At 42.3% G+C, this 57,671-nt stretch carries 43 protein-coding genes and 3 tRNA genes (1 of these 46 cut by a window edge); 29 read left to right on the plus strand and 17 right to left on the minus strand.

The window, feature by feature from the left end; translation table 11 throughout:
• Positions 1 to 156 precede the first annotated feature (156 nt).
• Entirely contained in the window at positions 157 to 972 is an 816-nt protein-coding gene (gene panB / locus BCY91_RS15250; RefSeq protein WP_120182906.1) for a 3-methyl-2-oxobutanoate hydroxymethyltransferase, read from the plus strand.
• Between the two features lie 151 nt (positions 973 to 1,123).
• Here panB and queG read toward each other — a convergent pair whose 3' ends face one another.
• The 3 genes from queG to BCY91_RS15265 form a co-directional block, all read right to left on the minus strand.
• Positions 1,124 to 2,029, minus strand: a complete 906-nt coding sequence (queG, locus tag BCY91_RS15255; RefSeq protein ID WP_120182975.1) for a tRNA epoxyqueuosine(34) reductase QueG — start codon at positions 2,027 to 2,029, stop codon at positions 1,124 to 1,126.
• Between the two features lie 32 nt (positions 2,030 to 2,061).
• Complete coding sequence (locus tag BCY91_RS15260; RefSeq protein ID WP_120182976.1) at positions 2,062 to 2,691, minus strand: HAD family hydrolase; 630 nt, start codon at positions 2,689 to 2,691, stop codon at positions 2,062 to 2,064.
• Positions 2,692 to 2,764: 73 nt separating this feature from the next.
• Complete coding sequence (locus tag BCY91_RS15265; protein ID WP_120182977.1) at positions 2,765 to 3,157, minus strand: DUF1573 domain-containing protein; 393 nt, start codon at positions 3,155 to 3,157, stop codon at positions 2,765 to 2,767.
• 252 nt (positions 3,158 to 3,409) lie between these two features.
• Here BCY91_RS15265 and BCY91_RS15270 point away from each other — a divergent pair, with 252 nt between their 5' ends.
• From BCY91_RS15270 to BCY91_RS15280, 3 genes are all read left to right on the plus strand, one after another.
• Positions 3,410 to 5,833 carry an alpha-ketoacid dehydrogenase subunit alpha/beta gene (locus BCY91_RS15270; RefSeq protein WP_120182907.1) on the plus strand — a complete coding sequence of 808 codons (2,424 nt, stop codon included), beginning with the start codon at positions 3,410 to 3,412 and terminating at the stop codon, positions 5,831 to 5,833.
• 132 nt (positions 5,834 to 5,965) lie between these two features.
• A tRNA-Ile gene (locus tag BCY91_RS15275) sits at positions 5,966 to 6,039 on the plus strand.
• Between the two features lie 37 nt (positions 6,040 to 6,076).
• Positions 6,077 to 6,150: transfer RNA gene (locus tag BCY91_RS15280), tRNA-Arg, on the plus strand.
• Positions 6,151 to 6,795: 645 nt separating this feature from the next.
• Here the strand turns inward: BCY91_RS15280 and BCY91_RS15285 are convergent.
• A complete protein-coding gene (locus tag BCY91_RS15285) occupies positions 6,796 to 7,767 on the minus strand; it encodes a glycoside hydrolase family 5 protein (protein WP_120182908.1) in 972 nt (323 codons plus the stop codon).
• Between the two features lie 206 nt (positions 7,768 to 7,973).
• Here BCY91_RS15285 and BCY91_RS15290 point away from each other — a divergent pair.
• Positions 7,974 to 8,047: transfer RNA gene (locus tag BCY91_RS15290), tRNA-Asn, on the plus strand.
• 1,029 nt (positions 8,048 to 9,076) lie between these two features.
• Here the strand turns inward: BCY91_RS15290 and BCY91_RS15300 are convergent.
• The 3 genes from BCY91_RS15300 to BCY91_RS15310 form a co-directional block, all read right to left on the minus strand.
• Positions 9,077 to 9,298 (minus strand): ferredoxin, encoded by a 222-nt coding sequence (locus BCY91_RS15300; protein ID WP_120182910.1) that lies wholly within the window; start codon positions 9,296 to 9,298, stop codon positions 9,077 to 9,079.
• Positions 9,291 to 10,532 (minus strand): peptidase U32 family protein, encoded by a 1,242-nt coding sequence (locus tag BCY91_RS15305; protein WP_220699488.1) that lies wholly within the window; start codon positions 10,530 to 10,532, stop codon positions 9,291 to 9,293. Before BCY91_RS15305 ends, BCY91_RS15300 begins: the two co-directional genes overlap by 8 nt.
• Positions 10,533 to 10,725: 193 nt before the next feature.
• Entirely contained in the window at positions 10,726 to 11,682 is a 957-nt protein-coding gene (locus BCY91_RS15310) for an acetyl-CoA carboxylase carboxyltransferase subunit alpha (protein ID WP_120182978.1), read from the minus strand.
• A 230-nt stretch (positions 11,683 to 11,912) separates the two neighbouring features.
• Here BCY91_RS15310 and BCY91_RS15315 point away from each other — a divergent pair, with 230 nt between their 5' ends.
• The 6 genes from BCY91_RS15315 (at position 11,913) to BCY91_RS15340 (ending at position 18,631) form a co-directional block, all read left to right on the plus strand.
• Entirely contained in the window at positions 11,913 to 12,305 is a 393-nt protein-coding gene (locus BCY91_RS15315) for a response regulator (RefSeq protein ID WP_120182979.1), read from the plus strand.
• Positions 12,306 to 12,479: 174 nt separating this feature from the next.
• Positions 12,480 to 14,873 (plus strand): phenylalanine--tRNA ligase subunit beta, encoded by a 2,394-nt coding sequence (gene pheT, locus BCY91_RS15320; RefSeq protein WP_120182912.1) that lies wholly within the window; start codon positions 12,480 to 12,482, stop codon positions 14,871 to 14,873.
• A 497-nt stretch (positions 14,874 to 15,370) separates the two neighbouring features.
• Entirely contained in the window at positions 15,371 to 15,661 is a 291-nt protein-coding gene (locus tag BCY91_RS15325; RefSeq protein ID WP_120182913.1) for a hypothetical protein, read from the plus strand.
• Between the two features lie 25 nt (positions 15,662 to 15,686).
• The gene (locus BCY91_RS15330) at positions 15,687 to 15,980 is read left to right on the plus strand and encodes a cell division protein ZapA (RefSeq protein WP_120182914.1); all 294 of its coding nucleotides are present in this window, start codon (positions 15,687 to 15,689) and stop codon (positions 15,978 to 15,980) included.
• A 221-nt stretch (positions 15,981 to 16,201) separates the two neighbouring features.
• Entirely contained in the window at positions 16,202 to 17,764 is a 1,563-nt protein-coding gene (rny, locus tag BCY91_RS15335) for a ribonuclease Y (RefSeq protein WP_120182915.1), read from the plus strand.
• Between the two features lie 366 nt (positions 17,765 to 18,130).
• On the plus strand, positions 18,131 to 18,631 hold the full coding sequence (locus BCY91_RS15340) for an Mpo1 family 2-hydroxy fatty acid dioxygenase (protein ID WP_120182916.1): 501 nt from the start codon (positions 18,131 to 18,133) through the stop codon (positions 18,629 to 18,631).
• 210 nt (positions 18,632 to 18,841) lie between these two features.
• On the opposite strand, the gene BCY91_RS15345 is transcribed toward BCY91_RS15340, so the two are convergent.
• The 9 genes from BCY91_RS15345 to BCY91_RS15385 form a co-directional block, all read right to left on the minus strand.
• A complete protein-coding gene (locus BCY91_RS15345; RefSeq protein WP_120182917.1) occupies positions 18,842 to 20,278 on the minus strand; it encodes a Glu/Leu/Phe/Val family dehydrogenase in 1,437 nt (478 codons plus the stop codon).
• A gap of 120 nt (positions 20,279 to 20,398) precedes the next feature.
• On the minus strand, positions 20,399 to 20,605 hold the full coding sequence (locus BCY91_RS15350; protein WP_120182918.1) for a CcmD family protein: 207 nt from the start codon (positions 20,603 to 20,605) through the stop codon (positions 20,399 to 20,401).
• Between the two features lie 69 nt (positions 20,606 to 20,674).
• Positions 20,675 to 21,337, minus strand: a complete 663-nt coding sequence (gene ccsA, locus BCY91_RS15355; protein WP_120182919.1) for a cytochrome c biogenesis protein CcsA — start codon at positions 21,335 to 21,337, stop codon at positions 20,675 to 20,677.
• An 11-nt stretch (positions 21,338 to 21,348) separates the two neighbouring features.
• Entirely contained in the window at positions 21,349 to 22,008 is a 660-nt protein-coding gene (locus tag BCY91_RS15360) for a heme exporter protein CcmB (protein ID WP_120182920.1), read from the minus strand.
• 52 nt (positions 22,009 to 22,060) lie between these two features.
• A complete protein-coding gene (gene gldC, locus BCY91_RS15365; protein ID WP_120182921.1) occupies positions 22,061 to 22,396 on the minus strand; it encodes a gliding motility protein GldC in 336 nt (111 codons plus the stop codon).
• Between the two features lie 87 nt (positions 22,397 to 22,483).
• Complete coding sequence (locus BCY91_RS15370; protein WP_120182922.1) at positions 22,484 to 22,738, minus strand: hypothetical protein; 255 nt, start codon at positions 22,736 to 22,738, stop codon at positions 22,484 to 22,486.
• Entirely contained in the window at positions 22,738 to 24,063 is a 1,326-nt protein-coding gene (locus tag BCY91_RS15375) for a DEAD/DEAH box helicase (RefSeq protein WP_120182923.1), read from the minus strand. The genes BCY91_RS15370 and BCY91_RS15375 overlap by 1 nt, the downstream gene beginning before the upstream one ends.
• Before the next feature lie 110 nt (positions 24,064 to 24,173).
• Complete coding sequence (locus tag BCY91_RS15380; RefSeq protein ID WP_120182924.1) at positions 24,174 to 24,584, minus strand: BrxA/BrxB family bacilliredoxin; 411 nt, start codon at positions 24,582 to 24,584, stop codon at positions 24,174 to 24,176.
• 105 nt (positions 24,585 to 24,689) lie between these two features.
• The gene (locus BCY91_RS15385) at positions 24,690 to 25,442 is read right to left on the minus strand and encodes a polysaccharide deacetylase family protein (protein ID WP_120182925.1); all 753 of its coding nucleotides are present in this window, start codon (positions 25,440 to 25,442) and stop codon (positions 24,690 to 24,692) included.
• Between the two features lie 51 nt (positions 25,443 to 25,493).
• Between BCY91_RS15385 and BCY91_RS15390 the strand changes: the two genes are divergently transcribed.
• The 11 genes from BCY91_RS15390 to BCY91_RS15440 all read left to right on the plus strand — a co-directional run bounded on the left by BCY91_RS15390 (position 25,494) and on the right by BCY91_RS15440 (position 44,512).
• The gene (locus BCY91_RS15390) at positions 25,494 to 26,879 is read left to right on the plus strand and encodes a TolC family protein (protein ID WP_120182926.1); all 1,386 of its coding nucleotides are present in this window, start codon (positions 25,494 to 25,496) and stop codon (positions 26,877 to 26,879) included.
• Between the two features lie 19 nt (positions 26,880 to 26,898).
• Positions 26,899 to 28,239, plus strand: coding sequence for an efflux RND transporter periplasmic adaptor subunit (locus BCY91_RS15395; RefSeq protein WP_120182927.1), 1,341 nt, complete (start codon positions 26,899 to 26,901; stop codon positions 28,237 to 28,239).
• 413 nt (positions 28,240 to 28,652) lie between these two features.
• On the plus strand, positions 28,653 to 29,768 hold the full coding sequence (locus BCY91_RS15400; protein WP_120182928.1) for a glycoside hydrolase family 43 protein: 1,116 nt from the start codon (positions 28,653 to 28,655) through the stop codon (positions 29,766 to 29,768).
• A 21-nt stretch (positions 29,769 to 29,789) separates the two neighbouring features.
• Positions 29,790 to 32,420: a glycoside hydrolase family 3 protein gene (locus BCY91_RS15405; protein ID WP_120182929.1), complete on the plus strand. Its 2,631-nt coding sequence runs from the start codon at positions 29,790 to 29,792 to the stop codon at positions 32,418 to 32,420.
• Positions 32,421 to 32,423: 3 nt separating this feature from the next.
• Positions 32,424 to 34,490 (plus strand): alpha-glucuronidase, encoded by a 2,067-nt coding sequence (locus tag BCY91_RS15410; RefSeq protein WP_120182930.1) that lies wholly within the window; start codon positions 32,424 to 32,426, stop codon positions 34,488 to 34,490.
• A 3-nt stretch (positions 34,491 to 34,493) separates the two neighbouring features.
• Positions 34,494 to 35,915, plus strand: a complete 1,422-nt coding sequence (locus BCY91_RS15415; RefSeq protein WP_120182931.1) for a DUF4419 domain-containing protein — start codon at positions 34,494 to 34,496, stop codon at positions 35,913 to 35,915.
• A 252-nt stretch (positions 35,916 to 36,167) separates the two neighbouring features.
• Positions 36,168 to 38,681: a glycosyl hydrolase 115 family protein gene (locus BCY91_RS15420; RefSeq protein ID WP_120182932.1), complete on the plus strand. Its 2,514-nt coding sequence runs from the start codon at positions 36,168 to 36,170 to the stop codon at positions 38,679 to 38,681.
• A 340-nt stretch (positions 38,682 to 39,021) separates the two neighbouring features.
• Positions 39,022 to 41,124 (plus strand): hypothetical protein, encoded by a 2,103-nt coding sequence (locus BCY91_RS15425; RefSeq protein WP_120182980.1) that lies wholly within the window; start codon positions 39,022 to 39,024, stop codon positions 41,122 to 41,124.
• Positions 41,125 to 41,219: 95 nt separating this feature from the next.
• A complete protein-coding gene (locus tag BCY91_RS15430) occupies positions 41,220 to 42,590 on the plus strand; it encodes a glucuronyl esterase domain-containing protein (protein WP_120182933.1) in 1,371 nt (456 codons plus the stop codon).
• Between the two features lie 202 nt (positions 42,591 to 42,792).
• The gene (locus BCY91_RS15435) at positions 42,793 to 43,656 is read left to right on the plus strand and encodes an alpha/beta hydrolase (protein ID WP_120182934.1); all 864 of its coding nucleotides are present in this window, start codon (positions 42,793 to 42,795) and stop codon (positions 43,654 to 43,656) included.
• A gap of 25 nt (positions 43,657 to 43,681) precedes the next feature.
• Complete coding sequence (locus BCY91_RS15440) at positions 43,682 to 44,512, plus strand: sialate O-acetylesterase (protein WP_120182935.1); 831 nt, start codon at positions 43,682 to 43,684, stop codon at positions 44,510 to 44,512.
• A gap of 63 nt (positions 44,513 to 44,575) precedes the next feature.
• On the opposite strand, the gene BCY91_RS15445 is transcribed toward BCY91_RS15440, so the two are convergent.
• A complete protein-coding gene (locus BCY91_RS15445; protein WP_245989172.1) occupies positions 44,576 to 45,469 on the minus strand; it encodes a helix-turn-helix domain-containing protein in 894 nt (297 codons plus the stop codon).
• 418 nt (positions 45,470 to 45,887) lie between these two features.
• On the opposite strand from BCY91_RS15445, the gene BCY91_RS15450 reads away from it, so the two are divergent.
• The 7 genes from BCY91_RS15450 to BCY91_RS15480 form a co-directional block, all read left to right on the plus strand.
• Positions 45,888 to 47,534 (plus strand): alpha-L-fucosidase, encoded by a 1,647-nt coding sequence (locus BCY91_RS15450; protein ID WP_120182937.1) that lies wholly within the window; start codon positions 45,888 to 45,890, stop codon positions 47,532 to 47,534.
• A gap of 78 nt (positions 47,535 to 47,612) precedes the next feature.
• Entirely contained in the window at positions 47,613 to 47,951 is a 339-nt protein-coding gene (locus tag BCY91_RS15455; RefSeq protein ID WP_120182938.1) for an L-rhamnose mutarotase, read from the plus strand.
• 301 nt (positions 47,952 to 48,252) lie between these two features.
• A complete protein-coding gene (locus BCY91_RS15460; RefSeq protein WP_245989175.1) occupies positions 48,253 to 50,784 on the plus strand; it encodes a glycoside hydrolase family 95 protein in 2,532 nt (843 codons plus the stop codon).
• Positions 50,785 to 50,788: 4 nt separating this feature from the next.
• Positions 50,789 to 51,901 carry an alpha/beta hydrolase-fold protein gene (locus BCY91_RS15465; RefSeq protein ID WP_120182939.1) on the plus strand — a complete coding sequence of 371 codons (1,113 nt, stop codon included), beginning with the start codon at positions 50,789 to 50,791 and terminating at the stop codon, positions 51,899 to 51,901.
• Between the two features lie 172 nt (positions 51,902 to 52,073).
• Positions 52,074 to 54,947 carry a glycosyl hydrolase 115 family protein gene (locus BCY91_RS15470; protein ID WP_120182940.1) on the plus strand — a complete coding sequence of 958 codons (2,874 nt, stop codon included), beginning with the start codon at positions 52,074 to 52,076 and terminating at the stop codon, positions 54,945 to 54,947.
• A 349-nt stretch (positions 54,948 to 55,296) separates the two neighbouring features.
• The gene (locus tag BCY91_RS15475) at positions 55,297 to 56,445 is read left to right on the plus strand and encodes an alpha/beta hydrolase (protein ID WP_120182941.1); all 1,149 of its coding nucleotides are present in this window, start codon (positions 55,297 to 55,299) and stop codon (positions 56,443 to 56,445) included.
• Between the two features lie 23 nt (positions 56,446 to 56,468).
• Positions 56,469 to 57,671 carry the 5' portion of a glycosyl hydrolase family 8 gene (locus BCY91_RS15480; RefSeq protein ID WP_120182942.1) on the plus strand. The gene runs 54 nt beyond the window's last position, so only the first 1,203 of its 1,257 coding nucleotides appear in the window; it begins with the start codon at positions 56,469 to 56,471; the stop codon falls past the right edge of the window.

Consider the following 57,671-nt stretch of genomic DNA (forward strand, 5'->3'; position numbering starts at 1 on the left):
TGTTAGGATAAAGAAATGAGAACTTCTTATTATTCATCTCGGGGTGCAAAGTTAGGTGTTTGCAGGCAAAAATCCGATAGTGTGTTAAGATTTTTTTAAATTTTATGCCACGTTCATTTTTATACCTTTGTAGCATACCAAACATAAAAAAGGGCCATGTCGGTACATAAAGAGCTAAAAAAGGTAACCACACACCGTTTGCAAGAGATGAAAAATAAGGGCGAAAAGATTGCGATGCTTACCGCTTATGACTATTCTATGGCAACTGTGGTAGATGAAGGCGGTATTGATGCAGTGTTGGTTGGCGATTCGGCGTCTATGGTGATGGCTGGTCACGAAACTACTTTACCTATTACTTTGGACCAGATGATTTACCACGCATCATCGGTTATCCGTGGTGTAAAAAGGGCTTTGGTGGTGGTAGATTTGCCTTTTGGCTCGTATCAAGGTAATTCTAAAGAGGCCTTAAACTCGGCAATCCGCATTATGAAAGAGTCTGGTGCGCACGCCGTAAAATTGGAGGGTGGCGGAGAGGTAGCCGAATCTATTGAGCGTATTGTAGCCGCGGGCATTCCGGTAATGGGCCACTTAGGCTTAACACCTCAGTCTATCTATAAATTTGGAACCTATACGGTACGCGCAAAAGAAGAAGCAGAGGCAGAAAAATTGAAGAAAGACGTTTTGCGTATACAACAAGCAGGATGTTTTTCGGTGGTTTTAGAGAAAATACCCGCAGCCTTAGCGGCAGAAGTTACTCAAAGCCTAAGCATCCCAACCATTGGTATCGGTGCAGGTCCGCATTGCGATGGCCAAGTATTGGTAGTAAATGATATGATTGGACTTACCAAAGGCTTCCGCCCGCGTTTTTTAAGGCAATATTTAGATTTGTACAGCCAAATTAGTGGCGCTGTACAAAATTATGTGAACGACGTTAAAAGCAACGATTTCCCAAACGCAACAGAGCAATACTAATTGGTTGGTTTTTTAGTTGATTAGGTGTTGGTTTGTCAGTTGGTTAGGGGTTAGTTTGTTCGCGAGGGAAGTCAGCGATTTAGCAAAGTCTTGGTTCTTTTATCTTCGTTCTTTTCTCTCTAATTCGTGTCATTGTTCTCTGCTCTCCAATTCACACCTGCTTTAAAAAATCGATATTTCGCTTTAAGCCTTCGTATTTGGTGCGTTTCACCGGCGATTTTTTAAACACCTTTTGGAAAACCTCGGTGGTAATATCTTCCCATTCATGCTTTTTGATGTGCAGCAAATCTGGATGGGGCTGAAACGATGGTTCTTGGTTAGGTACCGAAAAGCGGTTCCAGGGACATACATCTTGGCAAACATCGCAACCAAACATCCAGTTATCCATTTTTCCTTTAAACTCGCCGGGCAATTGCTCTTTTAGTTCTATAGTGAGGTACGAGATGCACTTGCTACCGTCAACCACGTAGGGGGCAACAATAGCATCGGTAGGGCAGGCATCGATACAACGCGTACAGCTGCCGCAATGGTCGGTGGTAAAAGGGGCGTCTTCTTGTAAATCCAAATCAACAATCAGCTCGCCCAAGAAGAAAAACGAACCATTGTTTTTAGAAATCAGGTTGGTGTTTTTTCCGCGCCAGCCCAAGCCGCCTTTTTGTGCCCAGGCTTTATCCAATACCGGTGCCGAGTCTACAAAAGCTCTTCCGTTTACTTCGCCAATTTCTTCAGTAATAAAATTTGTTAAAGCTTTCAGTTTGTCTTTCAACACGTAATGGTAATCCATCCCATAAGCGTATTTCGAAAGTTTAGGTGCCTTGTCATCAGCCTGTTTGGCCGGTGTAAAATAGTTTAAAGTAACAGAGATGATGCTTTTTGCATCGTCTACCAACAGGCGCGGATCCAAACGTTTGTCAAAATGGTTGTTCATATAATCCATTTTGCCGTTAAAATCATTTTTAAGCCAGTTTTCCAGCTTTGGGGCTTCTTGCTCTAAAAATGTAGCTTTAGAAATCCCGCACGATGAAAAACCTAAACGAAGTGCTTCGGTTTTAATCATTGCGGCGTATTTTTCTTTTAAGTTGTACACTTTTATAACAATTCTTCAAAAACTTTTCGGATACTATCGGGATAGGTGAGCAGGTACGTGCGGATTCCCATTGCAGCGGCAGGTTTCAGGTGCTGCGGACTGTCATCAATAAATAAGGTTTCTTCTGCTTTTAAGTTGTTTTCATCCAGCACTTGTCTAAAAATCTCGGGGCTAGGTTTGCGTTTGCCTACCAGGTGCGAATAATAGATTTTTTCAAAAAAGCCTTCGTTGCCTTCTAAATCAAATTTTTCTTTTAAATGCTGGTGCACCCTTGCTAAATGAATTTCGTTGATATTGCTTAATAAAAACGTGCGGTATTTTTCTTTCAACTTTAGCAAAAGCTCATGGTTGCCATCCATTACACCAATTAATAGCGCATTCCAAGCGTCATCAATTTGTTGATCACTCAATGCGTCGTTATCGGCGGCTTTTCTAATCCCGTCTCTAAATTCGGCAGCGCTGATGGTGCCGGTCTCAAACTGGTCAAATAACGATGAATGCCCTTTGTGCGCAAAAAAGCTTTCTACATTTTTTATTCCCAACTTTTCAAACGCTTTTTGTGCGCGCGGAAAATCAATTTCAAAAATTACGTTGCCATAATCAAAAATGATGTTCTTTATTCCTTCTAACATTTTTTGGTGCTGTTTCATCATAAAAAAAGCCATTCCGATTACAGAAATGGCTCTTCAATTGTTTTTTCGCTGGTTATTTAGCTGCTTCTACCTCGCCTTTAATGTAAAGCATTTTTAAAGGTGTTTTAGAGTTTGAGGTGATTTTTACAAACTTATTAAACGGTGCAGCTACAGCCGCATTATAAGTTAAAGTGATAGAACCGGATTGTCCTTTTAATACAGGCGTGCCTTGTTTAGGCTCTACACTAGGTACGGTACATCCGCAGGTAGATTCAACCGCGGTAATAATTAAAGGCTCGTTACCTACATTGGTGTATTTAAAAACAAAAGACACCGGCTTTCCTTGTGGCACTTTGCCAAAATCATGAGTTTCCTCGTTAAATTTAAATTCGGCTTTGTTGTCTTGCATCGCTGTAAAAGCGATAAAACCCATAATCACCGAACATAATAACAGAATCTTTTTCATCTTTTTAATTTGTTTTTTGTGGTGATGAAACTTTAAGGCCAAAAACCTCAACCCTTCATCTAAATTGTTGTTTAAAACGTGTTTGTGCTAAATATCTTATCGTGTGTGCTGTGTATACGGATGTTTTCCACAAATTGTTTACCCAAATATAGCTAATTAGGTGGGCGTGTCAAATTTTTTTAAAGCATGGCGCTTGTTTTAGGGCTACAATTATTTTTCTATTTTTGACTTTTGAGCCTCTTTGCAATGACGATGATAGCGAATAATTACAGACCGGAAGATACTTACGACACGTCGAACTTAACCTTTGACGATTTTAAGCAAATGGTCATTAATGATTATGACATTGCATTCAAAAGCCGGCAGGCCAGTATTTTAGGGCGGAGGGAAGTTTTAACCGGCAAAGCAAAATTCGGCATCTTTGGCGACGGTAAAGAGGTAGCGCAATTGGCTATGGCCAAGGTGTTTAAACCCGGCGACTGGCGGGCGGGCTATTACCGCGATCAAACTTTTATGTTTGCCGCAGAAATGGCTAGCATTAAAGAAATGTATGCCCAGCTTTATGCTACGCCAGATATCGAAAAAGAACCTTTTTCTGTAGGGCGCCAAATGAATGCGCATTTCGCAACGCGTTCTTTAAATGAAGACGGTAGCTGGAAAAACCTGGTGGAGATGAAAAATACTTCATCAGACATATCGCCAACCGCCGGGCAAATGGCCCGTTTGGTAGGTTTGGCTTATGCTTCTAAATTATACCGTCAAAATCCGGATCTTAAAGAATTTTCAAACTTTTCCATCAACGGTAACGAGGTCGCCTTTGGCACCATAGGAAATGCATCTACTACAGAAGGTGTGTTTTTTGAGGCTATTAACGCTGCTGGTGTTTTGCAAATCCCGATGGCAATTTCTATTTGGGATGACAATTACGGCATATCCGTACCCGCAAAATATCAAACCACAAAAGAAGACATATCAGAAGTTTTAAAAGGTTTCCAAAGAGAAGAAGGAAAGCCGGGTTTCGAGATATTTAAAGTTAAAGGTTGGGATTATGTGGCCCTTTGCGAAACCTACGAACGTGCTATAAAAATCTGCCGCGAAGAACATGTGCCGGTTTTAATCCATGTAACCGAGCTTACGCAGCCTTTGGGACATTCCACTTCGGGTTCGCACGAGCGTTACAAATCAAAAGCGCGATTAGAGTGGGAGAAAGAGTACGACTGCTTGCTAAAAATGCGCGAATGGCTGTTGTCATCTGCTATTTTAACTGAAGGTGAGCTGGAAGTACTAGAAGAGGAAGCGAAGAAATACGTTAAAACCTGCTTACGCGATGCTTGGAAAGAGATTTCTACCGTTATAAAGGCCGAAAGACAGGAAGCTTTGGCCTTAATAGACGCTATTGCGGCAGATGTTGAGGCTGTAGAAAAGGTATCGCTAGTGCTTAAATCGGAAATTGATCCTATGCGCCGCGAGGTGTTCTCGGCAGTACGCAAAACCATCCGTTTAAGCAGAAATAAGCCGTCTGCTGTACGCGATCGGCTAATTAACTGGTACCAAACCGAGCTGAAAAAGAATGAGGAACGTTACAATAGCAAGCTTTTTTCTGACACGCCAAAATCTCCGTTGAAAATTGCAGACGTTGCGCCGGTTTACGGCGAAGAACGCAATATGGTAGATGGTAGGGAACTTTTAAATGCATGTTTTGATGCCAATTTTGCCCGCGATCCCAAATTGGTGGCTTTCGGTGAAGATTTAGGCGCCATTGGTGATGTGAACCAGGGTTTTGCAGGCTTACAAGCTAAATACGGAGAAATAAGGATTACAGATACCGGCATCCGTGAAATGACCATCATAGGGCAGGGGATAGGTTTGGCCTTACGCGGATTTAAGCCTGTCGCAGAAATACAATACCTGGATTACGTGGTGTTTGCGCTAAATGTGCTAACCGATGATTTGGCAAGTTTAAGTTACCGCACCAAAGCAGGTCAAATTGCGCCGATGATTATACGTACCCGCGGACACCGCTTAGAGGGGATTTGGCATGCAGGTTCACCTATCGGGATGATATTAAACGCTTTAAAGGGCATTCATCTTTGCGTGCCACGCAACATGACGCAGGCCGCTGGGATGTACAATGTGCTGTTACGCGGCGATGAGCCCGCGTTAATGATAGAGTGCTTAAACGGTTACCGCCTAAAAGAGAAAATGCCCGAAAATCCGGGTGATTTTACGGTAGCGCTAGGCAAAGTTGAGGTTTTAAAAGAAGGTAGGGATATTACGGTGGTTTCTTATGGCGCAACTTTAAGATTGGTTTTAGAAGCTGCGGAAGAACTGGAAGCTTATGGCGTTATTGCCGAGGTGATAGATGCGCAAACCTTAATGCCTTTTGATTTGGCTATGGATTGTAAGAAATCATTAGAGAAAACTAACCGGCTTTTAGTAGTAGATGAGGACGTGCCGGGCGGTGCAAGTGCTTTTATTTTGCAGGATATTTTGGAGCGCCAAGACGGATATTTTTTATTAGATGGCAAGCCCGAAACCCTAAGCGCAAAAGAACACCGTCCGCCTTATGGATCGGATGGCGACTACTTTACCAAACCTAGCGTAGATGATATTGTGGAGCGTATTTATACCATGGTTTCGCAATCAAATCCAGCGAAATACCCTCCTATATTCTGATAATAAAGGGCTTATAAATTAGCTTTAATGCAGTTGTAGGGGCGGTTTTATTTTAAATGACTGGCCGGTATTTTTTTTGTATAATTTAGAAAAAAACGCTAACATTGCATCCGCAAATCAGCGATGATTTCGGCACCTATAGCTCAGTTGGTTAGAGTAGAAGACTCATAATCTTTTGGTCCCTGGTTCGAGCCCAGGTGGGTGCACAAAACTAATTTAAAGGGCACAAAAGCGCCCTTTAAAGGTCGCATAGCTCAGCTGGATAGAGCAACTGCCTTCTAAGCAGTAGGTCTCAGGTTCGAATCCTGATGCGATCACTTTTAGGAAGCCTCTTTCTCAACGGGAAGAGGTTTTTTGTTTTCAGGGTGCTGGACAGAGCATCCCGTTTAAGACGGGAAGGTCTCAGGTTCGAATCTTGATGCGATCACTTTTAGGAAGCCTCTTTCTCAACGGGAAGAGGTTTTTTGTTTTCAGGGTGCTGGATAGAGCATCCCGTCATTAAACGGGAAGGTCTCAGGTTCGAATCCTGATGCGATCACTTTTAGGAAGCCTCTTTCTCAACGGGAAGAGGTTTTTTGTTTTCAGAGTGCTGGATAGAGCATCCCGTCATTAAACGGGAAGGTCTCAGGTTCGAATCCTGATGCGATCACTTTTAGGAAGCCTCTTTCTCAACGGGAAGAGGTTTTTTGTTTTCAGGGTGCTGGACAGAGCATCCCGTTTAAGACGGGAAGGTCTCAGGTTCGAATCCTGATGCGATCACTTTTAGGAAGCCTCTTTCTCAACGGGAAGAGGTTTTTTGTTTTCAGGGTGCTGGACAGAGCATCCCGTCATTAAACGGGAAGGTCTCAGGTTCGAATCCTGATGCGATCACTTTTAGGAAGCCTCTTTCTCAACGGGAAGAGGTTTTTTGTTTTCAGGGTGCTGGTAAGATTCGGAGCACATTAACGCTAAACAGGTGTATTTTAGTTCAACCCTCTCAATAATTCCCTGATGTACCTGCCGGCAGGCGTAAGATGTTTTTCTAGCCATCCGCCATGTATCGATGCTCCCGGTTTAAGTATCGCAGTGGTTTCTTTTTTATCGGTAATATTCCAATTTGCCCAGCTCAGCTTGTTTTTCTCCATCCAACTAACCCATTCTTCCGTTTTCCGCAAGTCGAATTTTCCGTCGCCATCCGCTTCTCCAACGCCCCATTCGGTTACAAATAAAGGTAAACCTTTATCTATTGCTTTTTGCGCACGGTTCCTCAGCTCGTCCTGATGGTAATTGTCTGAGGCATAGAAATGGAAAGAATACGCGATGTTATTAAAACCGGTAATAGGGTTTTCGGTCACCATATCCACATCCTGATCCCAATGCGGCGAACCTACCACAATAAGGTTGCAAGGGTCATGCTCTCTGATACTGGCTATCACCTCGGTTGCATAGTTTTTAACAGTTAGCCAACTTTGCTTTTCCGGTTCATTCCAGATCTCGTAAATGACACTGGGTTCACCTGCGTAACGTTGCGCCATCTCGTTAAAAAATGCTTTCGCCTGCTCTAGGTGTTGTTCTGCATGATGGTCGTGCCAGTCAATAATCACATATAAATCTTTGCTGATGGCATAGTCTGCTATTTCGGTGATTAATGCCTTTTGTTCATTGGGCTTATCCAGATATCCTCCCTTGGGCTGTACCGCCATTGAAAGCCGGACTAAAGTTGCGTTGAAATCTCGTTTAAGCCAATCTACAACGTTTTTGTTGTAATATTTTTTTCCTTGCCACACGCTCCAAGAGAAGCTTAGGCCTCTAAGCTGTACAGGCTCATCTTTAGCGTTCAGTATATGCCTGCCCTTAACCATAAGTTGTGAGGTTGAGTTGCAGTTTTCTTGTGCGCCCGCAAAAAGAGAAATACATAATACATAATAAACAGTTAACAAAATGTTTTTTACCATGATGCATAATTTGTTGGTGTTAAAATACTTTGGGTACAGGCGACTAACCTAATACTTATTCATCCTAAAATATGCAAAGGCCAACGCGCTATCCCTTGCAAAATAATAGCTTCATTTATTTCTAAATATTTTTTGATAATAGGATTAAAATTGCGAACATTGCACTCCCGAACGGCGAAAACGCCGATTGCGGAACAATCAGGCACTCCTAAGTAGCTCAGCTGGTTAGAGCATCTGACTGTTAATCAGAGGGTCCCTGGTTCGAGCCCAGGCTTGGGAGCGAGAAGAAAAGCAATGCAAGTCCGCATTGCTTTTTTTGTTTTTATGGATATTTCAATCACACGAAATTTTATTGAAGCGCTGCTTAGGCATCCCGGTTGGCTAACCGGGAGGGTCCCTGGTTCGAGCCCAGGCTTGGGAGCGAGAAGAAAAGCAATGCAAGTCCGCATTGCTTTTTTTGTTTTTAGGGATATTTCAATCACACGAAATTTTATTGAAGCGCTGCTTAGGCATCCCGGTTGTCTAACCGAGAGGGTCCCTGGTTCGAGCCCAGGCTTGGGAGCAGGATGAAAAGTAATGCACGTCCGCATTGCTTTTTTGTTTCAATTGATTTTTTAGATCAGATAGATTAAAAAAACATTTTCCGATCCCGCACGCTACCATCACCCGTCCATCTTCCACCATTCTTCGGGAAAATGGGGTTATTTCTCGAAGCGGTCCCGAAGAAGCCTCGAAGAAAAACCGCAAAATGTGGCAAATCCCGGCAAAATTCGGCAAAACACAGTAAAATCCGGTAATACGCTTTTAAATTTTCGGCTTTTTGGATATTTTGCCAAATTAACACCTAACATTTTTAACAAATCATGCTTCACCGAACTTATCTAAAACTAAATACTATTGGTATGGCGTAAATGATAAGCAGGCAGACGAATACCGCGAAAACCCATCGGTAACAACCAAAGGCGTGTCTTTGCAGTCGGTGCCCTGCTATAGTTCTACCGATTTGGTGAATTGGAAATTGGAAGCTGATGTTCTTACTCGGGACGAACTGATGAAGCATACGCGCCCCGTATTGGGTGGGCTGTTTAGGCGTCGCTTACCTCGCCGAAACAAAGCAATACGCCATGTTTGTGCAGTGCGGCCGCGAGGTTTTAAGTCGCTGTTGCTGATAGTCCAGCCGGCGCATTTACTTGGCATCAGAGCATAAACATGACGGATATGATTGGGACTTCAAACACCGGAGACCAAACCGTTTTTACAGATGACGATATAACGCTGATCAGAAATCGGTGATAAGTTGCAAAACTCATTATCGTACTTGGATAATTTTTACAGGGCAGGCGTTTGCTACGTTAGTGCTTGTTTCAAAATCGCTTTGGTGTATAGGTCTAATTAAAATATTCTTCTTATTTGCAGCGTGCAACAGGGTAGCTTTACCATCTTTCATAGACATGCGCCAGTATTCTGGTTGCAGCTCTTCGCAAATGCCACAGCCAATACATTTTTCGCGGTATTGTATTAGTTTAGCCATCGTTGGCTACAAGTTTATAAAGCCTGTCTTTGCCGGACACCTTGTAAGGAAATTTAAAGGTAATTTTATCGCCTTTTGTAGCTTTCTCTGCTAAAACACCGTTTACCGTCAAGGTTTTAACAAGTTCTTTTACCGCCCCAATCTCAGCTCCGGTAATCATCAAAGTATCGTTAGCTTTTAAGCTTCCGGTTTCAATTAAAAACTCGGCAACGTTAATTTTTGGATAATATTTAGTTCCGCGTCCTAAATAAACTTTTTTCTCTGTAGCCACAGATCCCGGCTTGCTGGTCCACGCGCCCAATTGATTACCTAAATAATAGCCTTCCCAAAAACCACGGTTGTACACCGCCGAGAGCTCCGTCATCCATTGCTCCACTTTTTCCAGACTATAAGTTCCCGCTTCAACGGCGTCCAATGCTTCACGGTAGCATTTTGTAACCGCATAAACATAATCTGGTCCTTTGCTTCGCCCTTCTATTTTAAAAACAGACGCGCCACTATTTACCAGCTGGTCTAAAATATTAATGGTGCACAAATCTTTTGGCGACATGATATACTCGTTGTCAACCACCAGCTCTCGCCCGGTTTCCAAGTCGGTCACCTTATACGGGTGCCTGCATTCTTGCGTGCAGGCGCCACGGTTTGCTGACGCGTTTTGCGCATGTAAACTTAAATAGCACTTACCAGAAACAGCCATGCACAAAGCACCGTGTACAAAAATTTCTATCTTCAAAGGTTTGCCCGATAAACCTTTTAGTTGGCGCCGACCAATCTCTTTGCAAATATCACTAACTTGGGATAGCGTAAGTTCGCGCGCTAAAACAATTAAATCTGCCGAATCAGCGAAAAACGCGGCAGCTTCAATATTGCTAACATTTGCCTGGGTAGAAATATGTAGCGGAATGTTTAGTAGCTTACATTGGTTAATTACAGCAAAATCAGACGCTATTACCGCATCAATTTCATGTTTTTTTACCGCTTGCAAAATGAGCTGCAAAAGTTTGATGTCATGGTTGTACATCACGGTATTTAAGGTGATGTAGCATTTTAGGCCATGGGTTTTACAAAGAAAAGAAATCTGTTCCAGGTCTGCCAACACAAATGATCGCACAGATTTTGCACGCATGTTCAATTGCTCTACGCCAAAATAAACCGCATCAGCGCCGGCATTTATTGCGGCTTGTAAGCATTCAAAAGATCCCGCAGGCGCCAGTAGCTCAACTTTTCGTCCCATAGAAATCGTCAGATAAATGGAGCAAAGCTATTGGCCCGCATTCCTAAGCAGAATGCGTAATATTTTACGGTTTATTGATTTTGGTCATTTTTCTGGAGAAGGTTATTTATTCTAAAAATTAATGTCGCTAAAGCTTAAACCATAAAAAAAGCCGGCGCAAAAGGCCGGCCCATCAATTTTTTGTGTAAAAAATCTAGTCTTCAACAACCACGCCCATTGCGCAAAATTTATCGATACGCTCGCTGATAAGAGTTTCGATATTTTTAGCTTTTAAGGCTTTTAAATCCTGAATCAAACGTTCTTTTATGGTTTGGCTCATCAGCTCGGGGTCCTGGTGTGCGCCACCCATTGGTTCTTTAATAATGCCGTCAATTAGTCCGTTCGCCAGCATGTTGTCTGATGTTAAACGCAAACATTCGGCAGCTTTTTCTTTAAAATCCCAACTTCTCCAAAGAATAGATGAGCAGGATTCGGGCGAAATTACCGAATACCAAGTATGCTCTAACATATAAACTTTGTCGCCAATGCCAATGCCTAAAGCACCGCCGCTGGCACCTTCGCCCACAATAATGCAAATAATTGGCACTTTCAGTACAGACATTTCTAATAAGTTGCGTGCAATTGCTTCTCCCTGTCCGCGCTCTTCGGCTTCTAAGCCAGGGTAGGCGCCGGGCGTATCAATAAAGGTTACAACCGGTTTATTAAATTTTTCCGCAAGTTTCATCAAACGCAAAGCCTTGCGATACCCCTCTGGGTTGGCCATCCCAAAATTGCGATATTGCCTCATTTTGGTATTGGTGCCTTTTTGGTGGCCAATAAACATTACCGTTTCGCCGTTTAAAGACCCAAATCCGCCAACAATAGCTTTATCGTCTTTCACGGTCCTGTCGCCGTGCATCTCAATAAAGTCGTCGCAAATATTTTCTATGTATTGTAAAGTATAAGGCCGTTCCGGATGCCGGGAAATTTGCACCTGTTGCCAGCCTGTAAGGTTAGCGTAAATCTCTTGTTTAGTGGTTTCAATTTTCTCGTCAAGCTCTTTCAAAGTTGCCGACATATCCACCTTTGTTTTTTCCGCAACTTGTTTAACCTTTTCTACCTGCCCCTGTAGGTCGGCAATAGGTTTTTCAAAGTCGAAAGAAGTCTTCATAACCATTGTTTTTTGAGGGGTCTAAGTTATCGTTTACTTCGCAAAAATGAAAATTGATACTTTAGCTTCTTAACCCTTAGCCTCCAGATAGCGTATTTTAAACGGCTTTTAAAAGAATAAAACGTTAAATATTGTACAAATGTTTTTTTTATGGTAAATTTAGTCAACTTAGCTACCTTTTAAACAAAGGGCTTTTGGCGAACCACATAAAGGCTCTAATTTTTGCTCCTATGGTTAAGGCGACATTTATAATTGATGACGACGAAGTTTATGTGTATGCAATAAAACGGCTAATCAACCTTAAGCAACTTTCAGAACAAGTGTTGGTGTTTAAAAACGGCCAATTGGCTCTGGATTATCTAATAAACACACCGGCAGATAAAGTAGTACTGCCCGATGTGATTTTATTAGATGTGAGGATGCCCGTACTAGACGGTTGGGGCTTTTTGGAAGCTTATGCCGAGTTAAATATTCCCGGCAAACAAAAAGTGGACATTTATATGGTAAGTTCATCTATTGACCCGCGCGATTTAGAGAAGGCGGCCAATATCCCCATCATTAAAAGATACCTGTTTAAACCGGTAAACCTGGAAGACCTCAAAAATATCCTCGAAAAAAGATAATTATGCCGTTGTTTGCGCCAATACAACACCTTTACTAAAACAAAAGTTACACGCTTTTTCCTATTTTTGCAGGCGTTAGATATGGCGTTTTGCGCCACAAGATAAACTTTAAAACATTTGATTTTGGCTTCCGCCGATACATCGACGCCAATACTCATTATAAAATAAGCATACATGAAAATTTCCTATAACTGGCTTAAACAGCATATTGATACAGACTTATCTCCCGAAGATATTTCGAAAATTTTAACCGCAATAGGTCTGGAAGTGGAGTCTTTAGAGCAAGTACAGGCAGTGCCCGGCGGCTTGGCTGGTTTAGTGGTGGCGCAGGTAAAAGAGTGCGTACAGCACCCAAATGCAGATAGGTTAAGGGTTACCAAAGTAGATGTTGGCGCTGCCGAAGATTTACAGGTGGTTTGTGGCGCACCTAATGTGGCGGCCGGCCAAAAAGTGATTTTGGCAACGGTGGGCTGTACCGTTTATCCTTTAAATGGCGAGCCTTTTAAAATCAGTAAATCAAAAATTAGGGGCGAGGTTTCCGAGGGAATGATATGCGCCGAAGATGAAATAGGCTTAGGAGAGGGCCATGCCGGAATTATGGTGCTGCCAAATGAGGTTCCGGTGGGTACTTTGGCTAAAGATTATTTTCAGCTGAACGATGATTATCTTTTCGAGATCGGTTTAACACCCAACCGTGCAGATGCTGCATCGCATTTAGGAGTTGCCAGAGACTTGGCCGCTTACCTCCAGATACCGCTTAAAGCGGATGATCTGTCGGAATTTAAAGTGGACAACCACGATTTAACGTTTAAAGTTTCTGTACAGGATGATGCGGCACCGCGCTACTCGGGTTTAACTATTTCTGGCGTAAAAGTAGCCGAATCGCCAAAATGGCTGAAAGAGAAGCTTTCTGTAATTGGCTTACGCGCTATCAATAACGTGGTAGATGCTACCAATTATATACTGCACGATCTTGGTCAGCCTTTACATGCCTTTGATGCCGATAAAGTGGCGGGGAAAGAAATCATCGTAAAAAAATGCGCAGCGGGCACTAAATTTACCACCTTAGACGGGGTAGAGCGTAGGCTTAGCGCAGATGATTTGATGATTTGCGATACGCAGCACCCCATGTGCATTGCCGGTGTTTTTGGCGGTACAGATTCTGGAGTGAGCGAGAACACTCAAAATATCTTTTTAGAAAGTGCATATTTCGATGCCGTCTCGGTACGTAAAACTGCGAAAAGGCTGGGTTTAAAAACAGATTCTTCGTTTAGGTTTGAACGCGGTACCGACCCCGAGATGACCGTGCCAGCGTTAAAGAAAGCAGCTTTACTAATTCAAGAGCTTGCAGGCGGAAAAATAAGTTCAGAGATTTTTGACCATTACCCAAAACCTGTTGCCCCCTTTGAGGTGGAGCTGAGTTTTGAGCAGGTGCAGAATTTAATAGGTAAAGCAATTCCTGCGGAAGAGATTACTAAAATCATCGCCGCTTTAGGGATTACTATTGTAAACAAAAATGCCACTACCTTACATTTGCAGGTGCCTACCTATAAAGTAGATGTAACGCGCCCGGTAGATGTTATTGAAGAGGTTTTGCGTATTTATGGTTATGATAATATCGAGATCCCTCAAAAAGTGAATGCGTCTTTAAACGTTTCGCCAAAACCCGATAAAGAAGCCATTCAAAACACTATTGCAGATCAGCTATCCGCTAATGGATTTTTCGAAATTTTATCAAACTCATTAACCAAATCGGCTTATTCGACTAATTTGGATGAAGCCGTAAAGATATTGAATCCGCTAAGTTCGGATTTGGATGTGATGCGCCAAAGTATGCTTTACTCGGGTTTAGAAGCAGTGGCTTTTAACCAAAACCGTAAAACCGCCGATGTTAAATTTTACGAGTTTGGCAAAACTTATCGCACCGCCGAGGGTAAATATCGCGAAAGCAATCACCTCTCGCTATTTTTGAGCGGTAAAACAGAAGCAGAACAATGGAACCAGCAGGCTAAAGCTTTCAGTTTTTATAATTTGAAAGCTACCGTTGACAGCATTTTCAAACGTTTGGGTATTGGTCCGTTAGTATCCGAAGATGTTGAGGATGAAAGTTTTGAATACGGCATCCAATACCGTAAAGGAAATAAGCTATTGGCAAGCTTTGGCGCTGTAGCTAAGACCGCTTTAAAATTTGCCGATGTGAACAAAACGGTTTTTTACGCAGATATCAACTGGGATTTGGTGCTAACGTTGGCGAAAAGCAATAAAATAACTTATAAAGAAGTATCTAAATTTCCGGCAGTCCGCAGAGATTTGTCAATGTTGGTTAACCAAGAAGTGCGTTTTGAAGATTTAAAACGTATTGCCAATAAAGCCGAAAAGAACTTACTGAAAGAAGTGAATGTTTTTGACGTTTACCAGGGCGATAAACTTCCTGAAGGTAAGAAATCTTACGCGCTGAGCTTTAAGCTGCAAGACGAGCAAAGGACTTTGGAAGACAAACAAATAGATGCAATTATGCAAAAACTGATTGCTAACTTTTCTAAGGAGGCAGGTGCAGAGATTAGGTAGGTTGTTTGGGGTGGAAGGCCTAAGGTAAATGGTGTAGGTGAAATAAGAAAGATGCAGAAATATTAAATCTCTATTGAGTTTGAGTGTTTTTGTGTAAATTACAATTATAACGTATAAAGGCGTGACTATAGTAATTGAGAAATCTAATTCGAGCAATATCGCGGAAATATTGAAAGAAAAGTTCAATATAGATGCGAAGCGGGGAATTTGAATAAACATTTCGGTAGCTAAAACGCAATATTGATGGATTATCTTATCAGGCGGCAATAAGGGAAAATGAAGATTGATTTTATTGCCGATACCAATTTTGTTAGCGCTGATAAGGTTTTTAAAAATTAAGGTCTAAATTTAGTATTAATCAAATCACAGAACGTTGCTTTACCCGGTGTCAGTTCCATATCTGGGCCATGCAATTGAATGGATAACGCGAGTTTAAAGATTAATATTAATTTTAGCTGTGAAATAGCTAAACAATTCCAAACAAATAAGAATAATAAATGTCTGTAATTGCCAGAAAACTAGATCAAGTGCTGGATCGCACACAGAGGCTTGTAGAATTATCTAAAGCTTTACAGCAACAAAACGAGCAGATTGGCCAACAAAACGAGCAACTAAAGTACGCTTTGGAAGCCAGCGAAGCCCAACGGAAAGATTTGGAAGAAAAGCTTAGGGTGGTAAAATTGGCTAAAAGCTTGGAGGGTACAAGTGAGAAAACACTTGACATCAAACAAAAAATTAACGAATTTGTGCGGGAAATAGATAAGTGTATTGTATTGCTGAATAAGTAATATCAACAGGTGAACCAAGAATCAGATGGGAGAAATCTCGATAAAAATAAATATTGCCGACCGTATTTATCCTTTAAAGATCAGTATGGAAGAGGAAGAAGTTGTGAGGAGAGCTGCCAAGTTGATTAATGACCGTATTAAAGAATTACAAGATAAGTATGCGGTTAAAGATAAACAGGACTTACTTTCCATGTGCGTGTTGCATTATGCAACCCTATCATTAAATGCCGAGAAAAAAGCGGTGCATGCAGATACAGACGTTGCAGAGAAAGTAGAAGAATTGGATAGTATATTGAACGATTTTTTTAACAAAGCATAGATTTTAATCGGAAAAAAGGTATTTTTGACGATATAACCGTTTTAGGTTTTAGGTTTCACTATTTATTAAACTTAACACTTCGATATTTAAGAAGGGTTACAAAAGCGTAATTCATTTGGTTGTCCATCTGTCTAAGGCTTAAACCCTAAACATGTTCGACAAGTTTACAATACATGGGATCTAAAATTTAAAGCGGTTTTTTATTTTATTTTTTACAATTTATGGAGATAATCATTTACCTAATTATAGCGGTTATAGCGTTTGCGCTGGGCATAATTACGGGCAGGTATTTACTGAGACAACTATTGAAGCAACAGGAAGTTGCGGCTCAAAATAAGGTTAAAAAGATTTTGAGAGAGGCCGAAAACAACGCCGAGATTTTAAAGAAAAACAAGTTGCTAGAGGCAAAAGAGAAGTTTTTGCAGCTGAAAGCGGAGCATGAGCAAGAGGTGAACCAGAAAAATGGCGTCATAGCACAAAAAGAGAACACGCTGAAGCAAAAAGAGCAATCGTTAAACCAAAAGTTGGAAAACCAGAACCGCAAAGAACAAGAGCTGGAGAACCAACGTAAGGCTTTTGAAAAACAAACCGAATTGCTGAAAGCGAAACAAGAGGAGGTGGAAGCGATAAAATTGCAACACGTTTCGCAGTTAGAAGCTATTGCCGGACTTAGTGCCGCGGAAGCCAAAGTGCAGCTAGAAAACAATTTGAAAGAGGAAGCACGTACCCGTGCCATGGCATCCATCAAAGATATTGTAGATGATGCCCGCTTAACTGCCGCAAAAGAGGCTAAAAAGGTGGTTATCCAAACCATCCAGCGTACCGCAACCGAATCGGCAATTGAAAATACGGTTTCCATTTTTAATATCGAGAATGATGAAATTAAAGGCCGGATTATTGGTCGCGAAGGACGAAACATCAGGGCCTTAGAAGCAGCCACCGGTATCGAGATTATTGTGGACGATACACCGGAGGCAATTATCCTTTCAGGATTTGACCCCGTACGTCGCGAAATTGCGCGTTTAGCCTTACACCGTTTAGTAACCGACGGGCGCATACATCCGGCGCGTATTGAAGAGGTGGTGGCAAAAACCCAAAAGCAAATTGAAGAGGAAATTGTAGAGATTGGCGAGCGTACTGTGATTGATTTGGGTATCCACGGCCTGCACCCAGAACTGATTAGGATGGTGGGACGTATGCGCTACCGTTCATCTTACGGACAAAATTTATTGCAGCACTCGCGCGAGGTAGCTAATTTCTGCGCCACCATGGCATCCGAATTGGGCTTAAACGCGAAGATGGCAAAACGCGCCGGCTTACTGCACGATATTGGCAAGGTGCCAGATGATAACCCAGAACTGCCGCACGCTATTTTGGGTATGCAATTGGCAGAGAAGTACAAAGAACACCCTGAAATTTGCAACGCCATTGGCGCCCACCACGACGAGATTGAGATGACCTCGATGATTTCGCCTATTGTGCAGGCTTGCGACGCTATTTCCGGCGCCCGTCCAGGTGCACGTCGCGAGGTGGTAGAAAGCTATATCCGCAGGCTGAAAGAACTGGAAAGCCTAGCACTATCTTATCCGGGTGTTGAAAAAACTTTTGCAATACAAGCCGGTAGAGAACTACGCGTAGTGGTCGAAAGCGAGAAAATTTCTGACGCGCAATCTGAAATTTTAGCGGCGGACATCTCTAACCGTATCCAAACAGAAATGACTTATCCAGGCCAAATTAAGGTGACGGTGATAAGAGAAACAAGGAGCGTAGCTTACGCCAAGTAGATGTGAGATTTGAGACGTGAGATTTGAGAATATAACATTTAGCTAATATGAAAAAATACAGGAAATGTTAGATGGATTAGATACTTTGGGTTTCGATTTAGAAAAGAGGTTTGATGAGATGTGCAGTTCCGTAAAGAGAACTATTTATCTTGTCGGTATAATTCAGTATATCGGAACTGTGATAGCTATTTTCATAATGTCATATTATATGTTAAAATAATTCTATTAGAACTAATGTTATAGGAAAAGCGATGAAATTATTCATCGCTTTTTTGTTTAATATCAAATTCAGCTCTGTGACCTCCGAGTCCTCTGCGGTTAAAAAAACATTACCTTTGCAAACAAAACCTCTATGGTAAAATCGTTATGAAAAAGGAAGAAAAAAGATCAGTCGATATTTTGTTTGAAAAATATTCAGAAAGCCATCAAAATCCTACGAATAAATTAATTCACTGGATTTGCGTGCCGCTGATTGTCTTCAGTTTAATTGGGCTGATAACCGCTATACCATTCCCGCATATTGCGTTTTTGGGTAAATATAACATGTATATCAACTGGTTTTCTTTTGCCATGGGCGCAAGTATCTATTATTATTTAAGGCTTTCGCCGATACTTTCGTACCTCATGTTATTTTTCTTTGCCTTCTGCTATTTTTTTATCGTACAGTTAGAATACCTAGAACGCGACGGCGGACCAGCTTTATGGTTGGTGAGTTTAATCATATTTGTGCTTGCTTGGACAGGGCAGTTTATAGGGCATAAAATAGAAGGAAAACAGCCGTCTTTTTTTGACGATCTCCGTTTTTTATTGATTGGGCCAATTTGGTTATTGCATTTTGTGCTTAAAAAATTGAATATCAGATACTAGGACGAAAGTATCAAGATGCTGGTATAAAGTATCAGGATAGCGAGAAGCGGAATAAAGAGCAAAGAATAAAGAACAATGACGGTGGACCTTAAGCCTCATACCTTAAACCTTACACCTCTGATTAGACATTTCAAAAAAAGCGAGGCTTCTTTGTGCGCCTCGCCTTTTTTTCCTAATAAACCTCCAGTGTCCGCTACGGACTAATAACTATTAAGGCCAAATGCCCATGTTAGAGTAAGAGGTGGCAATTTTATCTACCGCAACTACAAACGCTGCTGTTCTTAAACTGTCAATGTTACGTTGCATTTTCTTCTCTCTAATTTCATGGTACGAGCGCACCATTGTATCTTCCAAACCAGAGTTTACCAGCTCCAGTTCCGAAGCACCTTTAACCACCACACGGCGTTGCTCGGCACTTAAAGTAATTCCGGTAGTGCTTTCTATCAGGTTCATCAAATTGGTGCTCGAGTTTTCATCATAGCGGCGCGCCATCCGGCCAAAGGCCACATGCGAAAGGTTTTTAAGCCACTCAAAATAAGAAACAGTTACCCCTCCGGCATTTGCATACATGTCTGGCACAATAATTCCGCCTTTTTCTAAAAATGCCGCTGCAGCACCTGGCGTGGTAGGGCCATTAGCGCCCTCGCCAATAATCTTGGCCTGTAGGCGTCCCACATTTTTTTCAGTAATCTGGTTTTCAAGCGCTGCAGGGACCAAAATATCACAAGGTTGCTCTAAGCCTTCTGCCGAGTTCTTAAATTCCTTTTTAGCTTTGCTGTATGCTAAAATAGAACCGCTTTCTTTACGGTGTTTAATCACATCTTCTAAATCTAAACCGTCTTCGTTGTAAATAGCGCCCTCGTATTCGCAGAAACCCACAATAGTTGCACCCAGCTCTAATAAAAATTTAGAGGTATGGTATCCAACGTTCCCTAAACCCTGTACAATAATTTTTTTACCTTCTAAACCGGGCGTTAAACCCAATTTTTTCATGTCTTCTGCAACAGAAACACATTCTCTAATCGCATAAGCAACCCCACGGCCGGTAGCTTCTTTACGGCCTGCAATGCCATGTAAAGCTATTGGCTTTCCGGTTACGCAGCCTAAGGCATCTAACGAACCTGGATTCATGGCCAAGTAGGTGTCGGCAATCCACGACATTTCTCGCTCGCCAGAGCCATAATCTGGTGCGGGCACGTCAATGCCAGGGCCTATAAAGTTCTTTTTAGTAAGTTCTACCGTATAACGGCGGGTAATATTTTCTAACTCGGCCACCGAGTAATTTTTTGGATTAATTTTAATTCCGCCTTTAGCACCTCCAAAAGGTACATTTACAATCGCGCATTTATAAGTCATCAAGGCGGCCAGGGCCATTACCTCGTCCTCATTTACCATGTCGCTATAACGGATACCACCTTTAGTAGGCGACATGTGGTGCGAGTGTTCAACGCGCCAAGCGTGCACAATTTCGAAACTGTTTCCTTTACGGATGGGGAACTGGAAGCGGTAAACACTGTTACATGCCTTAATTTGGGCTAGTAAGCCCGGATCATGATTGCTGTACTTTGCGGCTTGGTCTACATAGCTGCATACATCAGCAAAAAAATGAAATTCTTCTTTTGATGAAGAAGGGTTAGCGTTGGTCATAGCTTTAAAAATTAGGTTATCTAAACTAACAAAAGACAAAGCCCAACCGATAAGGAAAGCGTTTTTACTAACGTTTTTACGGTAAAAGCAAGGTCGTTTTTACCGCAACAAACACTTTGCCTAGTTTCCTTTCTCCACTTTTTTTAGTCTTTTGTCGATACTGAAAAGGTACAGAATGAAAGCTGTAAAAAGAAGTAACATTACGGCTACAACCACATATATTTTGCCCGAGGCACGAAGCTTATCGGCCATTTCTACGCCGTTCTCTTGTGCAAACAAAGAAACTGCACTTAGCATAAGGATAAAAGATAAAGCTGTTTTTTTCATCTGATTTGGATTGTGTGGTTTTCGGTTTGTCCCCCGATAAAAACTTTGCAGAAAATGATGGTCTTTTATTTAAATCTGGTTTCTTTTATTTTCGATTTTGCGGATGCGGTAACGGATATTTACAATCCAAACAGCGATGCCTATCCAACCTAAAACTGCGGGATAAAACACAAAACGCATATTACTGTCTAAATCGTAGGCGCCAAAACCGGGATTGCCACCGTTGCCGGGATGCAGGGAATCTGTTAACCTAGGCAAAACAAACAACAGCACCACCATAATGGGGTAGGCGAAAATATTGTAAATGGCAGCTATTTTGGCGCGCTTTTGTTCTTCGTCCAACGAACTTCTAAGTACCGTGTAGGCGAAGTAAAGTAAAGTAGCAATGGCGGCGCTGTTCAGCTTTGGGTCGTTTGGCCAAGGCGCTCCCCAAGTGTAATTTGCCCAAACCATGCCCGACGCTAAGCCCACCAAACCAAAAACCAAACCGGTGTTAACAGCTTCTACCGCTACCAAATCATGGTTTTCATCTCCGGTTTGCAAATAGCGGATACTGTAATAAACCGCAACAGAGTAAATGACCACCATTGCGAACCACATGGGAACGTGATAGTATAAATTTCTTATACTCTCGTGAAGAATTGGAAGTGTTGGGACCTTGAAAAGTAGCCCGGCGACTACACTGTATAAAACAAATACCGATGCTAAAACTTTCCACCAGTTTTTAGACATAGCTGTGGTGTTTAATCTCGCCAAAGGTAAGGAAATAACAATAAAGAAACAGTGACTACAATGAAATTTATGGCCGTTAAAACGCCAATCTCATCCCATGATACAGAACGGTCCAAGCCGTCCATAGCGTTTTTGGAAAGTTTGATAATTAGGATGATGACCGGGATAATCACCGGGAAACTTAAAATTGCCATTAGAGTGCCGTTGTTGTTGGCTTTTGAGGCTATGGCCGATATCATGGTAAACACGCTTGAAAAACTGATGGCGCCAATTAAAACAGCCAAAGCATACAGCAACCAATCACCAACATTATTTTGGAAAACAATACTGTAAACCACCAATGCCACCGCCGACATTAAGGTCATTAGCAAGGCATTGTAGATGATTTTTGCGATGATTATAGCTTGCGGACTGGCAATTTGGTAATAATATAGCAAGCGGCCTTTACTTTCTTGCATGAAGCTTTTGGCGATAGCGTTGATAGCCGCGAATAACAAAATAATCCAAAAAAGTGCGTTCCAAACCAAAGGCGGGGTACTGCGGAAAGATAGGTAGCAAACAAAAACCGTAGAAACTACATAAAGCAAAATGCCGTTGAAGGCGTATTTAGAGCGCCACTCCAGCAAAATTTCTTTATAGAGCAGGTGTTTTATTTGGGCAAATAGTTTCATTTTTTAAAATGTTAATGCTTGTGAGATGGAATTCGCAAGCATTAAATAAACCCTATTGTTGTACGTTAATCTCCATTTTATCTGCAAAATGGGCGCAATAATCACGAAGATCTTCCACAATTTTAGTTTCGCCGGTGGCGCGTAAAAAGCTGTCGCCCATGGTTTGCAAGGTCTCATAAAAGAAACGTTTCATTTCATCTACGGGCATATCTTTAGTCCATAAATCAATGCGTAGGCTGTTCTTATAGTTATGGTCCCACAAGGCCAGCATCATAGATTTTACCGCTAAGGCTTCTTTGTTTTCAGAATCTGTAGACTCCCAAGTTATATTTTCCGGAACGTTTTTATCGTCTAATTCTATCGTAAGTTTAATTTCTGCTTTTTTCATTGTTTTCTTTCTTCGTTTATATGGATGTTTCGCCTCAGCTTTATTGAAGTTGGTGAAATTTAAGAGCTTACAGCAAAATGCATCCCATCATCCAATTTTAAATATTAATAATATAATGGCTGTTAGAAAAATAAAGGTGAACTCAATTGCCCACAGCCACGTTTTTTTACTGATCAATCTTCTAAAAATTAAATCGCTGATAAATAGCAAAGCTGCTACAATTAACAACGAGGTTATTTTGCCGTTCTGTTGCGCATCGCCAACTAAAATATATAAAGCGTAAGTAATGCAAATGGCAATTAGCAGACTTAACGGCGTTATTTTTAAGTTCTGCAAACCCATTAACGGTTTCTTTTTTTAGCTCCGGTTTTAAACTTACCGTTTTTATTTTTTGAAGCTTTAAACTTCGCTCTTTGTGCCGGCGTTTTTTTCTCGTGAAAAGCACCTTTAAAATCCGGGTTTTCTTTACGTTTCTGCTCGTCTATCTGCCTTGCTATGGCCTGGCTTTCGGCAAAAGGTGTCTCTTCTATAAATACCTTTTTCGGGATTTCCTTTTGTGGGATTTGTTGTCTAATTAGTTTTTCTATTTTGCGGATATAATAAACCTCGGCCTCGTTACAAAAAGTAACCGCCTTGCCCGAGTTATAGGCCCTGCCGGTACGCCCAATCCGGTGCACATAATCCTCGTATATAATGGGGACATCAAAGTTGATTACATGGCTTACGTCAGAAACATCAATACCGCGCGCAGCAACATCGGTGGCAACCAAAATACGCACCTCATCATTTTTAAAGGCGTTAATGGAGTTGATGCGCGTGTTTTGCCCTTTATTGGCATGTAGCACTTTTACATGGCTTTCATTAAAGCGCCTAACCAAAAAGCGGTAAACGTTTTCTGCTGTGGCACGGCTTCGGCAAAAAATAATTAGCTTTTTTACTTCGGGGTCATCCTCAACAAAAACCTTCAACAGGTTGATTTTAGTTTTGAAGTTGGGCACATGGTACAAAACCTGTTCAACCGTGGTAGCGGGCGTAGCTTGCGGGGTTACCTCTATCTTAGTTGGCCAGAGCAAAAAGTTTTCGGCCAGTTTTTCCACACGCTCGCTCATGGTGGCGGAAAAAAGCATGTTTTGCCGTTTACGCGGTACTACCTCTAAAATTTTATTTATTTGGGGCATAAAACCCATGTCCATCATCTTATCGGCTTCGTCCAGTACCAGTACTTGTAACTTTTTGGTGTTGATGTGCCCATCCAGATACAGATCCATAAACCGCCCGGGCGTGGCAATTAAAATATCTAAACCTTTGCCCAGGTTTTCAATCTGCGTTTTTGGTCCTAAGCCCCCGTAAATTACATACGAGCGCAAATCTGTATAAGTAGCGTATTTTTTTACATTTTCATCTATCTGCATCGCCAACTCGCGGGTAGGCGCAACAATTAAACTGCGGATATCATTGCCTTGCGCGTATTTCAATTTCATGATGATAGGCAAAACATAGGCGGCGGTTTTTCCGGTGCCGGTTTGTGCAATGCCCAAAACATCTTGCCCGTTTAAAATAGGAGGGATGGCTTTTTGCTGGATAGGCGTGGGTTGCTGGTAGCCCGCGTCGGCAATGGCAGAAAGCACCTGTTTGTTGAAACCGAAATCCTCAAAGTTTTTAGACATTGGGCAAAGATACAATTGTGCTTGGATATTGGAGTTTTTAGCTTGCTGGGCGCATAAAAAAACCGACGCTTTGGGTTCCTAAACGTCGGTTTTTTGAAATTCTTATGGACTTAGCAGTACTGCTCAAAAGCGCCAACTAGGTTATCGGCAATCATTTGCGCTGGGCGACCTTCAATTTGGTGGCGCTCTATCATGTGTACCAACTTCCCGTCTTTAAACAAAGCCATTGATGGCGATGAAGGAGGAAAAGGCAACATAAAACTGCGGGCAGCATCAACAGCTTCTTTTTCCATACCTGCAAAAACAGTAACTAAACGATCAGGAGTTTTGTTGTTAGATGCCGCTAATTTTGCTGCCGGCCGCGCATTAGCCGCGGCACATCCGCAAACGGAATTGATCACTACAAACGTAGTTCCTTCGGTTGCGATGGCATTTTTAACTTCTTCGGCGTTTTTTAGCTCTTGAAAACCTGCGTCAGTTAATTCTGTCCGCATCGGAGCAACTAAATATTCTGGATACATGATTGATTTTTTGTTCTTTTTTATTTGCACAAAATTAGGTTTTTACCCCGAGGTGCACAATTTTAGCAATCAGGCATTTGTCAAAAAAAGGGTGAGGTGAGTGGTTTAAGGTTTAGGATTCGATTTCTGCAATAATCCAAAGCTATAACCTTCGTTTTTCCAGTGTTCAATGGCGCGAGGTAAAACGTACTCCAGGCGTTCCCAAGCTTTCTGGCTGTCATGAAAAACCACGATAGAGCCGTTTTCTGTGTGTTTTAAAGTATTGGCCAAACATTTTTGCGGACTTAAAGATGGGTCGAAATCCCCGCTGAGCACATCCCACATGATAATGGAGATTTGAGAGGCCAGATTTGAGATTTGAGAACTTTGCAAGCCGTCCTTGCTCATTGTTCCTTCATCCTTACTCTTTATTCCTTGCTCTTTACTCCTTGCTCCTTGCTCCCTACTATTTTGATACTCGTGTAGCCGTCTAATTTGCGAAAACTTAATCCTTCCGTAAGGTGGCCTAAAAAGTGGGGTTTTTGTTAATTGCTGGCACTGGGCAATGTTGCCGAGGTAAGTTTCGTTAGCAGTTTTCCAGCCGTTCAAATGGTTGAAGGTGTGGTTGCCAACTGCGTGCCCTTCGGCTTTTAGCTGTTCAAAAATTGCAGGATGTTTGCGGATGTTATCGCCTATGCAAAAAAAAGTAGCTTTGACATCAAATTTTTTTAGCGTATTTAGCACCCAAGGTGTAACAATAGGGATAGGCCCATCGTCAAAGGTCAAATAAATCACTTTTTCTGTTCTGGTTTTGTGCCAGATGAGATGTTTAGGATATATTTTTTTTAAAAGATAGGGTGTTTTTGTCAGAAATAACATCGTGAAAACGAAAGTATATATAAATTTAGAATCCGAGAGAATTAAAGACTAATGAATATTTTAACCAAGATGCTTGTTTCTGGTGTTTTTACCAGCTTTGCGGTGGCAAGTTCCTATGGGCAAGGCGTAGAAACCATCAGCTTAAGGCAGGCTGTAGACAGCGCTCTGCAAAACAACCTGCAGATTAAGCAAGCTCAATTTCAGTCGGCTATTACAGACGAAAACCTAAAACAATCTAAGTTTGAGCTGTACCCGAGTTTAAACAGTAGCTTTTCGGCGAATAAACGGTTTGGGTTATATTTTGACCAAACTTCGGGAGGTTTGGTGAGCAAAGGCACCCAAAGTACCAATACCGCGGGCGGTAATCTATCATCAGATATCAGCTTGTTTAGCGGTGGCCGATTGCGGAATCAGATTTTGCAGAATAAGGCACTACTGATGTCGGACCAAAGCAATATCGAAAAAATAAAAAACGACCTGTCTTTGTCTGTTGTGAATACCTATTTGCAAGTGCTGAACAATATGGATTTAATTAAAGCTAGTGAACAACAGCTGGCCTTGTCAAATCAGCAATTGCAAATTGCACAAAAGAATTTTGATGTAGGCAACAATACCCAGGCAGATTTATCGCAGGCTAAAGCCCAGGTTGCTACCAATCAACTTAGCTTAACAAATGCACAAAACGCTTTTGAACTTTCGTTGCTAGATTTAAAGCAACTGATGGAAATGGATCCACAACGTAATATAAGGTTAGAAACTCCGGTTATTGGCGATTTAGATCAAATTGAAAGCAGTTACAGCGGTTACCAGGTTTACAGTAAAGCAGTTGGGAATTATCCGGATATTAAAGTGGCAGAGTACAATACCCAGGCTTCTGAATACGGGATAAAAATTGCTAAAGGTGCGTTGTATCCAACTTTAAGTTTTGGCGGTCAGCTCTACAACAATTATTCTAATAACACTTATGATCAAATTCCTGATCCGCTTACGAACACCTCTACCAAACGAAAAGTTTCTTTTGGTGAACAGCTGAATCGAAATTTTGGTCAATCGATAGGTTTCAACCTCTCTATCCCAATTTTTAACAATTACCGTTCTCGCGCTAACTACAACATCGCAAAACTGCGTTACCAAAATGCGAAAGCCAGCGAGCAATTGGCAAAAAATAACCTCAACAAGATAATCAACCAAGCCGTGCAAGATTTAAAATCGGCAATAGAAAATTACAGAGCTACCGAGAGTGCCTTTATTTCATCAAAAGACGCTTTTGAAGCCATCCAGCAACGTTATGATGTTGGCTTAGCAAACTCCATTGAGCTTAACACATCACAAACCAATTACAACAAAGCCGAGTTTGATTTTATACAGGCTAAATACAACGTAATTTTTAGGAATAAAGTAATTGATTTTTACTTAGGAAACCCACTAACATTATAAGCTTAAACAGAATTTAGAAATGAATAAAACAGTTAGAAATATTTTAATAGGCGTTGCCGTTTTGGTGGTATTGGCAATTATTGCCAACAAAATGGGCTGGATTGGGAAGGGCAAAACAACCCAGGTTGCTGTGAGCAAAGTGGAAGAGAAAAACATTATCGAAACCGTATCTGCCAGCGGGAAAATACAGCCAGAGGTGGAGGTGAAGCTAAGTCCGGAAGTATCTGGCGAGATTGTGGAGCTTACCGTTAAGGAAGGCGACGTGGTAAAAAAAGGTCAGCTGCTTTGTAAAATTAAACCAGACATTTTGGTTTCGGGTTACGAGCGTAGCGTGGCATCTTACAATGCGCAAAAAGCATCGGTAGCTAGCAGTCAGCAACAATTGCTACAGTCTGAGGCAAATTTCAAAAATGTGGAGGCGAAATACCGCCGCACCGAGAAACTATATAAAGACAAGGTAATTTCTGCCGCAGAATTTGATGCCGCCCGTGCGGAATATCTGTCATCTAAAGCAAGTTTAGAGCAAGCACGCCAAAGTGTAGTAGGTGCTAAATTTGGTTTAGAGCAATCTGGCGCCGCCGTGAAAGAAGCCAGCGATAATTTAGCGCGTACCAATATTTATGCTCCGGTAGATGGCGTGGTTTCTAAACTATCTGTAGAAAAAGGCGAGCGTGTGGTGGGTACAGCGCAAATGAGCGGTACCGAGATTATGACGATTGCCAACTTAAGCAGCATGGAAGTAAATGTTGATGTAAATGAAAACGACATTAACCGTTTGAGCTTGGGCGACACCGCCACCATAGAGGTGGATGCATTTTTAGATAAAAAGTTTAAAGGGATTGTAACAGAGATTGCCAGCTCGGCTACGGTGGCCGGTACTGGTACAGACGAGGTGACTAATTTTGCCGTGAAAGTTCGCATTTTACAAGAATCTTACGAGGGTTTAAACAACAAAGGAAAAACCAGCTCGCCGTTTAAGCCGGGTTTATCGGCAACGGTCGACATCCAAACAGAAAGTAAAAAGGGCCTGGTGGTGCCAATCCAGTCGGTAACAGTACGTGAAGATGAAGGCGCGGATGCCCAAAAATCTGACAAACCGGCCGATGAAGAAAAAGCGGAGAAAAAGCAGAAGTCTAAAGCTAAAGAATATGTTTTTGTGGTTGATGGTGGCAAAGTAAAACAGGTAGAGGTGAAAACTAGCATACAAGACGATCAAAATATCTTGATTACATCTGGCTTAAAAGCCGGGCAGCAGGTGGTGAGTGCGCCTTATGCCGCTATTTCTAAAACCTTAAAAAACGATATGCAGGTTGAGGTGGTAGATAAAAGCAAGCTGTTTAGCGGAGAGAAGAAGGACTAGGGAAGAGACGTGGCGCCTGAGGTTTAAGGCTTGAGGTTTACGGTATGAGGTCTAAGGTTTAAGGCTTGAAATTTTGGGTCTTATTTCCTTGGAAAAATATATTGATGAAAGCCGGGTTGTTAACAGCTCGGTTTTTGTTTTTATGATGCAGAGGGAAGTTTTATATGTTATATTGTCCAGATATTGTCCCAGCAGAGCCGCTTGCATAGGACTCTGCCACAACTAAATTGGCTACGCGTTATATATACGTCCATCCGGTAATATCCACAATCACTTCCAAAAAACACATCCCACTACGGCTTTTAACCCCAATTTGAACATTTATACCATCAATTTTAACAATAATAACCTTTGTGTTTTAAAGCTGCTTTTATATTTACAATTCCATATAAGCTAAATTTAAAACGCAATACATGAACATTAACAACCTAGTTTTAGCAGCGCTTTTTATAACCACCACTGCCTGCACGCAAAACGCAAAAACCACCAACGTGGCCGATAGCACCGCCACTGCCGATTCTACAAAAAACGAATTTGCCGGCGCCATTTCGCAACCGTTAATCAACAGCCGTTACAGCGCCGACCCGTCTGCGCATGTGTTTGAAGGAAAAATATTTGTGTATCCATCGCATGATTATGATGCAGGGATGCCAGAAAACGATAACGGTGATCATTTTGCCATGAAAGATTACTACGTGTATTCTATGGACAGTGTGGGCGGCAAAGTAACCGAATATCCGATGGCGCTTACGGTAGAAGATGTACCTTGGGCTTCTAAACAGATGTGGGCGCCAGATGCAGCTTATAAAAATGGTAAATACTATTTCTACTTCCCAGCGCGCGACAAAGAAGGCATATTTAGGATTGGCGCTGCCGTTAGCGATAAACCGCAAGGTCCCTTTAAAGCACAACCACAGCCTATAAAAAACAGTTTTAGCATGGATCCGGCGGTATTTACCGATACAGACGGGCAATCGTACATGTATTTTGGTGGGATTTGGGGCGGTCAGCTCCAAAAATGGGCTAGCGGTAAATTTGACCCTAAAGGTTCGGCAACAGATTTAGAACAAGATGATAAACCTGCCCTATTGCCTAAAATTGCTAAAATGGACGGTACCATGTTAGAATTTGCCGAAGAACCTAAAGATGTACAAATTTTAGATGAAAAAGGCCAGCTGTTAAAAGGTGGCGACCACGACCGTAGGTTTTTTGAGGCGGCCTGGTTGCATAAATACAATGGCAAGTATTACCTTTCATACTCCACCGGGGATACCCACTTAATTTGCTATGCCATCGGCGATAATCCTTACGGCCCATTCACTTACCAAGGGGTAATCTTAAAACCGGTAATCGGCTGGACATCCCACCATTCTATCGTAGAGTTTAAAGGCAAATGGTATCTTTTTTATCATGATACTCAAGTTTCTGGCGGTAAAACACACCTTCGCAACGTGAAAGTAACCGAGCTGAAGTACGATGCCGACGGCAAAATTATTACGATAGATCCTTACGCCAACAAAAGCAAATAGCCCATTTTAATCCTATCTTACATGTTCTTTAAAAAGAAGGCGTTTTTTGCGCTCGTTTTATCTTTGGGTTTCGGTTCGGCTTGTAGCTTAGCGCAGCAAACCCAGTTTCCTTTTAATGACTATAACAAGTCTTTTGAAGAAAGGGTTGATGATTTAGTTGGCAGACTTACTTTAGAAGAAAAAGTAGCGCAGATGATGAACTCGGCGCCTGCCATTCCGAGATTGGGTATCCCAGCTTATGATTGGTGGAACGAGACACTGCACGGGGTTGCGCGTACACCTTTTAAGGTAACTGTTTATCCGCAGGCAATAGCAATGGCGGCCACATTTGATACCCTATCTATTTTTAAAATGGCACAGTATAGCGGTATTGAGGGGCGTGCGATATTTAATAAAGCAACAGAAACCGGACGTACAAATGAGCGTTACTTAGGTTTAACTTATTGGACGCCAAACATCAACATTTTCCGCGACCCAAGATGGGGCCGTGGGCAAGAAACCTACGGCGAAGATCCTTTTTTAACGGCTAACATGGGCGACGCTTTTGTACGCGGCTTACAGGGCAACGATCCTAAGTATTGGTTGGCCGCCGCCTGCGCTAAACACTATGCGGTGCACAGCGGCCCAGAACCTTTACGCCATGTTTTTGATGTAGATGTGAGCGCTTATGACTTATGGGACACCTATTTGCCTGCCTTTCAAAAATTAGTGGTTGATTCTAAAGTAGCAGGCGTAATGTGCGCTTACAATGCTTTCCGCACGCAACCATGTTGTGCCAGCGATATTTTAATGACCGATATTTTGCGCAAGCAATGGGGTTTTACAGGTTATGTAACATCGGATTGTTGGGCGATAGACGATTTCTTTAAAAACCATAAAACGCATCCGGATGCGGCTTCCGCTGCTGCCGATGCGGTGTACCACGGAACAGATGTGGATTGTGGAACCGCAGCCTTTTTGGCGCTGGTACAGGCGGTGAAAAACAAACAGATTACCGAAGAACAAATAGACGTTTCGGTAAAACGCTTATTTATGATACGTTTCCGATTGGGAATGTTTGATCCGCCGAGTATTGTAAAATATGCACAAACGCCATTCTCTGCTTTGGAGAGTCCGGAACATAGCGCACAGGCGCTTAAGATGGCGCAACAATCCATCGTTTTGTTAAAAAACCAAAAACAAACTTTGCCCTTATCCAAAAATTTGAAGAAGATAGTGGTGTTGGGACCAAATGCCGATAACCCGATTTCTATCTTAGGAAACTACAACGGCATTCCGTCTAAGCTGACTACACTTTTGAAAGGCATCCAAAATAAGGTAGGAAAAAACACAGAAGTGGTGTTTGAGCAAGCGGTAAACTTTACAAATGATACCTTGTTGGTTTACCGCAATTTGGATAAACAGTACAATTATAACGGCAAAGCAGGCTTTAAAGCTAGCTACTTTAACAACAAGGAGCTTTCTGGAACACCAGTGATGGAGCGCCAAGAGAAAAACCTTGATTTATTTTGGCAAGAGGGCGAAAAAATTGCGGACGGATTGAACGCCAATAACTTCTCTGCGCGTTATGTGACCAACTTCACCGCTGTTGCAGATGAAACCTTAAACTTTGAGCTGGAAGGCGATGACGGATACCGTTTTTATGTAGATGGCAAAGAAGTTATCAATGCTTGGCAACGGAACCGGTGGGGCGCAAAAACTTTTCATTTACAAACCAAAAAAAATCAGGTTTACGAGCTTAAAGTAGAGTATTGGCAAGGAGAAGGTAAAGGCAACATCCGTTTAAAAACCGGAAATTATCTTAAAACAGATATGATGGCCTTAGCTAAAAAGCACAAAGACGCAGATGCATTTATTTTTGCCGGAGGCATATCGCCACAGTTAGAGGGCGAGGAGATGAAAGTCGATTATCCGGGCTTTGAAGGTGGCGACCGTACATCTATTTTATTACCTGTTGCCCAAACCAATTTAATGAAGGCATTAAAAAGCACCGGTAAGCCCGTAGTGTTTGTGATGATGACCGGTAGCGCAATTGCTTGCCCTTGGGAAGCAGAAAATGTACCCGCTATTGTGAACGCCTGGTATGGCGGACAAGCAGCGGGTGAAGCTTTAGCGGATGTGCTTTTTGGCGACTATAATCCGGCCGGGCGTTTGCCCGTAACCTTCTACGCCAGTGATGCAGATTTGGAGGCTTTTACAGATTACGATATGAGCAACCGTACTTACCGTTACTTTAAAGGAAAGCCTTTGTACGGTTTTGGTTACGGTTTAAGTTATAGCAACTTTAAGTACGATAATTTGCAAATGCCCTCCAAAATTGAAAAAGGAAAGCCTTTGAAGGTAAGCGTGCGTGTAACCAACACAGGTAAAATGGCAGGTGAAGAAGTAAGCCAGCTATATTTACTGAACGAGAATGCAGAAATTAAAACCGCTTTTAAAGTGCTGAAGGGTTTTGAGCGTTTTGGCTTAAAACCGGGTGAAAGTAAAACCGTCAGTTTTACATTAAATCCAGAAGATTTAACCTACATCAGCCAAGCTGGCGAAAGCACCTCATTAAACGGTAAAATGCTCATCAGCATCGGCGGAAGCCAGCCCGATGAGCCCAACCCTTTAACAAGCAACATTTTAAAGCAAGAACTTTTTATTAATTAATTGATGATGATCCGATTTCTTTTTGCCTTAACTGTTTTTTTGGGTTATAATTTAATACTGCACGCCCAAAATCCAAACGATTTGTGGCTACAGCAACATCCCGCCAAAGCGGTAAATGTGCAGTATAAAAGCAAATCGCCCCTGGTTTTAAATGCGGTTAAAGCTTTAAAGCAATATTGGCAAGGGAAAGAAGGCGCCGACATCAGTTTAAAACTGGTTAAAAGCACCGCCATAAAGGCAGAGGGTTATCAAATAAGCGGAAATACCATCAGCGCCACCACAGAAAAGGGTCTATTGTACGGCGCCTACGCCATGTTAAGGGCACAAATAAGCGACGAAAATGTGGCAGCCCTCGTCTCTAATCCATCTTACGAAAACCGGATTTTAAACCATTGGGATAATTTAGACGGTTCGGTTGAGCGCGGATATGCGGGCAAGTCTATTTTTTGGCGCGGTGAAGGAGATTTAACGGTTAGCAAAGCCGATTTAGATCGCTGGAAAAAGTATGCGGAGGCAAATGCATCCATCGGGATAAACGGCTCGGTGCTAAACAACGTAAATGCTTCGGCAAAAATGCTATCGGCGCCGGTGCTGCAGCGTGTAAAAGCAATAGCGGCGGTGTTGCGCCCGTACGGCATCAAAACTTATTTGTCGGTAAATTTTTCGTCGCCAACAATGTTGCGCGATTTAAAAACCGCGGATCCCTTGAACGCCGACGTAATAGCGTGGTGGCATAAGAAAGTGGCCGAGATTTATAAAGAGATTCCAGATTTTGGAGGTTTTTTAGTGAAAGCGAACAGCGAGGGGCAACCCGGCCCGCAAGATTTTGGACGCACCCATGCCGATGGCGCAAATATGCTGGCAGATGCTTTGAAGCCTTACGGCGGATTGGTGATGTGGCGTGCCTTTGTGTATAGCCCTTCTAACGAAGACCGTGCAAAACAGGCTTATCAGGAGTTTGTTCCTTTGGACGGGAAGTTCCGCGATAATGTGATCATCCAAGTAAAAAACGGACCAATTGATTTTCAGCCCCGCGAGCCTTTTAGCCCTTTATTTGGCGCCATGCAACATAGCAGTGTAATGCCCGAATTTCAGGTTACGCAAGAATATTTAGGCCACGCCTACCAAGTTGCATTTTTGGCGCCCATGTGGGAAGAATGCTTAAACAGCGATACCTACCAAAAGGGTGAAGGCAGCACGGTGGCTAAAGTAACAGACGGAACCTTATTTTCGCAAAAACATAGTGCGATTGCCGGCGTAGCCAACACCGGTTTGGATAGTAATTGGAGCGGTTACACCCTGGGCCAGGCCAATTGGTACGCTTTCGGCCGTTTAGCATGGGACAACCAGTTGAAAAGTGATCAGATTGCTGACGAATGGCTAAAACTGACCTTTAAACAACAAGCACAGCCAGATTTGATCCAAGATTGGAACAAAAACTTTCTTCAGCCGGTAAAGAATATTTTACTGGAAAGCAGAGAAGCCGTGGTAAACTATTCTATGCCTTTAGGCTTGCACCATATTTTTGCGGCACACCATCATTTTGGCCCCGGACCGTGGTGGGCGCCTAAAAATGCACGGCCCGATTGGACACCGCCTTATTACCACCAGGCAGATTCATTGGGCATTGGTTTTGACCGTACACCCAGCGGCAGCAATGCCACTAGCCAATATCATCAGCCTTTAGCGGATGTTTTTAACAACCCAGATACCTGCCCAGAAATGTACCTGCTGTGGTTTCATCATTTACCGTGGACTTACCAAACAAAAAGCGGCAGAAGCCTGTGGGACGAACTTTGTTTCCGTTACGATAAGGGTTTGCAACAGGTGCGAAACTTCCAAAAAGTTTGGGATAAAACCAGTTTATACACCAGTGTAGAAGTCTATGAAGAAACACAGGCGGTATTAAAAAGGCAAACTTTTGATGCGCAGGTTTATAAAGATGCTTGCTTACTGTATTTCCAGCAGTTTAGCAAAATGCCAATTCCGCACGAGCTGGAACGCCCTGTTTTTGATTTGAAAGCTTTGGAAAGTGGTGATCCGTTGGATTTTTATCCGCAAGAAAAATAAAATATGACAAAGTTGCTTTTAGCAATGTTTTTTCTTATTTCCCTAAATTCTTTAGGGCAACAACAGGTGAAATTTGAAGTTGAAAAACTGGCTCCACCACAACAACACCTGGCTACTAAAAGTTACGAGGACATATATAGAACACTGATACTTTCTGATGTAAAATTAAACTTATCGCAAATACAGAAAGAAAAGGTGGATTTTCCATTCAATATAGTCGCAAAAAGCGAAGCGCCGGACAGCCTTGTTTCTTTCGGTTACCATTCTTTTTTTTCGGGTATGTATCAGGCTTATGCTCAACATCGGCCATTCGTAATATCGCCCGATATGATTTGGCTATTAATAAGCCAAGGTTTTGCAAGGCATTTGAATGCAAATCCGGCAGATTTCGGAAAGCATTTTTCGGTTCTTAAAGACCAAAAGTTGCCGCTAACCGTAACAGCAGATAATCTTTCGTTAAACAGCCCAGCAAGTGAGTGGGAGAAGATTTTTCCGCAATTCACCAAACAAATTGCCACACTGTCAGACAAAGATTTTATACGGATTTTAACGCCGGAGTTTTCTACAACCACGCCTGCCGATAAAATAGCTACAGAAATAACGGTAATGGAAGCTACCAAGCCCTTTTTCGAGTTTATTGTAATTGCGATCGTGTGTGGGATTCCCGAGATTACGCTTAAAGGTACTCCACAGGATTGGCGAGAACTTTACAAAAACGCAAAAAGGTTAGAGAAGTACAATCTAAAATGGTGGACGGGTGAGCTTGAACCTATTTTGAAAAAAATGGTAGAAACCTCAGAAGGTAATATCGACAAAGATTTTTGGAGAAACATGTTTAAATATCATTCGCAAGAAAAATACGGGTCTCCAAAAGTAATTGACGGATGGATTGTAAAGTTTTTTCCGTATGACAAAAATGGCAGACGGAATAATTTAGAACAGCTAACAGGTGGAGATAATTTACCTGATGAGATTGTAAAGGTTGACTTGTGTTATATAGAAGCTTCTGGAAATGACCGCCGGGAAATTCCATTGGAGCTTTGGGCGGGCTTTATAGGTCTTAAACAAGATGTGAATGATTTTACATTAAGCCCACAGATAGGCTGGATGATACGGAAAAAGGACGTAAACAATGTGGGTATAAAGCAGAAGTTTGCACTTGAAAATAATGCGCAGTTTGGTAGTATAGCTATCCGCGTAAACGAAATTCCTGAAGAAGTTTTTGATTTTAAGCGGATTAACAACCTCGAGATTGCTTTTATCGGAGATATAATTGTTCCCGAAAGGTTAAAGAAAGTTGAGCTGGGCATACTTAAATTATCTGGCAAAATAAGTAAGCCGGAAATAGATAGGATCAGAAATATGTTTCCGCCCAGTACGCAATTGATTGTTAATGGCGAACTTATTGATTATCCCAACCAATAATGTTTGGATTTCAGTTACCCCCCCCCAAAAAAAAAAATAAAACGACGAAAATTTTTAAATGCAACATATCCCACACAAAAAAAGTCGTGTATTTACCGCATCATATAGGTGTTGCAGATGCGGTAATCATAGGGTGTTTTCAAAAACGAAGATCAAATGTTTAAGAAAACATAACTAATGTTCAAAAAATAGGCTCTTCAGCCACCGTGGCTTATATTCGTTGTTTTATCAATAATATTTTATTAAAAGCGTATGTTAAAACCTTGGTTCCGGTCAGTCTGGATTCTTCTTTTTATCGGAGCAATATCGCACGTAGCGGTATTTGCGCAGGTGCAAATAGATAATAGTCCTTCACTAAGCACCAAAGCAAATCCCTCTGGCTTTCCTTTAATTGTAAACGGAAAAACAGCCCCTATACTTTTTTCACAAGAAGACTATAAAGGCGTACACCGTGCAATAAGCAGTCTTAAAAACGACTTCAAAATGGTTTCGGGAAACAGCGAGACTTTTTCTGACGGGCGTTATAAAGTTATCATAGGCACGCTAGGCAAATCGGGTCTGGTGGACCAGCTTGCCAGGGACAACAAGATTGACCCGCGAACTTTGAGGGGCAAAAACGAAAAGTTTATCATGCAGCTTGTTAAAAATCCGGCTAAAGACGTAGAAACAGCTTTGGTGATAGCCGGAAGCGATATGCGCGGAACAATTTACGGCATTTATGAGCTATCCAAGCAAATGGGGGTTTCGCCTTGGTATTATTGGGCAGATGTACCGGTGCAGCAGCAAAAAAATCTGTATTTTAACATAAATTCTGTTTATACAGAAGGCGAGCCGGCGGTGAAATACCGGGGCATTTTCTTGAACGATGAAGCGCCTGCTTTAACAGGCTGGGCTAGGGCAACCTTTGGAGGTTACAATCATCAATTTTATGAAAAAGTGTTCGAATTATTACTGCGCCTAAAAGCGAACTTTATGTGGCCGGCAATGTGGGGAAGCGCATTTTATGATGATGATCCCGAAAACGGAAAACTGGCCAATGAGATGGGCATTGTAATGAGCACCTCGCACCACGAACCGATGGCCCGGGCACAACAAGAGTGGAAACGGCACGGCAACGGTGGCGATTGGAACTATCAAACCAATAAACAAGGGCTGCAAGATTTTTGGCGTGGAGGCATAGAACGTGCAAAAAATTGGGAAAGCATCATCACCATTGCGATGCGCGGCGATGGCGACGAACCCATGAGTGAAGACCAAAATATCGGTTTGCTAGAGCAGATTGTAAAAGATCAGCGGAAAATCATATCGGAAGTAACCGGAAAAAAAGCTTCGGCAACCCCGCAGGTTTGGGCTTTATATAAAGAAGTGCAAGACTATTACGATAAGGGGATGCGCGTGCCAGATGACGTTACTTTGCTTTTGTGCGACGACAACTGGGGAAATGTGCGTAAACTGCCAGCCCTAGGTGCCAAACCGCGTAGCGGAGGTTACGGAATGTATTATCATTTTGATTATGTGGGCGCGCCACGTAACTCTAAATGGTTAAACGTTACCCAAATTCAAAGAGTTTGGGAACAAATGAACCTAACATACCAGCACGGCGTGGATAAAATTTGGGTGGTAAATGTTGGAGATTTAAAGCCAATGGAGTACCCGATTTCTTTTTTCTTAGACATGGCCTGGAACCCCAACCAGTTTAACGCCAACAATTTATTAGCACATACAGAAGCGTGGTGCGCGCAACAATTTGGCGAGCAATATGCCAAAGAAGCTGCCGAGCTGATTAACCTTTATACCAAATACAACCACCGTGTAACACCCGAGCTTTTAAATGATAGAACATACAGTTTGGAAAATTACAATGAGTTTGAAAGGGTGCGAGATGATTACCGCGATTTGTTGATCCGCGCCATGCGTTTGTATAACCGCATACCCAAACAATACCAAGATGCTTTTGATCAGTTAGTGTTATTTCCTATTAACGGTTGTTCTAACTTATACGATATGTACTATGCAGTGGCCATGAATAAAAAACTTGCTGGCCAGGGCAAAGTCGAAGCCAATAAATGGGCATCCATTGCAGAAGAATGTTTCAAAAGAGACTCTGCTTTAACCTATCATTACAATAAAGAAATAGCCGGCGGAAAGTGGGCACACATGATGGATCAGGTGCGGATTGGCTACAGATCATGGAACGATCCCAGAAACAGCATTATGCCAAAAGTATTGTATGTTGAGCCTAAACAAAGCCAAAAAATCTACGCAGAGAAAAACGGCTATGTATCTATAGAAGCAGAAGATTATTTTAAAGCGCAACCGGGCAAACAGGTACACTGGCAAATCATCCCAGATTTAGGCAAAACCAAATCGGGGCTAACCACCATGCCAGTGACCGAAAAATTAAATCCAGACGTTTACGTAGAATACAAAGTTGACCTCCAAACCGTAGGCAAAGGAACTTTAACCGTACGCACATCGCCCACCTTAAATTACAACGAAAACAAAGGTTTACGGTACGCGCTCTCTATAGATGGTGGACCCGAGCAAATTGTAAATATTAATGGGCATTACAGAGGTGAGCTGGGCAAATGGCAAGCAGAACGAGTGATAGACACCAAACATGAGCTTGACTTTGCTAAAAAAGGAGAGCATAGTATCCGCATCCGGCCTTTGGAGCAGGGCATCGTATTTCAAAAACTGATGCTGGACATGGGAGGTTTAAAACCTTCGTATTTAGGGCCGCCCGAAAGTGAAGTGAATAACTAGTAACGCACCAAATAGTTTTAAAAGAAAGCTTTGAAAGAGAAAATCAAAGCTTTCTTTGCTTTAAAGGGTGTTTTTATAAGGATGACTTGCGGGGTTTACCTTAGGCTTTTGACAGGATGACTTTCGATTAAAAGGTGTATGCGATAGGTTGTTTTTTCTCTGAAGATGAGGGGCTAACAGCTAGCTTTCTGCCACAAGTTGTATTTGCAGACCGATTGAACATTATTAGCACTATTTTCCACAATTCTTCCCTTCTCCTTGGGCTGTGGACTTTACTTTTACCAAACAGACGGTTCATCCGTTATTAAACCTACATTTCATAAAAATCATTTTTAAATCTATGGTACTATTTAAGTTTCAAAGACCCCACAAATATTTACAGTCTTTGATGGTTGGTGCATCCGTGCTTCTAGTTACAGTAGCCAACGGCCAAAACAATAATTCTGCTACTAAACCGGCTAATCAGAAATATGTGCATGAGGCAATCGGTAATCCGTACTTGCCGCTATGGGAGCATTTGCCAGATGGCGAACCGCGCGTTTTTGAAGACCCAGATAACCCCGGTAAATACAGAGCGTACATTATTGGTTCGCACGATGTCCGTTTTAGTAGCTATTGCGGTCCCGATATCAGGGTTTGGTCCGCACCGGTGGAAGACCTTAGCTCGTGGAGAGATGACGGTCCGGTGTTCACTTACCAGATAAACGGCCAATGGGACGTGATGTATGCGCCAGACTTGGTAGAGGTGAAAAGGAAAGACGGAACCAAAGAATACTACCTGTATCCGCACAGCAGAGGACCACGACGCGAAGCCATGGTTGCAAAAGGAAACAGACCGGATGGCCCATTTACACCGGTAAATTTAACCGCCAACGGTGAAGCAACTTTGCCGGGCAGCATTTTAGGTTTTGATCCGGCGGTGTATATCGAATACGTTACAGATCCAAAAGACCCAGATTACGAAATAGGGTTTAGGGCTTATGGCTATTGGGGTTTCCAACACTCATCTGCTGCCCAGCTGGACCAAAACACCATGTATTCTTTGAGGCCAGGCACGCAAATTATCGATAGGATGCTGCCTGCGGGTAGGCGCTATGGCGAAATACGCGATCCGGAAGGCACCAAGTTCCCGCAGATTTATGAGGGCCAAGATTTAGGCAAGTTTAACTTCTTTGAAGCCTCTTCAATAAGAAAAGTGGGCAATAAATTCGTTACGGTTTATAGCGGATATTCTGGTCCGGATTACGGCGTTAGCAGCTCTAACTCTACCCTCAGATACGCCGTTGCCGATTCTCCTTTAGGCCCGTGGAAAATTGGTGGGGTACTGGTTGATTCACGAGCACCGGTTTTAAACAAAGACGGTTCTGCTATTATTACTACCAACGCCGCACATAATACCCACGGAAGTTTACAAGAAATAAACGGGCAGTGGTATGTTTTTTACCATAGGCCGCCAAGAGGCTTCGACTACGCGCGCCAAGCAATGGTTGCGCCGGTAAAGGTTTCTTGGGATAAAAAATCTGTTGCCGAAGGTGGAACAGTTAACATTACCGGATACGATCCTTACGCTAAAGACAACATCTGGACGGCGAAAGACAGCAAAGGTGTAACTTACAGCGGCGCAGAAGTAACATCCGAAGGTTTTAATATCTATGGGATGGATCCGTACAAATACTATTCTGCCGGCTACGCTTGTTACCTTTCAGATATTGGTACTCAACAAGATTCCTGGGATATTTGGGATAACAATATGCCTATCGCCAATGTTAAAAACGGGCATATCATTGGCTACAAATATTTTGGTTTTGGTGGCTTAGCCAAAGCTGATAAAGGGCTGCACGCATTTGAAGGAACAAAAAAAGGCAACCAAACTTTGTTTAATCTGTTTATTGCGCCAAAAACTGCTAAAAGCTTTAAGGTAAACGTTTGGATGGATGGCCCTTGGGATAACACCGTATGGAAGGGAAAGAAAATTGGAGAAATTATTGTCCCGGCAAACACAAAACCAGAGACCCAGAAATTTACGGTAGATGTATCAAAATTTGTGGATGGCTTAACCAACAAACACGCTATTTTCTTAGTAGCAGAGGGCGAGGAGAACGAGACTCTTTTTGACATGGCAGGCTTAGGCTTCAGTAAAAAAGGGAATACGCTAAACCGCCCTGTACCGCCAACTGTACGTATAGCGGTGAATGGGAAAAATATCGACTTACCTGCAACTCCAGTGCGTTCAACCAATCAAAATGGTTTAGTTGGATACGACATTTATGAAGCGACATACAGCTTGCCAGCTAACAGCACTATGCCTAAGGTTGAGGCAAGTTCTAGCGACCCAAATGTACGTATTGTTGTAGAACAGCCCACTTCAGAAAATAAGCTAGCCTCTGTAAAGTTTGATTACAAGGGCCTAACTAAAACTTACCGGGTAAATTTCGGCAACTAATCAAGATTTTAAGTTTCTGTGCCTTCATAGGTACAGAAACTTATCTGCTTTGTTGATGCCTACATGATGCCCAAATTTCAGTAAAACAAGTATTTATGAGTAATTTATCAAGTACAAAGGTCATCCGCTTTTATAACTTAGCCCTTATGTTTACCCTGTCGCTTGTATTTAGCACTTTAACAAGTGGGGCGCAAGAGGGTCAGCAAAATAACATCCGGAACCTTACCCAAAATGATTACCAGAACATGTTAGAAACTTTGGGCATCACCGCTGTAAGGCCGGGACCTTCTGGTAATCCAAAAGATTTTAATGCCGCCAACAGCAACGAAGCAATGGCTAGCCCTTATACCTCTCTTCCCAACCCGCTCATCTTAAATAATGGCAACCCGGTGCAGGATGCGCAAACTTGGTGGAAACTACGGCGTCCAGAAATAGTAAGCTATTTTGATAGCGAAGTTTATGGCCGCGTTCCGGATAATACACCAGCGGTAAAATGGGAGGTTATCAGCGTTAAAGACACAGTTTTTGGCGAAATACCGGCAATAACCAAAGAATTGTTAGGCAGGGTAGATAACAGCCGGTACCCCGATATCACTGTTAATATCCAGCTTTCTTTAACTGTTCCAAAGCAGCAAAATAAACCTGTGCCGGTAGTTACAGAGTTTGGCTTTAAGTTTCCGGCGGGTTTCAGAATACCCGAAAGTATGCAAAGTAAAGGCAAAAGCTGGCAGCAACAACTGTTAGAAACGGGTTGGGGCTTTGCAGTATTAATTCCTACAAGCTATCAGGCTGATAATGGCGCAGGTTTAACCTCAGGAATTATTGGCTTATGCAATAAGGGCAAATATCGTAAACCCGATGATTGGGGAGCCATTAGGGCTTGGGCGTGGGGAGCTAGCAGAGCAGTGGATTATTTTGAAACAGACGCCGACGTGGATTGTTCGAGGTTGGCCATAGAAGGCCTTTCACGTTATGGAAAAACAGCTTTGGTGACCATGGCTTACGAACCGCGTTTTTCTTTAGCTTTTGTTGGCTCTTCTGGCAACGGCGGTGCTAAAATTATGCGTCGCCACTTTGGCGAACAGGTAGAAAATTTAGCCTCGTCCGGAGAGTACCATTGGTTCGCGGGGAATTTTATAAAGTATGCCAGTACTTTAAGCCCTACCGATTTACCTGTTGATGCCCATGAACTGGTTGCGCTATGTGCGCCACGGCCGGTTTTTATAGGTTCTGGTTCTCCATTGGTGGAAGGAACTTGGGTTGATGCGAAAGGCATGTTTTTGGGTGGCCTGTATGCCTCTCCGGTGTATCAGTTGCTCGGCAAAAAAGGCTACAGCCTTACAGAAATGCCTCCCATTGAAACGGCTTTACTAGACGGCGAACTCGCATTTAGGCAGCACGCAGGCGGGCATACCAATGGACCCAATTGGCCTTATTTTATCCAATGGGCTAAAAAATATTTTTAGAAAATGCTAGGTGCTACTGTCAAGCGCTTAGCTAGCTATGTGGCGCTGTGGATAACCAAGGCCGTAGCTATCGTGTATCATTGGTGCATTTGAGATTTGCGCCTCTGAACATCTCTATCATAAAATTAACGAAATGTACCCCCCGTTTTAAATGCCTTTCGTTTACTTTACACCACTGATTATATTTCTAAGAACCTAAGTAATGAAAAAAACATTTTTCCTTAGCTTGATTTTACTTTCAAGCGCATTGTTTGTTAATGCCCAACAAACTGTTAGTCCCCCAACCGTTGGTTTTGATGTTGAAAAAGCAAACATACCCCACGGCGTGGTGGATACCGTAACTTATACATCCACAACTGTTGGCACAAGCCGTAAAGCAACAGTTTACACACCGCCAGGTTTTTCAAAAAGCAAAAAATATCCGGTATTATATCTTTTACACGGCATTGGCGGCGACGAAAAAGAATGGCTAAATGGCGGTAAACCACAGGTTATTTTAGATAATTTATATGCCCTGGGCAAGTTGGAACCTATGATTGTGGTAATGCCAAACGGACGCGCCATGAAAGACGACCGCGCTACCGGCAATATCATGGCAAAAGATAAAGTAGAGGCTTTTGCAACGTTTGAACAAGATTTGTTAAAGGATTTAATTCCCTTTATACAAAAGAAATATCCAGTTTACACAGACAGAGAGCACAGAGCAATTGCTGGTCTTTCTATGGGAGGCGGACAGTCTTTAAACTTCGGGTTAGGAAACCTGGACACATTTGCCTGGGTAGGCGGTTTCTCTTCTGCGCCAAACACCAAAGCACCAGAAGCACTTGTGCCTGATGCCGATGAGGCGAAAAAGAAGTTGAAGTTTTTATGGATTTCTTGTGGCGAAAGTGACGGACTTATTAATTTCAGCAAGCGTACGCACGATTATCTGACCGAAAAAGAAGTGCCGCACATCTATTTCACCGAACCGGGTGGCCACGACTTTAACATTTGGAAAAGTTCTTTGTACATGTATTCTCAGTTTCTGTTCAAGAAAAATATACCCACACTTGCCTCGGCAAAATAATAGTTGACAATAACATTTTTAAATCATGAAAGTAAAAATTTTATTAGTGCTTGCAATTACAGCATTGCACCTTTCGGCCTTCTCTCAAAACAAAAAGTTTTATGTTTTTTTGGCTTTTGGCCAATCTAATATGGAAGGAGCGGCTAAAATAGAAGCTGCAGATACAGTAAATGTGAACCCGAGATTTAAGGTTTTAGAAGCTTTAGATTGTCCAGATATCGACAGAAAAAAAGACACTTGGTACACTGCCGTGCCTCCTTTGTGCAGGTGCAACACCGGATTAACCCCGGTTGATTATTTTGGCCGCCACCTCTTAGCTAACTTGCCAAAAGATGTAACCGTAGGTGTAATTAACGTAGCCGTAGGTGGCTGTAAAATTGAGCTTTTTGATAAGGATAATTACCAATCTTATGTAGCCACTGCGCCAGATTGGATGACCGGTATGATCAAAGCATACAACGGCAACCCTTACGGGCGATTGGTAGAGCTGGCTAAGCTTGCACAAAAAGATGGCGTTATCAAAGGGATATTGCTTCATCAAGGCGAGTCTAATACAGGCGATGCAACTTGGCCTACCAAAGTAAAAGGGGTTTATAATAATCTGCTGAATGATTTAAACCTGAAAGCCGAAAATGTGCCGCTTTTAGCAGGTGAAGTGGTTAATGAAGATCAAGGCGGGGTATGCGCAAGCATGAACAAGATTATTGCAACGCTTCCGCAAGTCATTCCAACAGCGCATGTCATTTCTTCAAAAGGTTGCACAGATGGTCCGGATAACCTGCACTTTGATGCCGCGGGCTACAGAGAGCTAGGGAAACGATATGCTGATGAAATGCTTGCGTTGTTAGGTTACTAGTTTAAATTTTAGGTGCTACCTTCTTATACCTTACTTTTAAGAAAGTAAAAAAAGGCGTATCTTTTATAAGTCAGAAAAGTTCATTTTCTGACTTTGCTTTCTGTATTCTCCGGGTGTTAGCCCGGTTATTTTCTTAAAGGTTCTGGCAAAATACTGAAAGCTTTCAAAACCAACATCGTTAGCAATTTCCCCGTATTGACTGTTTGTAGTAGTAATAAGGTACTGCGCTCTTTCAATACGTTTTTCTTGAATGTATTTTATAGGTCTTTTTCCGGTGTGTTTATAAAATAGCCTAGAAAAATAATCGGGACTTAAATTTACCCGAGAGGACAGATTGTTCACGCTAAGTGCTTGTGCTAAGTTGATCTGAATTTCGTTGATGGTTTCAATAATTGTAGATGGGATGATTTCTATCCGGTTATTCTTAAAGCCGGGCTGAGACAGAAAGCCCGAGATCAGTTGAAATAGAATTCCTTGCGTCTCGTAACGTACTGAAATGCTTTGCAGCTCATTCAGGTTTTGGTATTCTTTATAATAAATATCCTTTTCGTAAACCTTTGGATCATCAGATCTGTTAATGCCACGGCCAGGGTTGATTTCCAATAACCGTAAAAAGCTTTCTATATCGTAGGGTGTAGCCTGTTTTTGCATCACCATCCTTGATTGGGCAAACAAAGAAAGTCCATCTGGCGACTCTTCAAAAAACTGGATGAAATATTGACTAAGAAAGCTGTCGCACTTAAGGTCACAAAGTGTAAAGCTGGGTATTAGGTATATAAAACCCGCTTCTAATTCCGTTAAGCCTTTAGCAGTAGTAATTGTCCCCTCGCCGTCATCTATGTAATACAGCCGGAAATAAGGACTTATCACATTGCTGAAATCCCATCGGTTATCCAACTTGACAAAGTCGATGTTTAAAAGAGAGAAAAAATTTCGGATGGGATTTTTGGTCATCATTAGTTATTCAAATATACTGCACCTGATTTATACTTATCTTCCTTTTATCGCATGACAAAGCGCGATAAATATAAACAGTTGATTTTTTATTAGTTATAGTATTAAAATTGATTAAAATCACTAAAAATCCGATAAGCCTGTAATTGTTATAAAGGCTATTTAGTCGGATTTGTGCAATAAGAAGTCGATTTGTTACAAAGATATCGCAGCAGATCAAGCTTATATTTGATTTAGCCAAATATTATAAACTTAAAAAATAAAGTTCCTTGTTTTTACGGTAACAGATGGAGATGCACCAATTATGTAACCAATACGAAATGTATTGCTTACGTACACACGGTGAGCATACGTCATTTTTGCAGTTTTTTTGGTTTTAGGTTAAAGGTGTATTAACATTTACTACAAAAATAGTTAAAGAATGAAGAGAAGAACCCTAGTCAAGGGTATGGCCCTTGTTTTGCCGAGTATGTGGATAAATCAGGTTTTTGGAAAACCGTACTCATTTTCTGCTTTAAGCGATACTTCAAGCGGACCATTCAACGCAAGTTGGGAATCGTTGAGTAAGTATGTAGTTCCTGATTGGTTTAGGGATGCCAAATTTGGGATCTGGGCGCACTGGGGTCCACAGTGCCAACCAGAAAGAGGCGACTGGTATGCGAGGGGCATGTATCAGGAAGGTAGCGATCAATACCAGTATCACTGTAAAAAGTACGGGCATCCTTCTAAATTCGGTTTTAAGGACGTCATCAATGAATGGAAAGCAGAAAACTGGAATCCGGAGGAATTGGTGGCGCTTTACAAGAAAGCAGGTGCGAGGTATTTTATGGCACTTGCCAACCATCACGATAATTTCGATTTATACAATAGTTCTCACCAGCCTTGGAACTCCACTAAGTTGGGACCAAAAAAAGACATTATAGCCGGATGGGCAAAGGCGGCAAAGCAAAATGACCTCCATTTTGGCGTGAGCGTACATGCTGCCCATACCTGGAGCTGGTACGAAACCTCGCAACGCTGGGACAAAAAAGGACCTTATGCAGAGATTCCTTACGATGGAAACCTTACAAAAAAGCAAGGCAAAGATAAATGGTGGGACGGATATGATCCGCAGGACCTTTATGCTCAAAACCACCCGATGAGTGAAAATAGCTGGGACAATGGTATGATACATAAACAATGGGACTGGGGAAATGGGGTTGTTAAGCCTTCTGATGCTTACTGCGAAAAATTTTATAAGCGAACCAAAGAACTAATTGATAGGTATGAGCCTGAGCTGATTTACTTTGACGATACCGCATTGCCTTTATGGCCTATTAGCGATGCTGGTTTACGTATAGCTGCTCACATGTACAATAAAAGCATCAAACGTAACGGCCAACTAGAGGCGGTGATTTGCGGAAAAATTTTAAGCCAGCAACAAAGGCAATGTATGGTTTGGGATATCGAACGCGGGCAAAGTAACCAAATTGAGCCTTTACCGTGGCAAACGGATACCTGTATTGGTGCATGGCATTATGATCGCAGAATTTACGAGAAAAATCGGTACAAAAGTGCGAAAACAGTTATCCATACCATGATAGATGTAGTTAGCAAAAACGGAAATCTTATGCTGAATATCCCGGTAAGAGGGGATGGTACCATCGACGAAAAAGAAAGAGCAGTGGTGGAAGAAATAGGCGAGTGGATGAAAATTAACAGCGAAGGGATTTATGGCTCCAGGCCTTGGGTTGACTATGGAGAAGGACCTTCAACCGAAAATACCATTCCGCTAAGCGCACAGGGATTTAATGAAGGCAAGGGAAACCCGTTTGGTGCGCAGGATATCAGATTTACTAAAAAAGGCACTACGCTGTATGCTTTTTTTATGGAATACCCAGACAGTAGGATTGCTGTGTCAAAAAAGTTGGGTGTTAAAGGTGTTGGCGAGATTAAAAACATTTCTCTCTTGGGTTCTGGGGCGGCACTTAAATTTGAACAAAATGGTGAAGGACTAAAAGTTGATTTGCCGGATATTAATCTGCGCCATTTGCCTTATACGTTGAAAATAGAGGGTGCTATTGTCTGATGTCTGTTAAAGTATTCTTCCCGTGTACTCAATTATTTCATGTTGAATATTAAATGATTGTCTCTTGAAAAAAAATAAATGAAAAGATTTGCACTTGCCTTGGACTTAATAGATGATCCGGACATAGTTAGAGAATATGAAAATTGGCACAAAGCCGAAAACGGTTGGCCCGAAATTAAAAAGAGTATCCTAGATGCAAATATTGTTTTGATGGAAATTTACCGGACAGGAAATAGGTTGTTTATGCTGATGGAAACTAACGATCAGTTTAGTGCCAAGCAAAAAGCAGCAATGGATGCGGCCAACCCTAAAGTTCAGGAATGGGAAACGCTAATGGCGAAATTCCAGCAGCCTTTAGCTTGGGCAAAAGAAGGCGAGAAATGGGTTTATATGGATAAAATATTTCAGTTACCGTAAGCGGAATGTCCCAGTTTTACAAAATTACAGTCATTTAAAACCCGAGTATTGAACATTTCTCTCTCTATAATATACAAATGTACTACCCTAGTTTGCCAGTTCTCGGTATTTTTGATTTAATTATTACCCTAAGCGTTTTTTTTAATTTGTATGACGGTGTTTGATGTTACAAGCATCGCTTATGAATTTTTGAATTAGCGGAGCCAAAACCTTAAATACCAAAAAGTTGAGTTGTTGTTTATGAGCTTGATTTATGCGACAATAGGGAAATTTAAACTATTGCACACCTAGATTTAGGCTAATGAATAAGTATTTTACTGATATGATGATAAATATGTTGATGAAACGCTTCTGTAGGTCACTTGTGTTGTTGTTGGCATTTGCCAATATACAAAGCGACGTTGTATTTGCTCAGGTAAATGAGAATCATTTCGATACCCTTAAACTCTGGTATAATCAACCGTCTGGAAAAACTTGGGAAAATGCAATGCCTTTGGGCAACGGCAGGCTGGGCGCAATGGTTTACGGAAATGTTGAGAAAGAAATTATCCAGCTCAATGAACATACCGTTTGGAGTGGCAGCCCCAACAGAAATGACAACCCTTTAGCGCTAGATTCTTTAGATAGGATACGGCAGCTTATTTTCGATGGCAAACAGAAAGATGCCGAAAAATTAATCAATAAGGTTTTGGTATCAAAAAAATCTCACGGCCAAATGTTTGAGCCCGTAGGTAGCCTAAATCTTGAATTTGTTGGCCATGAAAATTACAGCAATTACTACCGCGATTTAAATCTGGAAAACGCAAGTGCTACCACTACTTACAAGGCAGGCGGTGTTACTTACACCCGCCAAGTAATCACTTCTTTTCCAGATCGTGTGGTTGCCATCCATCTAACAGCAAACAAGGCGAAAAGTATTTCGTTCAAAGCCTCGTACACCACGCCACAGCCCAACGTGAAAATAACAACAGGCAATCCTGGTCAGCTGGTTTTATCGGGCACCACCATAAGTCACGAAGGTGTTGAGGGCAAAATAAAGTTCGAGAGCATCGCTCAGATAAAAATAAAGGGCGGTTCTTTATCCAGCACCGCATCTAGCATTGATGTTGTTAATGCCGATGAGGCAACCATTTATATCTCTATAGCAACGAATTTTAACAGTTATGATGATTTGCAGGGCGATGAGAAGCTTCGGGCAAGATCATATTTGGCTAAGGCAGTGAAGAAAACTTTTAGCCAGATGCTTAAAGGCCATATAGCTTCGTATCAGAAGTATTTCAACAGGGTTAAATTAGATTTGGGCCCGTCAGAAGCTTCCACTTTACCTACGGACCAACGTTTGAAGAACTTTAACACCACAAATGATGCTTCTTTTGCGGCGCTTTACTTTCAATTTGGCCGTTACCTGCTTATTTCTTCATCCCAGCCGGGCGGCCAGCCAGCTAATTTGCAAGGCATCTGGAACAACAGCCTACATCCGGCGTGGGACAGCAAGTACACCATCAACATCAATACAGAAATGAACTATTGGCCGGCAGAAAGAACAAATTTATCCGAACTGCATGAGCCTTTGCTTAAAATGATCACTGAGCTTTCTGTTACCGGCAAAAAAACCGCGAAAGATATGTACGGCGCCCGAGGGTGGATGGCGCACCACAATACCGATATCTGGCGTATTACAGGTTCGGTTGATGGCGCATTTTGGGGCGCCTGGAGCAACGGAGGGGGCTGGTTAAGTCAGCACCTGTGGGAACATTATTTATACAACGGCGATTTAGCATACCTGAAGTCTGTTTACCCGGCTTTAAAAGGAGCGGCCATGTTTTATACAGATTATCTTGTGCAACATCCAAAATACCCGTATTTGGTCATCGCCCCAGACGAGTCGCCCGAGAATGCACCGGCAGCGCATCAAGGTTCTTCTATTGATGCCGGCACCACCATGACCAACCAAATCATTTTCGACGTATTTAGCAATGCGATACAAGTCGCCGAAATTTTGGGGGAAGATGCGGCTTTTGTGGATACCCTGAGAAAGAAACGAGGCCAATTAGCGCCTATGCAAATTGGGAAACATGGGCAGTTGCAAGAGTGGTTAGATGATGTGGACGACCCTAAGGATAACCACAGGCATATTTCACATTTGTATGGTCTGTTTCCGTCTAACCAAATCTCTCCTTACCGTACGCCAGAACTGTATAGCGCTGCAAAAAACACTTTGCTACAACGCGGAGACATATCTACCGGATGGAGTATGGGTTGGAAAGTAAATTGGTGGGCTAAGATGTTAGATGGTGATCACGCTTACAAGCTCATCCAAAACCAGCTGACGCCCGTGGGCACTAACCACGGTGGGGGCGGGACCTACAATAACCTTTTTGATGCGCATCCTCCTTTTCAAATTGACGGAAACTTTGGCTGTACTTCTGGAATTGCCGAAATGTTAATGCAAAGTGCTGATGGAGAAGTGAACTTGTTACCTGCCTTGCCCAACGTTTGGGCGCATCAGGGAAGTATTTCTGGGCTAAGAGCCAGGGGAGGTTTTGAATTGGTTAATATGGAATGGAAAGATGGGAAAATAATAAAAGCAGAGATTAAATCAACGCTGGGAGGTAATTTAAGGTTAAGGGTTCCAAACAAACTGCAGTTGGCAAACCGTAAAAGCCTAAATGAAGCTACCGGCACTAACATTAATCCTTTTTACAAGGTACAGCAGGTTCAGAAACCAATCATATCAAACAAAGCAAACATCTCTCTGCCCGTCTTTAAAGATACTTTTGTTTATGATGTTTTGACCAGTCCAGGAGAAACTATCCATTTAATTATAAACTAATCATATGAAACTAAATTTAGCAACGCTAATTGTACTGGGGCTTTCAACAACTGTTTGTATGGCACAGTCGTCTGGTATTAAAGATGATTTTAAGCCGTCGGCGCTTAACCAGCCCGGACAAGAGTACCCGCAGGTTAATTCGCAAGGATATGCCCGGTTTAAAATATTTGCCCCAAAAGCAGACAGCGTGAAAGTGAGCCTAGGCTTAGGAGGCCGAGGAGGTACACAGTTGACCAAAAATGACCAAGGATATTTCACCGGTACTACGGAAGGACCAATGGACCAAGGCTTCCACTACTATCATTTAACTGTTGATGGTGGAACATTTAATGATCCGGGTGCGCTAAACTTTTATGGCTCTACCCGCTGGGAAAGCGGAATAGAAATTCCAGCTCACGATCAAGATTTTTATGCCTTAAAAGATGTACCCCACGGAAACGTACAGCAAATTTTGTTTCCGTCTAAAAGTACCAATACCTCTCGTAGAGCATTTGTTTACACGCCTCCGGGCTATGCTAGCGACAGTAAAACACGTTATCCAGTGTTGTACCTACAACACGGCTGGGGCGAAGATGAAACTGCTTGGATGAACCAAGGACACGCCAACCTGATTATGGACAATTTAATAGCAGAAGGTAAAGTAAAGCCCTTTATCATTGTGAATACCTACGGAATGACCAATGAGGTAAAATGGGGTAAAATGCGAGATTTTAGCATCATACCTTTTCAAACCGTTTTGGTTGATGAGCTTATTCCTTACGTAGATGCCAATTTTCGCACGCTGGCCAACCAAGCTAACAGAGCCATGGCCGGGCTGTCTATGGGTGGGATGGAAACGCACACCATTACACTTAACAAGCCCGAGGTGTTTTCTTACTACGCACTGCTAAGTGGCGGTACCTATAACCCTGCCGAAATTAAAGATAAGAGCAAGGTAAAGCTCATATTTTTGAGTTGCGGAAGTAAAGAAAATCCAGAGCGGGTAAAATCGGCGACGGAAGAATTGAAGAAAGCAGGCATTAATGCCGTTTCATATGTTTCGGAAGATACAGCCCACGAATTTTTAACCTGGCGGAGAAGTTTAAGAGAACTTGCTCCAAAGCTTTTTAGAAATTAAACAAATCTTTTTAAGCCGTTCGTGGTGCTTTTGAAATACGCGAACGGCTCCCTCTTTAGAGGATAACAAAACCTTTTGCCTTTTAAAACCTTGATGCTGGTGTTCGCTTGCAACAAAAACGCTTTCTAAAATTAGAAGCGCATTTTTTGTGCATGGCCTAAATAATTTTTATATGAAACTTCTCTCAATTTTATTGCTTCTTCCATTTTTTGCCACCGCTCAACTTATTGTTAACCCCGAAAAACCCAATGGCAAAGAGTTCGCAATTGTCAGCAATCAGAAAGCGTCATGCATCGTTTATGATGGGTCAGAGAATATTTTGGTGGCAAAAGTGGCCAATTTCTTGGCAGATGATGTAGAGCGGGTTACCGCTATACGTCCACAGGTTGTAAACACAATGACAGGGGCAGAAAACATCATACTTTTAGGCACCGTTGAACAAAGTTCGCTGATTAAGCAACTGGCTGATCAAAAAAAACTGGATATCAGCCCTATCCGTGGCGGATGGGAGAAATTTATCGTGCAAACGGTTAAAAACCCGTTTCCTGGGGTAAAAAATGCGCTGGTGATTGTGGGTAGCGATAGAAGAGGCGCCGCCTTTGGCGCATTTACTTTATCGCAAGCGATAGGTGTTTCGCCTTGGTACTGGTGGGCAGATGTACCCGTTAAAAAGCACAAAAATCTATTACTAAAAGAAACCCGCTTGGTGTCTCACGGTCCGGCGGTAAAATACCGGGGCATTTTTATAAATGACGAGGCGCCCGCGTTCAGAAATTGGGCAAAAGAAAAATTTGGAGGCACAAACCATAAAGTGTACGAGAAAGTTTTTGAGCTTCTTTTGCGCAATAAAGCCAATTTTATTTGGCCTTCTATGTGGTTGCCTACGATGTTTTATGTAGACGATCCTTTGAACGCTAAAACAGCAAATGACTTTGGCATTGTGGTTTCTACCAGCCATCACGAACCTATGACCCGTGCACACAACGAGTGGTCCGTATTTAACGGAGGCGCTTGGGACTACCAAAAAAACAAGGAAAAGTTGCAGGAGTTTTGGCGCGGGGGCATTGCGCGCGTCACCAATTACGAAAGCATGATAACAGTGGGTATGCGTGGCGACGGAGACGAAGGCATGTCTGAAGAAACCTCTGTTGATTTATTAAAGGGAATTATTGCAGATCAGCGCAAGCTAATTGAAGAGGCTACCCATAAGCCGGCGAAAGAAACGCCGCAAGTGTGGGCAATATACAAGGAAGTACAGGATTATTACGACAAAGGAATGCGTGTGCCAGATGATATTACCGTGCTTTTTAGCGATGATAATTGGGGAAACATCAGATATTTGCCAAAAGCGGAGGATCTTAACCGCTCTGGCGGATTTGGGATGTATTACCATTTAGACTATGTTGGTGCGCCCACATCATATAGGTGGTTGAATGTGAGTCAGATAGAAAGAATTTGGGAGCAAATGAACATTACGTACAGCCACGGCGTAAAAAACCTTTGGATAGCGAACGTAGGCGATATCAAACCTATGGAACTTCCAATAAGCTTCTTTTTCGACTATGCCTGGAATCCATCTTCTATACAGGCCAAAGATTTGCCCGCATATTATAAGAACTGGGCTACCGAACAGTTTGGGGCTAAACACGCTTCGGAAATTGCATCGCTTTTGGCACTTTACACCAAATATAATGCGCGTAGGACACCCGAAATGCTAACGCCCAATACTTACAGCGTAGAGAATTACAGAGAAGCAGATCGTATTGTGGCCGAGTATAACTTGTTGGCGGAAAAAAGTGAAAGCATTTATCATGATTTGCCTGCCGAATATCGGGATGCTTTTTATCAGCTGGTGCTTTCACCAATACTTTTGTCGGCAAATATTAACGAGATGTACGTAGCGGCCGGTAAAAATAAATATTACGCCGAGCGGGGTGCGGGCGCGGCCAATTTTTATGCGCAAAAGACTAAAACGTATTTTGACAGAGATGAAGAGTTAACCAGAGCTTTTCACGAAGATTTGGCCAATGGGAAGTGGAACCACATGATGTCGCAAACGCATATAGGTTACACAAGCTGGGCGCATCCACCGTTAAATACGATGCCCGCCGTATCTTTTGTGCAACTTCAGAAAACACCCGAACTGGGCTACCTTCTAGAATACGGCAGAAAACCATCGTGGGGCTGGCTTGGCGTAGAGGCCGAGTGGGCTTTTAGTGAGGTAATGCCTGTTTTTGACGCTGTTAACGACCAAAATTTTTATATAGATGTAATTAACCGTGGGCAGGGCGAATTGCAGTACAAACTGCAACCTAAGCAAAATTGGATAAAACTTTCTGCAAACAGCGGACAAACGCAGTATCATCAAAAAATATATGTAAGCATTGATTGGGAAAGAGCACCAAAGGGTAATGCGCAGGGAGAAATTGTTCTTTCGGGTGCTGGCAAAGCTTTGACCATAAAAGTCCCGATTTTAAACGAGCCGGCTAGAACAGCAGGTTTCGTTGAAAACGATGGATATGTAGCTATTGAGGCCAACCATTTTATCCCTAGTAAAACTAAAATCTCCAATATGCCAACGGTGGTGGCCAACCTAGGCAGAACGTTATCTTCGGTAATATTAGACTCACCAATAAAATTTGATAAACCGCAAAAGCAAAGCCCGAGCCTGCAATACGAGTTTACACTTCTAAAATCCGGAACACCTACTGTTTCTACCTATGTTTCGCCTACACAAGATTATAAGAAAGAGGGCGGCTTAAAGTTCGCCATCGCAATTGACGACGAAGAGCCTCAAATTATTAATATAAATGAAGGTGAAAGTTCGCCGGATTGGAATTACCCGTCGTGGTGGACCAAATCAGTAGGAGACCATATTAAAGAAAAGCAGTCCAAACACAAACCGCTTAGCGCGGGCAAGCATATCCTTAAGGTTTGGTTGTTAGAGCGCGGAGTGGTATTGCAGCGTTTCGTCATTAGTACCAAACCGCTTAAGCCTTCGTACCTTGGACCCCCCGAAAGTAAATTTTCTGCCACCGAAAAATAGGTTAAGGTTTAACAGAAACTTCAGGGTTCTTGCAGTGCAATAATTTTAGGTGCTTAAAACAGCGCGATATAGCTAAGTAACAAAGCTTTGTATATATCGGCTGTTTAAAGGCAGGTTATAGGAAAAAAGAGGTCTGAAACTCCCGGCATTGAACATCTTTGCCCTTATTTTAACGAAAATTACCCCAATCTTTTAACCAATCTAACGAGATTTAGCCTTTGTGTTGTAACCCTTGTTATCACAACCTAATTATAAATCGTCGGATATGCGAAATAACCGGAGGCTGTTTTTTGTAGCTAGCTTCTTTAGATTTTGCCATAGCTAACTCATAAACCTAAACAAAAAATATATGTGCTTTAAGTATCTAATCACTTTTTTTGCCCTAACAAGCACTTCTTTTACCGCCTTGTATGCACAAGAAGCCAATACATTCAAACCATCAGCAACTACCCAATCCGGAAAAAGATTTCCGCAGGTTAATGCAAAAGGGCAGGTGAAAGCAAGTATCTCGGCACCAAGCGCCACCAAGGTTCAGCTTGATATTGGAGGCGTCCAATACGATTTAACCAAAGACGACAAAGGAGTGTGGACCGGCGAATCGGCTCCGCAAGATGAAGGATTTCACTATTACCAACTGAATATAGACGGTGCGGCAGTGCCAGATCCGGGAAGCAAATACTTTTACGGCGCAGGCCGCTGGGGCAGTGGCATAGAAATTCCTGCACATGACCAGGATTTTTACGCGTTAAAAGATGTGCCCCACGGTTTAGTTAGCGAAAACATTTACTTTTCTAAAATTACCGGAACAGCAAGACGTTGTTTTGTGTACACCCCGCCAGGATATACCGAAAACGATAAAACCCGTTATCCGGTATTGTACCTGCAACACGGCAGCTTTGAAGACGAAACAGGATGGTCTTCACAAGGAAAAGCAAACCTAATTCTTGATAATTTAATTGCCGAGCAGAAAGCAAAACCCATGATTATTGTAATGGATAATGGTTATGCCAGCAGCCGTGCCGAAAGTTCGGCAAATTCTACCGCTGCTTTTGAAGATGTTTTAACGAAAGAGCTTATCCCGATGATTGATGCCAAATTCAGAACAATCGCTAATCGCCAGCATAGGGCTATCGCAGGCCTGTCGATGGGTGCAAACCAAACCATGAGGATTATGATGAACCATTTGGATACCTTCTCCAGCATAGGCGGTTTCAGTGGCACGCCAAATTATCCGAGCGGTGATGACATTAACCCTGCAACATTCCTGAACGGCAGTTTTAGCAATGGGCCAGCTTTAAACAAACAGTTACATGTGCTGTTTCTTAGCAAGGGTACAAAAGAAGGAAACCCTTTTCCAGCTTCTATCGGAGCATTTAAAAAGATGTTAGATGGCCAGGGCATTAAGTATGTTTATTACGAATCTCCTGAGACGGCACACGAATGGCAAACATGGAGAAGAAGCCTTCGTGAATATGCGCAGTTGATCTTTAAAAAATAAAAGTTGCTAATTAAATACTTAAAATGAGGTTGTCCCTTTTTATTTTCGGTTTTATTACGCTTTTTCTGCAATACGGTACTGCACAAACCGCTGGCAAAGGGCCACGCAATGTTTTCAAAGAAGCGGGTTATCAGCAGAAAGATATAGACGCAAAGGTGCAAAAAGCCTATGACGATTTATTTAAAGGGCCTCACAAAATATATTTTGAGGTAGGGGATTCCATGGCCTATGTTTCTGATCTGAAAAATCACGATGCCAGAACAGAAGGGCTATCATACGGGATGATGGTGGCGGTGCAGCTGGATAAAAAAGAGGTTTTTGATCGGATTTGGCGATGGTCGAAAAAATACCTCCAGCACCAAGAAGGACCGCGCAAGGGATATTTTGCTTGGAGCATCAACCCAAATACGATGAAGAAGAACTCGGAAGGTTCTGCATCAGACGGCGAATTGTTTTATATCACCAGCCTTTTGTTCGCCAGCAATAAATGGGGCAACCACACCGGCATAAATTATTATGCCGAGGCCAGAAATATCTTAGATGCCATGTGGACAAAAGACGGCACAGGAAATATCTACAACATCATTAATACTGCACATAAGCAAATCAGTTTTGTGCCAGAAGGCGACGGATATAACTGGACGGACCCTTCTTATCACGTGCCATCATTTATGGAGATATGGGCCAGGTACGCAAAGGATGGCCACGAAAAATTTTACAAGGATTGTGCAGACACCTCCAGAATATTCTTACACAGGGCCTGCAACGAGATAACTGGCTTAAATTACGACTATACAGAGTTCAGCGGCAAAGCCCATGCTACCAGGTGGATGGTTCCTGCTTTCCGTTACGATTCTTGGCGCGTGCCCATGAACATTGCAATGGACTATAACTGGTTCGGTACTGATGCAAAGTGGCAGCAATCTTACGCCCAACGTTTGCAGCAATTTATACGCTCCAGAGGCATGGATACTTTTGAAGATCAGTTTAATGTAGATGGCTCATTGCCCGAAACTATATTAGGCGCAGGAGGCTTTAAAAAGCTTAGGCATTCATTGGGTTTAATTTCTACCCTTGCTACAACGGAAAGTATTTATAATAAAAACAAGCAGTTTGATTTTGTACATAAACTGTGGAACGCAAAGCTGGAGCCATACCCAGACGGATATTTTGATCCCTATTATGATGGTTTACTGTACCTCTTCAGTTTGATGCACCTGAGCGGT

The sequence above is a fragment of the Pelobium manganitolerans genome (genome assembly GCF_003609575.1).
Taxonomy (GTDB): Bacteria; Bacteroidota; Bacteroidia; order Sphingobacteriales; family Sphingobacteriaceae; genus Pseudopedobacter; species Pseudopedobacter manganitolerans.

Excerpts from the sequence above, each read along its gene's own strand:
- panB (WP_120182906.1), top strand. The coding sequence starts at position 157 with ATGTCGGTACATAAAGAGCTAAAAAAGGTAACCACACACCGTTTGCAA.
- queG (WP_120182975.1), bottom strand. The coding sequence starts at position 2,029 with ATGATTAAAACCGAAGCACTTCGTTTAGGTTTTTCATCGTGCGGGATT.
- BCY91_RS15260 (WP_120182976.1), bottom strand. The coding sequence starts at position 2,691 with ATGTTAGAAGGAATAAAGAACATCATTTTTGATTATGGCAACGTAATT.
- BCY91_RS15265 (WP_120182977.1), bottom strand. The coding sequence starts at position 3,157 with ATGAAAAAGATTCTGTTATTATGTTCGGTGATTATGGGTTTTATCGCT.
- BCY91_RS15270 (WP_120182907.1), top strand. The coding sequence starts at position 3,410 with ATGATAGCGAATAATTACAGACCGGAAGATACTTACGACACGTCGAAC.
- BCY91_RS15285 (WP_120182908.1), bottom strand. The coding sequence starts at position 7,767 with ATGGTAAAAAACATTTTGTTAACTGTTTATTATGTATTATGTATTTCT.
- BCY91_RS15300 (WP_120182910.1), bottom strand. The coding sequence starts at position 9,298 with ATGGCTAAACTAATACAATACCGCGAAAAATGTATTGGCTGTGGCATT.
- BCY91_RS15305 (WP_220699488.1), bottom strand. The coding sequence starts at position 10,532 with ATGGGACGAAAAGTTGAGCTACTGGCGCCTGCGGGATCTTTTGAATGC.
- BCY91_RS15310 (WP_120182978.1), bottom strand. The coding sequence starts at position 11,682 with ATGAAGACTTCTTTCGACTTTGAAAAACCTATTGCCGACCTACAGGGG.
- BCY91_RS15315 (WP_120182979.1), top strand. The coding sequence starts at position 11,913 with ATGGTTAAGGCGACATTTATAATTGATGACGACGAAGTTTATGTGTAT.
- pheT (WP_120182912.1), top strand. The coding sequence starts at position 12,480 with ATGAAAATTTCCTATAACTGGCTTAAACAGCATATTGATACAGACTTA.
- BCY91_RS15325 (WP_120182913.1), top strand. The coding sequence starts at position 15,371 with ATGTCTGTAATTGCCAGAAAACTAGATCAAGTGCTGGATCGCACACAG.
- BCY91_RS15330 (WP_120182914.1), top strand. The coding sequence starts at position 15,687 with ATGGGAGAAATCTCGATAAAAATAAATATTGCCGACCGTATTTATCCT.
- rny (WP_120182915.1), top strand. The coding sequence starts at position 16,202 with ATGGAGATAATCATTTACCTAATTATAGCGGTTATAGCGTTTGCGCTG.
- BCY91_RS15340 (WP_120182916.1), top strand. The coding sequence starts at position 18,131 with ATGAAAAAGGAAGAAAAAAGATCAGTCGATATTTTGTTTGAAAAATAT.
- BCY91_RS15345 (WP_120182917.1), bottom strand. The coding sequence starts at position 20,278 with ATGACCAACGCTAACCCTTCTTCATCAAAAGAAGAATTTCATTTTTTT.
- BCY91_RS15350 (WP_120182918.1), bottom strand. The coding sequence starts at position 20,605 with ATGAAAAAAACAGCTTTATCTTTTATCCTTATGCTAAGTGCAGTTTCT.
- ccsA (WP_120182919.1), bottom strand. The coding sequence starts at position 21,337 with ATGTCTAAAAACTGGTGGAAAGTTTTAGCATCGGTATTTGTTTTATAC.
- BCY91_RS15360 (WP_120182920.1), bottom strand. The coding sequence starts at position 22,008 with ATGAAACTATTTGCCCAAATAAAACACCTGCTCTATAAAGAAATTTTG.
- gldC (WP_120182921.1), bottom strand. The coding sequence starts at position 22,396 with ATGAAAAAAGCAGAAATTAAACTTACGATAGAATTAGACGATAAAAAC.
- BCY91_RS15370 (WP_120182922.1), bottom strand. The coding sequence starts at position 22,738 with ATGGGTTTGCAGAACTTAAAAATAACGCCGTTAAGTCTGCTAATTGCC.
- BCY91_RS15375 (WP_120182923.1), bottom strand. The coding sequence starts at position 24,063 with ATGTCTAAAAACTTTGAGGATTTCGGTTTCAACAAACAGGTGCTTTCT.
- BCY91_RS15380 (WP_120182924.1), bottom strand. The coding sequence starts at position 24,584 with ATGTATCCAGAATATTTAGTTGCTCCGATGCGGACAGAATTAACTGAC.
- BCY91_RS15385 (WP_120182925.1), bottom strand. The coding sequence starts at position 25,442 with ATGTTATTTCTGACAAAAACACCCTATCTTTTAAAAAAAATATATCCT.
- BCY91_RS15390 (WP_120182926.1), top strand. The coding sequence starts at position 25,494 with ATGAATATTTTAACCAAGATGCTTGTTTCTGGTGTTTTTACCAGCTTT.
- BCY91_RS15395 (WP_120182927.1), top strand. The coding sequence starts at position 26,899 with ATGAATAAAACAGTTAGAAATATTTTAATAGGCGTTGCCGTTTTGGTG.
- BCY91_RS15400 (WP_120182928.1), top strand. The coding sequence starts at position 28,653 with ATGAACATTAACAACCTAGTTTTAGCAGCGCTTTTTATAACCACCACT.
- BCY91_RS15405 (WP_120182929.1), top strand. The coding sequence starts at position 29,790 with ATGTTCTTTAAAAAGAAGGCGTTTTTTGCGCTCGTTTTATCTTTGGGT.
- BCY91_RS15410 (WP_120182930.1), top strand. The coding sequence starts at position 32,424 with ATGATGATCCGATTTCTTTTTGCCTTAACTGTTTTTTTGGGTTATAAT.
- BCY91_RS15415 (WP_120182931.1), top strand. The coding sequence starts at position 34,494 with ATGACAAAGTTGCTTTTAGCAATGTTTTTTCTTATTTCCCTAAATTCT.
- BCY91_RS15420 (WP_120182932.1), top strand. The coding sequence starts at position 36,168 with ATGTTAAAACCTTGGTTCCGGTCAGTCTGGATTCTTCTTTTTATCGGA.
- BCY91_RS15425 (WP_120182980.1), top strand. The coding sequence starts at position 39,022 with ATGGTACTATTTAAGTTTCAAAGACCCCACAAATATTTACAGTCTTTG.
- BCY91_RS15430 (WP_120182933.1), top strand. The coding sequence starts at position 41,220 with ATGAGTAATTTATCAAGTACAAAGGTCATCCGCTTTTATAACTTAGCC.
- BCY91_RS15435 (WP_120182934.1), top strand. The coding sequence starts at position 42,793 with ATGAAAAAAACATTTTTCCTTAGCTTGATTTTACTTTCAAGCGCATTG.
- BCY91_RS15440 (WP_120182935.1), top strand. The coding sequence starts at position 43,682 with ATGAAAGTAAAAATTTTATTAGTGCTTGCAATTACAGCATTGCACCTT.
- BCY91_RS15445 (WP_245989172.1), bottom strand. The coding sequence starts at position 45,469 with ATGATGACCAAAAATCCCATCCGAAATTTTTTCTCTCTTTTAAACATC.
- BCY91_RS15450 (WP_120182937.1), top strand. The coding sequence starts at position 45,888 with ATGAAGAGAAGAACCCTAGTCAAGGGTATGGCCCTTGTTTTGCCGAGT.
- BCY91_RS15455 (WP_120182938.1), top strand. The coding sequence starts at position 47,613 with ATGAAAAGATTTGCACTTGCCTTGGACTTAATAGATGATCCGGACATA.
- BCY91_RS15460 (WP_245989175.1), top strand. The coding sequence starts at position 48,253 with ATGAATAAGTATTTTACTGATATGATGATAAATATGTTGATGAAACGC.
- BCY91_RS15465 (WP_120182939.1), top strand. The coding sequence starts at position 50,789 with ATGAAACTAAATTTAGCAACGCTAATTGTACTGGGGCTTTCAACAACT.
- BCY91_RS15470 (WP_120182940.1), top strand. The coding sequence starts at position 52,074 with ATGAAACTTCTCTCAATTTTATTGCTTCTTCCATTTTTTGCCACCGCT.
- BCY91_RS15475 (WP_120182941.1), top strand. The coding sequence starts at position 55,297 with ATGTGCTTTAAGTATCTAATCACTTTTTTTGCCCTAACAAGCACTTCT.